This window comes from Ensifer adhaerens (assembly GCF_013283195.1).
GTDB classification, from domain to species: domain Bacteria; phylum Pseudomonadota; class Alphaproteobacteria; order Rhizobiales; family Rhizobiaceae; genus Ensifer; species Ensifer adhaerens_G.
The window spans coordinates 1,614,199-1,669,748 of sequence record NZ_JABEKT010000001.1; the positions used below are offsets into that span (position 1 = coordinate 1,614,199).

Annotated in this window: 56 protein-coding genes and 1 pseudogene (1 of these 57 running past the window's edge); 40 read left to right on the plus strand and 17 right to left on the minus strand. The window is 60.6% G+C overall.

What is annotated here, in order from left to right; all coding sequences use genetic code 11:
* Positions 1-158: 158 nt before the first annotated feature.
* Both LPJGGPFB_RS32945 and LPJGGPFB_RS32950 read left to right on the plus strand, forming a co-directional pair.
* Complete coding sequence (locus LPJGGPFB_RS32945; protein WP_234902780.1) at positions 159-515, plus strand: FAD-dependent oxidoreductase; 357 nt, start codon at positions 159-161, stop codon at positions 513-515.
* Positions 512-664 (plus strand): hypothetical protein, encoded by a 153-nt coding sequence (locus tag LPJGGPFB_RS32950; protein ID WP_291159301.1) that lies wholly within the window; start codon positions 512-514, stop codon positions 662-664. Before LPJGGPFB_RS32945 ends, LPJGGPFB_RS32950 begins: the two co-directional genes overlap by 4 nt.
* 274 nt (positions 665-938) lie before the next feature.
* Here LPJGGPFB_RS32950 and LPJGGPFB_RS07580 read toward each other — a convergent pair whose 3' ends face one another.
* Positions 939-2,009: a LacI family DNA-binding transcriptional regulator gene (locus LPJGGPFB_RS07580; RefSeq protein ID WP_173419422.1), complete on the minus strand. Its 1,071-nt coding sequence runs from the start codon at positions 2,007-2,009 to the stop codon at positions 939-941.
* Between the two features lie 227 nt (positions 2,010-2,236).
* Here LPJGGPFB_RS07580 and LPJGGPFB_RS07585 point away from each other — a divergent pair, with 227 nt between their 5' ends.
* From LPJGGPFB_RS07585 to LPJGGPFB_RS07680, 21 genes are all read left to right on the plus strand, one after another.
* Complete coding sequence (locus tag LPJGGPFB_RS07585) at positions 2,237-3,073, plus strand: ABC transporter substrate-binding protein (RefSeq protein WP_173419423.1); 837 nt, start codon at positions 2,237-2,239, stop codon at positions 3,071-3,073.
* A gap of 60 nt (positions 3,074-3,133) precedes the next feature.
* Positions 3,134-4,642 carry an amino acid ABC transporter permease/ATP-binding protein gene (locus LPJGGPFB_RS33420; protein ID WP_173419424.1) on the plus strand — a complete coding sequence of 503 codons (1,509 nt, stop codon included), beginning with the start codon at positions 3,134-3,136 and terminating at the stop codon, positions 4,640-4,642.
* Positions 4,643-4,663: 21 nt separating this feature from the next.
* The gene (locus tag LPJGGPFB_RS07595; protein WP_173419425.1) at positions 4,664-5,671 is read left to right on the plus strand and encodes a Gfo/Idh/MocA family protein; all 1,008 of its coding nucleotides are present in this window, start codon (positions 4,664-4,666) and stop codon (positions 5,669-5,671) included.
* A gap of 42 nt (positions 5,672-5,713) precedes the next feature.
* The gene (locus tag LPJGGPFB_RS07600) at positions 5,714-6,841 is read left to right on the plus strand and encodes an NAD(P)/FAD-dependent oxidoreductase (RefSeq protein WP_173419426.1); all 1,128 of its coding nucleotides are present in this window, start codon (positions 5,714-5,716) and stop codon (positions 6,839-6,841) included.
* A gap of 302 nt (positions 6,842-7,143) precedes the next feature.
* Positions 7,144-7,971 (plus strand): transporter substrate-binding domain-containing protein, encoded by an 828-nt coding sequence (locus LPJGGPFB_RS07605; RefSeq protein ID WP_173419427.1) that lies wholly within the window; start codon positions 7,144-7,146, stop codon positions 7,969-7,971.
* A gap of 61 nt (positions 7,972-8,032) precedes the next feature.
* Positions 8,033-9,313 (plus strand): NAD(P)/FAD-dependent oxidoreductase, encoded by a 1,281-nt coding sequence (locus LPJGGPFB_RS07610; RefSeq protein ID WP_173419428.1) that lies wholly within the window; start codon positions 8,033-8,035, stop codon positions 9,311-9,313.
* Positions 9,314-9,343: 30 nt separating this feature from the next.
* On the plus strand, positions 9,344-10,315 hold the full coding sequence (locus tag LPJGGPFB_RS07615) for an amino acid ABC transporter permease (protein WP_173419429.1): 972 nt from the start codon (positions 9,344-9,346) through the stop codon (positions 10,313-10,315).
* Between the two features lie 7 nt (positions 10,316-10,322).
* Positions 10,323-11,192, plus strand: a complete 870-nt coding sequence (locus tag LPJGGPFB_RS07620) for a DMT family transporter (protein WP_327795886.1) — start codon at positions 10,323-10,325, stop codon at positions 11,190-11,192.
* A 353-nt stretch (positions 11,193-11,545) separates the two neighbouring features.
* Positions 11,546-12,277, plus strand: coding sequence for a GntR family transcriptional regulator (locus LPJGGPFB_RS07625; RefSeq protein ID WP_173419431.1), 732 nt, complete (start codon positions 11,546-11,548; stop codon positions 12,275-12,277).
* A gap of 108 nt (positions 12,278-12,385) precedes the next feature.
* On the plus strand, positions 12,386-13,408 hold the full coding sequence (locus LPJGGPFB_RS07630; RefSeq protein ID WP_173419432.1) for a LacI family DNA-binding transcriptional regulator: 1,023 nt from the start codon (positions 12,386-12,388) through the stop codon (positions 13,406-13,408).
* 169 nt (positions 13,409-13,577) lie between these two features.
* On the plus strand, positions 13,578-14,591 hold the full coding sequence (locus LPJGGPFB_RS07635) for an SIS domain-containing protein (protein ID WP_173419433.1): 1,014 nt from the start codon (positions 13,578-13,580) through the stop codon (positions 14,589-14,591).
* Positions 14,592-14,675: 84 nt separating this feature from the next.
* Positions 14,676-16,001 carry an ABC transporter substrate-binding protein gene (locus tag LPJGGPFB_RS07640; protein WP_173419434.1) on the plus strand — a complete coding sequence of 442 codons (1,326 nt, stop codon included), beginning with the start codon at positions 14,676-14,678 and terminating at the stop codon, positions 15,999-16,001.
* Positions 16,002-16,014: 13 nt separating this feature from the next.
* Positions 16,015-16,980 carry a carbohydrate ABC transporter permease gene (locus LPJGGPFB_RS07645; protein ID WP_173419435.1) on the plus strand — a complete coding sequence of 322 codons (966 nt, stop codon included), beginning with the start codon at positions 16,015-16,017 and terminating at the stop codon, positions 16,978-16,980.
* Positions 16,977-17,837 carry an ABC transporter permease subunit gene (locus tag LPJGGPFB_RS07650; protein WP_173419436.1) on the plus strand — a complete coding sequence of 287 codons (861 nt, stop codon included), beginning with the start codon at positions 16,977-16,979 and terminating at the stop codon, positions 17,835-17,837. The genes LPJGGPFB_RS07645 and LPJGGPFB_RS07650 overlap by 4 nt, the downstream gene beginning before the upstream one ends.
* A gap of 11 nt (positions 17,838-17,848) precedes the next feature.
* A complete protein-coding gene (locus tag LPJGGPFB_RS07655) occupies positions 17,849-18,616 on the plus strand; it encodes a sugar phosphate isomerase/epimerase family protein (RefSeq protein ID WP_173419437.1) in 768 nt (255 codons plus the stop codon).
* Complete coding sequence (locus LPJGGPFB_RS07660; RefSeq protein WP_173419438.1) at positions 18,613-19,476, plus strand: PfkB family carbohydrate kinase; 864 nt, start codon at positions 18,613-18,615, stop codon at positions 19,474-19,476. The genes LPJGGPFB_RS07655 and LPJGGPFB_RS07660 overlap by 4 nt, the downstream gene beginning before the upstream one ends.
* Before the next feature lie 2 nt (positions 19,477-19,478).
* Positions 19,479-20,882, plus strand: coding sequence for an NAD(P)/FAD-dependent oxidoreductase (locus tag LPJGGPFB_RS07665; protein WP_173419439.1), 1,404 nt, complete (start codon positions 19,479-19,481; stop codon positions 20,880-20,882).
* A 48-nt stretch (positions 20,883-20,930) separates the two neighbouring features.
* Entirely contained in the window at positions 20,931-22,058 is a 1,128-nt protein-coding gene (locus LPJGGPFB_RS07670) for an ABC transporter ATP-binding protein (RefSeq protein WP_173419440.1), read from the plus strand.
* A gap of 1,165 nt (positions 22,059-23,223) precedes the next feature.
* On the plus strand, positions 23,224-23,343 hold the full coding sequence (locus tag LPJGGPFB_RS33820; RefSeq protein ID WP_486599032.1) for a hypothetical protein: 120 nt from the start codon (positions 23,224-23,226) through the stop codon (positions 23,341-23,343).
* 245 nt (positions 23,344-23,588) lie between these two features.
* A complete protein-coding gene (locus LPJGGPFB_RS07675; protein ID WP_173419441.1) occupies positions 23,589-24,596 on the plus strand; it encodes an alpha/beta fold hydrolase in 1,008 nt (335 codons plus the stop codon).
* A 34-nt stretch (positions 24,597-24,630) separates the two neighbouring features.
* On the plus strand, positions 24,631-25,002 hold the full coding sequence (locus LPJGGPFB_RS07680) for a DoxX family protein (RefSeq protein ID WP_345790990.1): 372 nt from the start codon (positions 24,631-24,633) through the stop codon (positions 25,000-25,002).
* Positions 25,003-25,047: 45 nt separating this feature from the next.
* Here the strand turns inward: LPJGGPFB_RS07680 and LPJGGPFB_RS07685 are convergent, their stop codons facing one another.
* Positions 25,048-25,836, minus strand: a complete 789-nt coding sequence (locus LPJGGPFB_RS07685) for a DUF4394 domain-containing protein (protein ID WP_173419443.1) — start codon at positions 25,834-25,836, stop codon at positions 25,048-25,050.
* Between the two features lie 197 nt (positions 25,837-26,033).
* Here LPJGGPFB_RS07685 and LPJGGPFB_RS07690 point away from each other — a divergent pair, with 197 nt between their 5' ends.
* From LPJGGPFB_RS07690 to LPJGGPFB_RS33575, 3 genes are all read left to right on the plus strand, one after another.
* The gene (locus LPJGGPFB_RS07690) at positions 26,034-26,585 is read left to right on the plus strand and encodes a sigma-70 family RNA polymerase sigma factor (RefSeq protein ID WP_173419444.1); all 552 of its coding nucleotides are present in this window, start codon (positions 26,034-26,036) and stop codon (positions 26,583-26,585) included.
* Entirely contained in the window at positions 26,582-27,286 is a 705-nt protein-coding gene (locus tag LPJGGPFB_RS07695; RefSeq protein WP_173419445.1) for an anti-sigma factor, read from the plus strand. The genes LPJGGPFB_RS07690 and LPJGGPFB_RS07695 overlap by 4 nt, the downstream gene beginning before the upstream one ends.
* Positions 27,287-28,275: 989 nt before the next feature.
* Positions 28,276-28,569 (plus strand): substrate-binding domain-containing protein, encoded by a 294-nt coding sequence (locus LPJGGPFB_RS33575; protein WP_345791036.1) that lies wholly within the window; start codon positions 28,276-28,278, stop codon positions 28,567-28,569.
* Positions 28,570-28,763: 194 nt separating this feature from the next.
* Here LPJGGPFB_RS33575 and LPJGGPFB_RS07705 read toward each other — a convergent pair whose 3' ends face one another.
* From LPJGGPFB_RS07705 to LPJGGPFB_RS07720, 4 genes are all read right to left on the minus strand, one after another.
* Positions 28,764-29,144 carry a c-type cytochrome gene (locus LPJGGPFB_RS07705; RefSeq protein WP_173419446.1) on the minus strand — a complete coding sequence of 127 codons (381 nt, stop codon included), beginning with the start codon at positions 29,142-29,144 and terminating at the stop codon, positions 28,764-28,766.
* Between the two features lie 109 nt (positions 29,145-29,253).
* A complete protein-coding gene (locus tag LPJGGPFB_RS07710) occupies positions 29,254-30,825 on the minus strand; it encodes a GMC family oxidoreductase (protein WP_173419447.1) in 1,572 nt (523 codons plus the stop codon).
* 80 nt (positions 30,826-30,905) lie between these two features.
* Entirely contained in the window at positions 30,906-31,436 is a 531-nt protein-coding gene (locus LPJGGPFB_RS07715; RefSeq protein WP_173419448.1) for a gluconate 2-dehydrogenase subunit 3 family protein, read from the minus strand.
* A gap of 57 nt (positions 31,437-31,493) precedes the next feature.
* On the minus strand, positions 31,494-31,889 hold the full coding sequence (locus tag LPJGGPFB_RS07720; RefSeq protein WP_173419449.1) for a VOC family protein: 396 nt from the start codon (positions 31,887-31,889) through the stop codon (positions 31,494-31,496).
* Between LPJGGPFB_RS07720 and LPJGGPFB_RS07725 the strand changes: the two genes are divergently transcribed.
* Together LPJGGPFB_RS07725 and LPJGGPFB_RS07730 are read left to right on the plus strand one after the other, a co-directional pair.
* Positions 31,888-32,037, plus strand: a complete 150-nt coding sequence (locus tag LPJGGPFB_RS07725) for a hypothetical protein (protein WP_173419450.1) — start codon at positions 31,888-31,890, stop codon at positions 32,035-32,037. The genes LPJGGPFB_RS07720 and LPJGGPFB_RS07725 overlap by 2 nt on opposite strands.
* Before the next feature lie 62 nt (positions 32,038-32,099).
* Positions 32,100-32,408 (plus strand): ribbon-helix-helix domain-containing protein, encoded by a 309-nt coding sequence (locus LPJGGPFB_RS07730; RefSeq protein WP_173419451.1) that lies wholly within the window; start codon positions 32,100-32,102, stop codon positions 32,406-32,408.
* Between the two features lie 168 nt (positions 32,409-32,576).
* Here the strand turns inward: LPJGGPFB_RS07730 and LPJGGPFB_RS07735 are convergent, their stop codons facing one another.
* The 5 genes from LPJGGPFB_RS07735 to LPJGGPFB_RS07755 all read right to left on the minus strand — a co-directional run bounded on the left by LPJGGPFB_RS07735 (position 32,577) and on the right by LPJGGPFB_RS07755 (position 38,180).
* Positions 32,577-33,554 carry a winged helix-turn-helix transcriptional regulator gene (locus LPJGGPFB_RS07735; RefSeq protein WP_234902782.1) on the minus strand — a complete coding sequence of 326 codons (978 nt, stop codon included), beginning with the start codon at positions 33,552-33,554 and terminating at the stop codon, positions 32,577-32,579.
* Positions 33,555-33,669: 115 nt separating this feature from the next.
* The gene (locus LPJGGPFB_RS07740; RefSeq protein WP_173419452.1) at positions 33,670-36,066 is read right to left on the minus strand and encodes a xanthine dehydrogenase family protein molybdopterin-binding subunit; all 2,397 of its coding nucleotides are present in this window, start codon (positions 36,064-36,066) and stop codon (positions 33,670-33,672) included.
* Positions 36,063-36,824 carry an N-acyl homoserine lactonase family protein gene (locus tag LPJGGPFB_RS07745; protein ID WP_173419453.1) on the minus strand — a complete coding sequence of 254 codons (762 nt, stop codon included), beginning with the start codon at positions 36,822-36,824 and terminating at the stop codon, positions 36,063-36,065. The genes LPJGGPFB_RS07740 and LPJGGPFB_RS07745 overlap by 4 nt, the downstream gene beginning before the upstream one ends.
* Positions 36,821-37,300, minus strand: coding sequence for a (2Fe-2S)-binding protein (locus LPJGGPFB_RS07750; RefSeq protein WP_173419454.1), 480 nt, complete (start codon positions 37,298-37,300; stop codon positions 36,821-36,823). Before LPJGGPFB_RS07750 ends, LPJGGPFB_RS07745 begins: the two co-directional genes overlap by 4 nt.
* The gene (locus LPJGGPFB_RS07755; protein ID WP_173419455.1) at positions 37,293-38,180 is read right to left on the minus strand and encodes an FAD binding domain-containing protein; all 888 of its coding nucleotides are present in this window, start codon (positions 38,178-38,180) and stop codon (positions 37,293-37,295) included. The genes LPJGGPFB_RS07750 and LPJGGPFB_RS07755 overlap by 8 nt, the downstream gene beginning before the upstream one ends.
* A 235-nt stretch (positions 38,181-38,415) precedes the next feature.
* Between LPJGGPFB_RS07755 and LPJGGPFB_RS07760 the strand changes: the two genes are divergently transcribed.
* Entirely contained in the window at positions 38,416-39,225 is an 810-nt protein-coding gene (locus LPJGGPFB_RS07760; RefSeq protein WP_173419456.1) for an SRPBCC family protein, read from the plus strand.
* A gap of 56 nt (positions 39,226-39,281) precedes the next feature.
* Here LPJGGPFB_RS07760 and LPJGGPFB_RS07765 read toward each other — a convergent pair whose 3' ends face one another.
* From LPJGGPFB_RS07765 to LPJGGPFB_RS07780, 4 genes are read right to left on the minus strand one after another with little or no spacing between them, the layout of a single operon-like run.
* Positions 39,282-40,253: a branched-chain amino acid ABC transporter permease gene (locus tag LPJGGPFB_RS07765; RefSeq protein ID WP_173419457.1), complete on the minus strand. Its 972-nt coding sequence runs from the start codon at positions 40,251-40,253 to the stop codon at positions 39,282-39,284.
* Positions 40,254-40,255: 2 nt separating this feature from the next.
* A complete protein-coding gene (locus LPJGGPFB_RS07770) occupies positions 40,256-41,143 on the minus strand; it encodes a branched-chain amino acid ABC transporter permease (protein WP_173419458.1) in 888 nt (295 codons plus the stop codon).
* A gap of 33 nt (positions 41,144-41,176) precedes the next feature.
* On the minus strand, positions 41,177-41,884 hold the full coding sequence (locus LPJGGPFB_RS07775) for an ABC transporter ATP-binding protein (RefSeq protein WP_173419459.1): 708 nt from the start codon (positions 41,882-41,884) through the stop codon (positions 41,177-41,179).
* Positions 41,877-42,635, minus strand: a complete 759-nt coding sequence (locus LPJGGPFB_RS07780) for an ABC transporter ATP-binding protein (protein WP_173419460.1) — start codon at positions 42,633-42,635, stop codon at positions 41,877-41,879. The genes LPJGGPFB_RS07775 and LPJGGPFB_RS07780 overlap by 8 nt, the downstream gene beginning before the upstream one ends.
* 279 nt (positions 42,636-42,914) lie before the next feature.
* Here LPJGGPFB_RS07780 and LPJGGPFB_RS07785 point away from each other — a divergent pair, with 279 nt between their 5' ends.
* From LPJGGPFB_RS07785 to LPJGGPFB_RS07830, 10 genes are all read left to right on the plus strand, one after another.
* Entirely contained in the window at positions 42,915-44,111 is a 1,197-nt protein-coding gene (locus tag LPJGGPFB_RS07785) for an ABC transporter substrate-binding protein (protein ID WP_173420984.1), read from the plus strand.
* A 96-nt stretch (positions 44,112-44,207) separates the two neighbouring features.
* Positions 44,208-44,975 (plus strand): enoyl-CoA hydratase-related protein, encoded by a 768-nt coding sequence (locus LPJGGPFB_RS07790; RefSeq protein WP_173419461.1) that lies wholly within the window; start codon positions 44,208-44,210, stop codon positions 44,973-44,975.
* Between the two features lie 85 nt (positions 44,976-45,060).
* Positions 45,061-45,804 carry an SDR family NAD(P)-dependent oxidoreductase gene (locus LPJGGPFB_RS07795; protein WP_234902783.1) on the plus strand — a complete coding sequence of 248 codons (744 nt, stop codon included), beginning with the start codon at positions 45,061-45,063 and terminating at the stop codon, positions 45,802-45,804.
* A 21-nt stretch (positions 45,805-45,825) separates the two neighbouring features.
* Positions 45,826-47,355: a class I adenylate-forming enzyme family protein gene (locus tag LPJGGPFB_RS07800; RefSeq protein ID WP_173419463.1), complete on the plus strand. Its 1,530-nt coding sequence runs from the start codon at positions 45,826-45,828 to the stop codon at positions 47,353-47,355.
* Between the two features lie 26 nt (positions 47,356-47,381).
* Positions 47,382-48,542: an iron-containing alcohol dehydrogenase gene (locus tag LPJGGPFB_RS07805; protein WP_173419464.1), complete on the plus strand. Its 1,161-nt coding sequence runs from the start codon at positions 47,382-47,384 to the stop codon at positions 48,540-48,542.
* Positions 48,542-48,985 carry an acyl-CoA thioesterase gene (locus LPJGGPFB_RS07810; RefSeq protein WP_173419465.1) on the plus strand — a complete coding sequence of 148 codons (444 nt, stop codon included), beginning with the start codon at positions 48,542-48,544 and terminating at the stop codon, positions 48,983-48,985. Before LPJGGPFB_RS07805 ends, LPJGGPFB_RS07810 begins: the two co-directional genes overlap by 1 nt.
* Entirely contained in the window at positions 48,942-50,468 is a 1,527-nt protein-coding gene (locus LPJGGPFB_RS07815) for an NAD-dependent succinate-semialdehyde dehydrogenase (RefSeq protein WP_173419466.1), read from the plus strand. The genes LPJGGPFB_RS07810 and LPJGGPFB_RS07815 overlap by 44 nt, the downstream gene beginning before the upstream one ends.
* Before the next feature lie 2 nt (positions 50,469-50,470).
* A complete protein-coding gene (locus LPJGGPFB_RS07820; RefSeq protein ID WP_173419467.1) occupies positions 50,471-51,055 on the plus strand; it encodes an adenylate kinase in 585 nt (194 codons plus the stop codon).
* Positions 51,056-51,099: 44 nt separating this feature from the next.
* The gene (locus LPJGGPFB_RS07825; protein ID WP_173419468.1) at positions 51,100-52,032 is read left to right on the plus strand and encodes an XdhC family protein; all 933 of its coding nucleotides are present in this window, start codon (positions 51,100-51,102) and stop codon (positions 52,030-52,032) included.
* A gap of 124 nt (positions 52,033-52,156) precedes the next feature.
* The gene (locus LPJGGPFB_RS07830; RefSeq protein WP_173419469.1) at positions 52,157-52,513 is read left to right on the plus strand and encodes a hypothetical protein; all 357 of its coding nucleotides are present in this window, start codon (positions 52,157-52,159) and stop codon (positions 52,511-52,513) included.
* 78 nt (positions 52,514-52,591) lie between these two features.
* Here the strand turns inward: LPJGGPFB_RS07830 and LPJGGPFB_RS32965 are convergent, their stop codons facing one another.
* Both LPJGGPFB_RS32965 and LPJGGPFB_RS33700 read right to left on the minus strand, forming a co-directional pair.
* Positions 52,592-53,734 (minus strand): sigma-54-dependent Fis family transcriptional regulator, encoded by a 1,143-nt coding sequence (locus LPJGGPFB_RS32965; RefSeq protein WP_234902784.1) that lies wholly within the window; start codon positions 53,732-53,734, stop codon positions 52,592-52,594.
* 180 nt (positions 53,735-53,914) lie between these two features.
* Positions 53,915-54,457 (minus strand): annotated as a pseudogene (locus LPJGGPFB_RS33700) (GAF domain-containing protein); the annotation flags it as partial.
* A 232-nt stretch (positions 54,458-54,689) separates the two neighbouring features.
* Here LPJGGPFB_RS33700 and LPJGGPFB_RS07840 point away from each other — a divergent pair.
* Positions 54,690-55,550, plus strand: partial view of an NAD(P)-dependent alcohol dehydrogenase gene (locus LPJGGPFB_RS07840; RefSeq protein WP_173419471.1) — the 5' portion only. The gene runs 192 nt beyond the window's last position; only the first 861 of its 1,053 coding nucleotides appear in the window; it begins with the start codon at positions 54,690-54,692; its stop codon lies beyond the right edge, outside the window.

Here is a 55,550-nt window from a genome sequence, read left to right on the forward strand (position 1 = left end):
TCCACGCACTACGAGAGCTTGGCTGTAACTATGGCCAAGGGTTCCTTTTCGGCCGGCCCACGAGCGCATCTGATTTACGAGTTTTGCCCGATTAATGGACCGCCGATGTTGAGACGGCGCGATATGCGGTCGATGCGGGGTTGGTGGATATGGTCGGTATGACGCGGGCTAACATGGCCGATCCGCAGATCGTCAACAAGCTGCGATCGGGCAGCGAGGAGCAGATCCGTCCCTGCGTCGGGGCTTCGCACTGTCTCTATCGCCCGGTGCATTGCATCCACAGTCCGCCAACAGTTCGAGAGACCCGGTTGCCGCAGGTGATCGAGCGTTCGCCGCAGGCGGCGGGTCTGGCGGCGGCGGAAGTGCTGGCCGAGCGGGGGCATCGGGTCGCCCTGCGGGAGGCTACCGATCGGCTTGGCACTCGTTCTGGCCGTGAAAGCCCGGCTTCATCGCGACCGGACGCCACCCAGCGCCCTCGGTTACCGCGGAAATCGCGGCGGCTGGCAAGGCAGTGACGTTCGTTACGGGCGATCCCTCCATCGCGCCGGAAATGGAGCATCGTTTGAGCATTACCTACCGGAAAGCGCTCGCCGAACATGGTGTGCGGGTTCTGCTGGAGCACGAACTGGTTTCGGTGAGCGCGCACGAGGGCGGCGCGAGGTAGTGTTGCGTCATTTGCTGACTGACCGGGAACCACGCGAAATCCAAGCGCAGGTCATTGTCGAGCATGGGGCGATGCCAGTGAACGACGTCTTCGACGAATAGCGGCCGCTCTCGGTGAATGCTGGCGTCACGGAGATCGAAAGACTGGTCGGTTCAACGCCTCTGCGTGCCCGGCCTCCTCTGGCTTCGAACTGCACAGGATCGGCGACGCGGTCAGAAGGCGATGGGCTCATGCGGCCTGCGGCTTGGGGTCCATTTCTGACGGCGCCGAATGTCTATGCGGGCGCGGTGGCCACGGAGGCGCGCTCGACGATTTCCGTCTTCAGGACCACGCGCGTCGCCTCCGCGCTGTTTCCGTTAAGCCGCTCGACCAATAGCTTGGCCGCCGCTTCGCCAAGGCCGTAGACGGGCTGGCGCACGACCGTGACGGGCGGTGTCGTGACGGACGTCCAGTCCGCGTCGTGAAACGACACCAGCGACAGGTCAGTTGGAATAGTGAGGCCAAGTTCGCGACAGACCTTGAAGACTTCAAGGCCGATCACGCTGTCGGATGCGATGACCGCTGTCGGACGCCGCGAGGATTTGAGCATGACGGTGGCGATACGGTAGGTGTGTTCCGGCGTCACGGCGCCCACATGCACCCAGTCTTCCATTCGCTCGAGGCCAGCCTTCTGGCAGACATCGAGAAAACCCTCGATCCGCCGGCGCACCGAGCCGGTATTGATGTCGGTCGGCGCACGGAAGCGGTGATCGGGAGTGTCGCAGGCGGTGAGATAAGCAATACGCCGGTGGCCGAGCGCGATGAACCGGCGTGTGATGTTTTCTGCGGCGTGCCGGTCGTCGGCGATCACGGTGTCGATGTCGAGCGTTTCGCTGCCGCGGTCGAGCAGCACGAGCGGCCGGCCGGAACGGGCGGCTTCACGCAAATGGTCGGCATCGCTCTCCATGGCCGGCGAGACGATGAGGCCGTCCACCCTCTTTGCAAGCAGGGTTCGAATTGCGGATTTTTCCGCATCGGCGTCTTCGCCAGAATTGATCAGGATGACGGTGAAGCCGGTCTGCCGGGCGACATCGGTGATACCGCGCATCGCCAGGCTGAAGAACGGATTTTCGATATCGCCCACCACCACGCCGATCGTGCCGGAACGCCCCGTCGTCATACTGCGGGCCAATTCGTTCGGCTGGTAGTTAAGGGAACGGGCAGCGGCGGTCACGGCATCGCGCACATGGTCGCTCACGGTTCCATAGCCTCCCAAAACCCGCGCGGCGGTGGCCTTCGAGACGCCCGCCTTGCGGGCGACATCGGCGACCGTGACAGAGGAGGATCGGGGCGGGCTTTGGTCCATGGAAGTTAGCCATACAAGAGATATTGACGACTGGCAAATGCGAAGATAACAATTGAGAAAAGTCAAAGAGACCGGTCTCTTTTTGCTTGAGACCGGTCTCATAGTGAGAATAGCGAAATCCCGGCATGCGATGGCATGGGCCGGACGAGCGGGTCGTACCGTCGTCCGGGTGGGACCCGTGCGGCTTGAAAACATCGCAGAGAACACCACCAGAGGAGACGAAATCGATGAAACTATCAGAAGCCATCACTTCCCCCCTTGCCTGCATGCGGGCGACCGCCGTCGCAATCGCCCTCGGCGTCATTGCAGGCGTAACGGCACCGGCCGTAGCGCAGGATAATTCCCTCGGTCTGATCGATCCGGCCGTGATCAGCGTCGGCACGATGGGCGATGCCAAGCCCTATGCCTTCACCACCGCCGACGGCAACTTCACCGGCTTCGACATCGAGCTTTTCCTCAACGTTGCCGAGCGCATGGGCTTCAAGAAGGAGCAGGTGATCTTCACCGGCCAGGAATTCTCCGCCCTGATGCCTTCGGTTGCCAACAGCCGCTTCGATGTCGCGGCGGCCGCCATAGGTACGACGGATAAGCGCAAGCAGACCGTCGATTTCTCGGATGGCTATCTCGCTGGTTTCCTCACCGTGCTGACATCGGATGCCGGCATCACCGACGCGGCTGGCCTCAAGGGCAAACGCCTTGGCGTCGTCCAGGGCACACTGCAGGAAATCTACGCCGAGAAAAATTTCACCGGTGCCGACCTCGTGAAGTTCCCGGACAACAATTCCGCCGTCTCCGCGCTCAACAACGGCACGGTCGATGCCCATTTCCTCGACTACGAAGCGGCCAAGGACTACGCGGCGCGCTATCCGGAGCTGAAGGTTGCGGTCAACATTCCGAGTTTCGACGCGCCAGCCGGCTTTGTGATCCGCAAGGGCAATGACGCGCTGCGCGAGTCGCTGAACAAGGGGCTCCAGGCAGCCATGCAGGACGGTACTTGGAAGACGCTGCACGAAAAATGGTTCCCGGGCACGCCGATGCCGGATCAATACCTTCCCAAGCAGTGATGCCGTCTTCCGGTCCGGCCTTTACCGGTCGGACCGGCCTTTCTTTCAAGGGATCCCCTGATGAACTGGCTTGAAAACCTGCGCCGTAGCTTCCTCGACTGGAACGCGATGGCCGAAGTCCTGCCGACGATGATCACGGTCGGGCTGAAGAATACCCTGATCCTTGCGGCTGCCTCCACAGTGCTCGGCGTTGTGATCGGAATGGTGCTCGCCATCATGGGCATTTCGCGATCGGCCTGGCTGCGCATACCGGCCCGCATCTATACCGACGTCTTTCGCGGTCTTCCCGCTATCGTCACCATCCTGCTAATCGGCCAGGGATTTGCGCGCATCGGCCGCGAACTGTTCGGCCCTTCGCCTTATCCGCTCGGCATTCTGGCGCTCAGCCTGATTGCCGGCGCCTATATCGGTGAAATCTTCCGCTCGGGTATCCAGAGCGTTGAGCGCGGCCAGATGGAAGCCTGCCGGGCGCTCTCGATGAGCTATGGGCAGGGCATGCGGCTCATCGTCGTGCCACAGGGCGTGCGCCGCGTGCTGCCGGCGCTTGTCAACCAGTTCATCGGCAACGTGAAGGATTCCAGTCTCGTCTACTTCCTCGGCCTGCTGGCCTCCGAGCGCGAGATCTTTCGCGTTGGCCAGGATCAAGCCGTCGTGACCGGCAATCTTTCGCCGCTGCTGCTTGCGGGCATCTTCTACTTGGTCGTCACCGTGCCGCTCACCCACGTTGTTAACGCGATCGACAATCGCCTAAGACTCGGCAAGCAGCGGCCGGCAATCATCACCAGCGGGCTGGAAGAAGTCAGCGAGCTCGATGCTGCGAGCCGTACCTCCGGGGCGAGCTTCAAGGGCGGTAGCCTGGACGTCCGCCAACTCAGCATGGCCTATGGCGAGTTGGACGTGCTGAAGGGTGTCGATCTTTCGGTAAAGCCCGGCAGCGTCACCTGCATCATCGGCCCGTCCGGTTCCGGCAAGTCGACGCTTCTGCGCGGCCTCAACCGGCTCGTCGAGCCGAAGAGCGGCGATATCCTGATCGACGGTGAAAGTATCCTCGCCATGAAGCCGGAGCGGCTGCGCCGTCGGGTGGGCATGGTCTTCCAGCACTTCAACCTCTTCCCGGACCACACTGCGCTCGAAAACGTCATGCTGTCGCTGACGAAGATCAAGGGGCTGCCGAATGCCGAGGCCGAGCGCATTGCCAAGGCGCGGCTCGCCGATGTCGGCCTTGCCAGCCGTCAGCATCACCGGCCGGGCGGACTCTCGGGCGGCCAGCAGCAGCGTGTCGCCATTGCCCGCGCGCTGGCGATGGAGCCTGAGGTCATCCTGTTCGACGAGGTCACGAGCGCGCTCGATCCCGAACTGGTCAAGGGCGTACTCAACCTCATGGCCGATCTCGGCAGCCGTGGCATGACAATGGTCGTCGTCACGCATGAAATGGGCTTTGCCCGCCGTGTCGCCGACCAGGTTGTCTTCATGGACGAGGGACGTGTCGTGGAGGCTGGAACGCCCGAGGCGATTTTCGACAATCCGCAAAGTCAGCGCCTTCAGCGTTTCCTTGCGGAAGTGCTCTGAGCCCGGCGCAAGGAGAAGACCATGACACACACGATACGATGGGGCGTGCTGGGTTGCGCGGGGATCGCCGTCAAGGCGGTAATCCCGGCCATCCAGTCGAGCCGGCTGGGGAGGGTTGCTGCCATCGCCTCGCGCGACCTGAGGAAAGCGGAAGAAACGGCGGCGGCGTTCGGAATTCCCAAGCCTTATGGGAGCTACGAAGCGCTGTTGGCCGATCCCGAGATCGATGCGATCTACAATCCGCTACCTAATCATTTGCATGTGCCGCTGACGATCAAGGCGCTGGAAAACGGCAAGCCGGTACTCTGCGAAAAGCCGATTGCGCTCGATGCCGCAGAAGCCATGACGCTGGCGGCAGCGCAAAAGTCGGCCGGCCTGCCGGTCGCCGAAGCTTTCATGGTGCGTCATCATCCGCAATGGAAGAAGGCCCTAGCCCTTGTCGCACAGGGACGGCTTGGCGAGGTGAGGGCGATCCAAACGATCTTCTCCTACTATCTCGAGGATCCGGAGAACGTGCGAAACCAGGTCGATATCGGTGGTGGTGGGCTGTTCGACGTCGGGTGCTACGCCATCAATACGGCCCGCTTCCTATTCGGTGCCGAGCCGCTCCGGGCGATCGCCCTGATGGACCGCGATCCGGTCTTCGGCACGGACCGGCTGACGAGTGGACTCCTAGCGTTCCCCGGCGGACGGCAGCTTGCCTTCACCTGCGCGACGCAACTCTCGCTGACCCAGAAGGTGACGATCCTCGGCACCCGCGGCCGGATCGAAATTCCGATCCCGTCCAACGCACCGACGGATGCGGCGACCGTGATCATGGTCGATGACGGCCGCGACCTTGTTGGCGGCGGGCGCGAGGAGATCGCCATCGAGCCGATCGACCAGTACCGCCAACAGGCTGACGCCTTCGCTGCGGCTATTCTTTCCGGTGAACCGCTTTCCTTGAGCCTGGACGATGCCATCGCCAACATGAAGGCGATTGACGCCCTCATTCGGTCGACGGAGAGCGGGCGCTGGGAGTCGCCCTGATTTTCTCGGATCTACATGACCAACAGATTGAAAGACATGACCATGAACGACAACACCATCACCTCGGCGGTGATCATCGGCGCCGGCATTTTCGGCGTTTCTACCGGCCTGCAGCTCGCCCGGCGCGGCATTCGCGTCACGATAATCAACGACGGCCCGCCGGCCAATGGCGCGTCTGGCCGCTCGCTCTCCTGGCTGAATTCGGCGCGGATGCGCTCGGAGCCGTATCATCGTCTACGCATGGCCGGCATTGACCGCTACCGCACCCTTTCCGCGCGGCATCCTGATGCGGACTGGCTTCGTTTCGACGGCGGCCTTACCTGGGATGCAGACGACGAACGAAACGAGGTCGATGCTGCCTACCGCCACGAGGTTTCGCTCGGCTACGATGCCCGGCATCTGGCGGCAACTGATGTCACAACAGTGACGCCAGGCCTTGATGCGAGTGCGATCACGCCACAGGGCGCGATCTTCAACCCGGGCGAGGGCTGGGTCGACTTGCCGGTCCTGATCGACCTGCTGCTCAAGGAGTTTGCCTTGTTCGGCGGCGCGCTTGTAACCGATCAGGGTGCGGCACGGGTCGTGATCGAGGGCGGTCGGGCAGTCGGCGCGGAAACATCGACGGGCGGCCGCTTCCTGACGGATGCTGTGGTCCTTGCCACCGGTCCGGCTGTGCCGAAGATGGCATCTGAAGCGGGGCAGACAATTGGCGACGGAACCCCGACTGCCCTGCTGGTGCAGACCAAACCACTCGCCCATCCCCTGCGCGCCGTCCTCAACACGCCGCGCGTCGCCGTGCGTCCGGCGCCGGGCGGCACCTTCTCGGTGGACGCCGACTGGGCGGCCGACGAGGGCGTGAAGGTTCGTGACGATGGTGGTTACGAGATCGACGAGGCGGTGGTTGAGGCCCTTTTGGCGGAGGCATCCAAGGTGATGGAGGGCAACCCACAGCTTGAGGCTGCTTCCATCGGCGTCGGCGGCAAGCCGATCCCCGGCGACGGCGAACCAGTGCTGGGAGCCCTCAAGGCCATCCCTGGCTATTACATCGCCTTCAGTCATAGTGGCGCGACGCTCGGCCTCATCGTTGGCGAACTGCTTGCTTACGAGGTCGCGACCGGCGCTGAGCACCCCATGCTCGCTCCCTTCCGCCCGGATCGGTTCAAGTCATAATACGAAGGCCGCGATACAAATCAGACCCCGTACCAGGGTGCGCGTTTTGTCGTCATGAGGCGCGACGATTAACCGGTATGCGTGTCCTGCCAGTTCACACTCGATCGAAGTAAATGGTTTGATATGAACTGGCCGATCGAAAGATCGGCCAGTTCATATCTATGAGACATGTGTTGATCTCGTTCTTTCATGAATCGGAAACGGTGGCCACTTGACTCGCGGTAGCGGCTGTTGAGACTCTTTTGTTGTCAGACATCTTACATAAACGGGGATCCAAACTGACGGATCACAAGGAGGACCACATGAAAAAGCTCTTCATGCGACTGACCGTAGGTGTTGCCTTTGTCGCTGCCGCCGTATCGGCCCATGCTGGCGAGACGTTGGATCGCGTCATGGAAAAGAAGGCGATGGTCGTCGCCACCAACAGCGGCTGGCCGCCCCAGAGCTATCTCGATGACAGCAACGAGATGGTCGGCTTCGACATCGACGTGTCGCGCGAGATCGCCAAGCGCCTCGGCGTCGAGGTGAGCTTCGAGACGCCGGACTGGGCGACGCTCACGGGCGGTCGCTGGCAGGGCCGTTACGACCTCGGTGTCGGTTCGGTCACGCCCACTAAGGCACGCGCCCAAGTGATCGATTTCGTCGGCATCTATTACTACAGCCCTTATGTGTACGTCGTGCACAAGGACAGCGATGCCAAGATCGTCACCGACCTCAACGGCAAGGTGATCGGCGTCGAAACGGCGACGACCTCGGAAGATTTCATCAACCGGAAGCTGGAAATCGACGCTCCGGGCCTGCCGCCGATCGAATATAAGCTGGAACCGGGTGAGGTCCGCACCTTCGCCGATTCCATGCTGCCCTTCGACGACCTTCGCCTCGGCGCTGGCGTTCGCCTCGATGCGGTAATCGCACCCGAGCAGACCGCCATGAATGCCATGAAGAATGGCTATCCGGTCAAGGTTCTCGAAGGCGAATATGCCTTCCGTGAGCCGCTGGTCGTTATCGCCGAGAAGGTCGACCCGGAGTGGACGGCCAAGGTCGGCGGTATCGTCGAAGAGATGAAGAAGGATGGCACGCTCGGCCAGCTCACCACCAAGTGGTATGGCAAGGACTACAGCGCCGACTGATAAACACCGGTGCGGGCGTCTTTTCGCCCGCACCCTTTCATTCGAAGGGGGGCGCATGCCGATGACTTATCCAGACACCTACTATAAACGAACGATGGCGGACCGGACTGCGCGACCAGCCCTTTCGGGTACGGTCGAATGTGACGCGGTCATCGTCGGCGGCGGCCTTGCCGGCCTTTCGACGGCGCTGCAGCTTGCTCGCGCCGGCAAGTGCGTCACGGTGCTGGAGGCCGAGAGCGTGGGCTTCGGAGCGTCCGGCCGCAATGGCGGGTTCGTCAGCCCCGGTTATGCGACCGGCGGCGGCGACATTGCCCGCGTAACGGGCAAGGATGCGGCGCGCAAGCTGCACCTTCTCTCCGTCGAAGGCATGGAATTCATCCGCGAGAACATCAAGACGCTCGGCATCGATAATGCGAAGCCAGAGCCGGGCATCGTGAGCGTTCTGCGTTACGACGATAGCGCGAGCCTCAAGGCCTATGCCGAGGATATAAGCCGCGAATACGGCTACGAGCTCGAATACATGGACCGCGACGCCGTGCGTGCTGTGCTGAAATCGGAGCGCTACTTCCAGGCATTGCGCAATCCGACTGCCTTCCATATGCACCCGCTTAACTATCTGCGTGCCATCGCGGCGGAGATCGAGCGGCTTGGTGGGCGCATCTGCGAGCAGTCGCCGGCGACTTCGGTCGATTCTTCCGGTTCCGAAAAACGTGTGAAAACCGCACGGGGCGAGGTGAAGGCCCGTGACGTCGTTTTCACGACGGGTGGTTATACCGGTTCGCTGAATGGCAAGTTGAAGCGTTCCTATCTGCCGATTGCCACCTATGTGATGGTCAGCGAGGAGGCGCCGGAGCTGATAGCCACGGCGATCGCCACGAAGAACGCCATCGGCGACAACCGCCGGGCCGGTGACTACTACCGTCTCGTCGACGGCGGCCGCCGGATCCTCTGGGGCGGGCGTATCACCACACACGCTGCCTCGACCGCTGGCCTTGTCAAGGAACTGCGGGCCGAAATGGTCGATACCTATCCGCAACTTGCCGGACTCAAGACGGAGCTCGCCTGGTCAGGCCTGATGTCCTATGCCCGTCACCTGATGCCTCAGATCGGACGTATGAGCCCTGGCGTCTGGTACTGCACCGCCTTTGGCGGTCACGGCCTCAATACCACGGCGATCGGCGGCAAGGTCATTGCCGAGGGCATATTGGGGACAAGCGAACGTTACAAGCTTTACGAGCCTTTCGGTCTCGTCTGGGCCGGCGGCCTTGCCGGGCTTGCGGTGGCACAGCTCACCTACTGGAAACTCCAGGCGCAGGACTGGTGGCGCGAGCGTGCGGCTTAAGCAGCTTCTACATTAAAAAGGGGGCGGAATATGATTGGTCGACTGATACTCACCTATCCCGAAGCGTCGCGCAGGGCCGGCGGCTTGCTAATCCTTGCGATCGTCGTGGTGCTCCTTTACGCCCTCGGGGTCAGTTCCGCCTGGATCGGCCATGTTCTGCCGTCCTCGACAGACTGGCTGAAGGCGAACCCAGCGATCAGCCGCGTCGTCTCGTCGGTGCTGATCGCGCTCATCGTCGCCGCCAACTGGAAGGCGTTGCGCCAACTGTCACGCCGCCAGCAGATTGTCGCCGTCTGGCTCGAGCTGTTCGCGCTCCTGATGCTGTTCTTCTACTCCTTCGATCTTTCCTTCGCCTTCATCGCCAAGAAGATCGGCTTCCTCATCACGCAGGGCGTGACGACGACGCTCTTCATTTCGGCGATTTCGATCGTCATCGCCACCATCATCGCGCTGGCTGGCGCCATCGCGAAACTCTCCAACAATGGCGTGATCTACGGGCTTGCAACGTTCTATACGTCGCTTTTCCGCGGACTGCCGCTGCTCATGCAAATCTACATCATCTATCTCGGCCTACCGCAGGTGGGGTACGTGATCGGCGCCGTACCGGCCGGCATTCTCGCGCTCTCGCTCTGCTACGGCGCCTACATGACGGAAATTTTTCGCGCCGGCATCCAGAGCATCAATCGCGGGCAGACGGAGGGCGCGACCGCGCTCGGTCTCAGCCCGGCGCAGACGATGATGCTGGTCATCTTGCCGCAGGCCATGCGCGTCATCATCCCGCCGACCGGCAACCAGTTCATCGCAATGCTGAAAGATTCCTCGCTGGTCTCTGTCGTCGGCGTCTGGGAAATCATGTATCTCGCCCGCACCCAGGGCCAGACGGAATTCCGGCATATCGAGATGCTGATCACCGCCTCCATGATCTACTGGACCCTTTCGATTTGCCTGGAATATGCCCAGTCCCGCATCGAGGAAAGGTTTGGCCGCTTCAATGTCCGCTGAGGCATCCGTGGCAGACAGCGACGGCACTCCGGTCGTGCCGTCGAACGGTCGTGGAGCGCTGCTCGTGCTCGCCGCCTTCTTTGTGTTCTCCGCAACCGATGCGATCGTCAAGATCATGGCCGGAACGATGCCGGCGCCACAGGTGACCTTTTTCGTCACCATTGCAGCTCTCCTTCTGCTCCTGGTCCATGCACTCGCAACCGGCCGTCTTCGCCGCCTCATCCCCCGCCAGCCGTCGCTCGCTTTCTGGCGAGCGCTGCTGCTGGCGTTCGATACGCTGCTGATCCACTACGCCTTCGCCAAGTTGCCGCTTGCGGAAGCCTATCTTATCGCCTTCCTGACGCCGATCCTGGTGGCGATGCTGAGCTTCGTCTTCCTCAGGGAGCGGCTGTCGCGCATCGGCTGGGCCGGTGTACTGATCGGCTTTGCCGGCGTCGTCGTGGCGCTGAAACCGGGCGTCGCGCCACTCAATCTCGGCCATCTCGCCGCCTTTGGGTCCGCCGTGTTTTTTGCGCTGTCGTTGATTCTGCTGCGCCGGGCGAAGGTGGCGGAAACGGATGAAGCGCTGGTTGCCAGCCTGCTCGTCGTCATGACGCCTGTCGCCTTCGCGGTTGCGGCTGTTTCGGGCGAGCCAGCTCCGCTCGGCCTTTCCGATCTTGGCTTCTCAGTCGCAGGCGGTGCCTTGATGCTGGGCGGACATGCGTTACTGGTGCGCGCTTTCCGTGTTGGCGAGGCTTCGGTCGTTGCGCCGTTCCAGTACAGTCAAATCATCTGGGGCTGCTTCTACGGTATGTTCCTCTTCGCAACGCCGTTAGAGCTGTACACGCTGCTGGGCGCGGCAATCATCATCCTGTCCGGCTGGCTTGTCCTGAAATAGCCTTGAGGGCAGTGGGTTTACTGAGGCTGTGCCGGGCAAGCAGATGTTTCTGCGCCCGCCGAAAGGCAGGAGACAATCACCGTTTCGATCCAGTTCTGCAGGCCGAGACGCCCGACTGGATGCGCAGGGAGCACTGTTCGTCGAAGTTCAGCATGGACATGTCTTCATCGCCATGGATGAAAAAGTTGTAAGACAACGGACATTGTGGATGTCGCCTGTCAAGACGACCCTTGGAGATCCGGCGGCTGGAAGTGCAACATCTTGAGCACGGTTTCTGCATGCGCCATACACTTGACCATCCCGGATTTGTCAGACAAGGAAGTTGCAACGACAATGAATGACGAGGCACGCCGGTGGAGGAACCCCTTCGCGATTCACGCACCCTCGCTGTCCAGCTCCGGGACCGGATCGCCGATCTTATCAAAGATAAAGGGTTGAGGCCGGGCGACAGGTTGCCGACCGAAGCACAGCTGACGCAGCGGTTCAAGATTTCCCGGCCGGCGCTGCGCGAGGCGCTGAAACTGCTCGAACAGGACGATGTGATCAATGTCGAGCACGGCCGCGGCCGGTTCGTCTCGGCGCTCTCGGCCGTGCAGGTCGATCGACCGATCACCGTCTTCGAGAGCGTCACGGACATGGCGCGGCACTACGGCTACCGGACGGTCAACAAGGTGCTTTCGATCTCCGAGGAGGCGCCGGACGCGTGCGTCGCCGAGAGCCTAAGGCTTGGCCCGGCTGACCGCGTGATCCGTATCGAGCGCATCCGCCTGCACGAGGACGAGCCGATCCTCTACTGCATCGACTACATGCCGCGCAGCCTCATTGAAGGGCGCCTCTACGACATCGACTGGAGTGGCTCGCTGATGCAACTCATGGAGGAACACGGCAACCGCCCGCGCATGTCGGCGGCCAGCGTTTCCGCCGTCATGCTGCCGGACGACGTGGTCGAGCGCCATGGCCTAAAGGACTTCGGTCCGGCGCTTCTCATCACGGAAACCTGTTTCAACGCTGCCGGCGCGCCGGTTAACTACGCCATCGACTACCATCGCGGCAGCCATTTCTCCTTCAGCCTCGTTCGTAAATGACATCGCTGTAGGGGCAGGAACCGTGCGTCACTCGCATGACTAGGCGAACCGGCTGCCCGAAGCTACAAGGGGATCGCGAAGCGTCCTGCTCGTACGATTGGAGGTGACATGGTTCGGAAACCGGCGACTTTGAAGGATGTGGCGGCGCTGGCCAATGTGTCGCGCGCAACGGCCGCCCGGGCTCTCAACAGTTACGGATATGTCGGCGGCGAAACCGCCCAGAAGGTCCAGGCGGCCGCGGAAAAGCTCGGCTATCGCGGCAACCGCCTCGCCCAGGCGCTGCGCAGCGGGCAATTGCCGATCGTCGGCTGCATCCTTGGCGATATCCAGAACCCGTTCTTCGCCCGCATCGCGCACGATATCGAGGTCCTCGCCCGCGAGTGCGGGCACAATCTCGTCATCGGCAGCAGCGAGGAGGAGTTGGCGCAGGAAATTTCCCTTCTGGCGAGCCTGCGGTCGCTCAGCATACGCGGCTTCATTGTCGCGCCAACCTCGCAGGGCAACAACGCCCACCTGCAGGGTCTGATCGACGAGGACGTGCCGCTGGTGCTGATCGACCGTGTCGCCGAGGGCGTCGATTGCGACAGCGTCGTCGTCGACAACGAGGGCGGCGCGCGCAAGGCCGTCGAATACCTGATCGGCATGGGCCATAACCGCATCGGCCTGTTGCAGGACGACATGCGTATCTTTACCTCACGCGAGCGCAGGAGCGGCTATAGGTCGGCGCTCGCCGCCGCCGGGATCGCGGCCGACGACCGTATGGTCGCCGTGTCGCAATCCACCGTGGAGCATGCGGTCGATGCGACCATACGGCTCTTCAGCCAGAAGTCCCCGCCGACGTCGCTTTTCACCGTCGACAGCCTGATGACCCAGGGCGCGCTCCTGGCCTTCCGTTCCATGGGCGTTTCCATCCCGCACGACGTCTCGCTCATCGGTTTCGACGACTTCAATCTGGCGACTTTCACCGATCCGCAGATTACCGTCGTCTCGCAGCCCGTCTCCGAAATCGGCCGCGCGGCCGCCCGGGTGCTGTTCGAAAGGCTCGCCGGCAAGGACGGGGCGCCGCAGAAAATCCGCTTTGAAACCAAGCTGATAGTACGCGGCTCTGTCAGCCGCCGCAGCGTCATCTGAGCGCCGCAACCCCCGCCTCAAAAAAATCGAGACGCCCACTTGCCAGCGCGAAAGTCTTATGCGTTAAATATATGTGAGATCGATCTCACATCGTCTCAAAGTTTATTCGCGCAGGCACGTCACCTCGCTTCGAAGGCGATTTCGCGCAGCGCAAAACGGGAAGGTACAAATGCTCAACTTTGATAGAGATCGCTTTGTGAAGATACAAAGCGGCGCAGTCGCAATCGCCGACGACATGCGCGCCCTGATGCGCGGTATGCTCGACGACGGTCTGGAACGCATTTTCTTCATGGGGACCGGCGGCGTGCAGTTCCTCACCCAGCCTGCCATCGAGCTTGCGCGCGCTTTGACGGTATTCCCGGTTTCGGCGGCCTATTCGGCGCAGGTCGTGCTGGAGCCCCCGGCCGGCCTGAACGAGAAGGCGCTGGTCGTCCTGCCCTCGCTGTCCGGCACCACCAAGGAAAGCGTGCAGCTTCTGTCCTTCCTCAAGGAGCGTGGCGTCAGGACGCTGTCGCTCACCGGCCATAAGGACACGCCGCTCGGCCGTGACGCCGACCACAACTTCACCAATTTTGCCGAGGACGATACCTCCTCGGAATCCTTCTATCTGCAGACCCTGATCATCGTCCTAGCGCTTTTGGCCGAGCGCGGCGAATATCCCGATTTCGATGCGACGGTGACAGAACTCAAGCTGCTGCCGGAGCTGCTGGTTTCGGTGAAGGAAGGCTATGAGGCGGATGCCGCGGCTCTCGCCAGGGACATCAAGGACGAGACCTACCACATCTTCACGGGCGCGGGCGCCGCGTGGCCGGAAGCCCACTATTACGGCATGTGCATACTCGAAGAGATGCAGTGGATCCGCACCCGCCCGGTCCATGCGTCGGACTTCTTCCACGGCACGCTCGAACTGCTGGAGCCGGGTGTCAGCCTGTTCATCTTCAAGGGCGAGGATGCTTGCCGGCCGCTCGCCGAGCGTGTCGAGAATTTCGCCCGGCGCTACACCGACAAGGTGCGTGTCCTCGATGCGGCGTCCGCCAGCCTGCCGGGCGTTTCCGCCAAGACCCGCAGCGTGATCTCCCCGGTCCTCCTTGCGACCATGCTGGAGCGCCTAAGCGCCCACCTGGAAGTCCTGCGCGATCATCCGCTGACGACGCGCCGCTACTACAAGCGCGTCGAATACTGAGGTTCGCCCGGTCCGGCGAACGCGCCGGACCGGGATGCCGTCTTGCATGCCCCAGGTAACGAAAGAAGAGAGAGGAACTGCGAAATGAAGACCAACACGTTCTTGAGCACGACAAGCCTCGGGTCGCTTGTCGCGGCCGCATTCGTCATCGGCGGCGTCAGCGGTGCGGGCGCGGCCGATCCCGTCATTGCCGATCCCAATGCCGCGGTCGAATATTCCGGCACGGTCAGCGTGCTGACGAAATTCGGCCTGCAGCAGCTCTCCCCCTTCTTCGTCAATGCCGCCCAGGAATACGAAAAGCTGCATCCCGGCGTGAAAGTGGAACTCATTCAGGAGAGCGACGACAGCGTGAAGGGCAAGACGAAGGCGCTGGTGGCGTCCAATTCGCTGCCCGACGTCTATTTCACCTGGACGGGAAGCTGGGGTGAGAATTTCGTGCGCGGCAACCGCGCCGTCGACCTGACGCCGGTCATCGGGCCGGAAACCGAATGGGGCAAGACGCTCGCCAACGCCGCCGTCTCCGCCTTCCAGTACAACGGCAAGCTTTACGGCATTCCGCTTTATCTCGACGCCAAGTTCATGGGCTACAACAAGAGCCTGTTCGAAAAGGCGGGCGTTTCCGAGCCCAAGACCTTCGACGAGCTCCTGGGTGCCTGCGCTGCGCTGCGCAAGTCCGGCGTCACGCCGGTTTCCTTTGGCAACAAGGAGGGCTGGCCGGGCGTGCACTATGCGGGGCAACTGCTCGCATACAACGTGCCGCAGGCGACGCTCGAAAAGGACTTCGTCCCGGCCACGGCGGAATTTGCCGATCCCGGCTACGTCGCCAGCCTGACGCAGTTCAAGAAGCTGATCGACGAATGCTCAGACGGATCGGGCACCAACGGCTCCTCCTATGCCACGGCCCTGCAGCAGTTCAGTAACGGCCAGTCCGCCATGTACTACCAGGAGATCATCGAGTTCGACCAAGCGACGGCCGACGGTGCGCTGAAGCGCGAGGACTTCGGCTTCTTCAAGCTGCCGGCGCCCGCCGACGCCAAGGGCGACGTCAAGTCTATCGAGGGCGCGCCCGAGGGATACATGATCAGCGCCGCCTCGAAGAACATTCCGCTGGCGATCGACTTCATGCGGTTCGTCACCTCGGCCGACAACGGCAAGGTGCTTTCGGCGCCGCCCTACGGCCAGCCGAGCGCGACGATCGGCGGCTATTCCGCCAATGCCATGAACCCCGCGGTCGTCGACGGCCTGAAGGTGATCGCCGATTCCTCCTATCTCATGCCCTGGCTCGACACGGCCAATCCGCCGCGCGTGGCGGCAGCCTGGCTTTCGGGCCTCCAGGCGCTGATCGGCGGCACCATGACACCTGAAGAGGTCATGGGACGGGTCAAGGAAGCGGCGGCTTCGTCCAAGTAGGAACAGGCCGACGATGACTGTCATGAAGCAAGACTACAAAGGTGGAGCCGTCAAAATCGGCTTCGCCGGGCCGGGCCGGCCTGAAAAAGACCGGCTCGGTCCGATCGCCGGGATCCTGTCCTTCCGCTGGGTCCTCATCGCCTTCGTCCTGATCCTCTGGTTCGTCTATTACCCGATCATCGACAACTTCCTCGTCAGCACGCGGAACCAGGACATCTTCACGGGGCAGACCGACTTCGTCGGGCTCGACAATTACCGGCGCTTGCAGGACGATCCGGTCGTATTGACGGCGATCGTCAACAACACGCTCTATGCGGTCATCTCCGTCATTTTTCAGGTTTTCGGTGCGTTCGTGCTCGCCGCGCTCATCGAGGGACTGAGCGAAGAGAGATGGCGCCGGTTCTGGCGCGCCGTCTATTTCATACCCTCGGCCATCTCGATCACCGTCACCGGCCTCCTGTTCTACTTCATCTACCAGCCCGATATCGGCCTTCTGGATTCGGCGCTGACGCAGATCGGGCTTGCGGACTGGTCGCGCGCCTGGCTCGGCGAGGAGGGAACCGCGATCTACGCCATCATCGCCATGAGCCAGTGGCAGGGCTTTGGATATTCCACGCTGCTGTTCGCCATCGCGATCCAGAAGATCCCGCGCGAACTCTACGATGCGGCGATCATGGACGGGGCAGGCACCTGGCGGCGCCTGTGGAACATCACCTTTCCGCTTACCCGCGAAATGACCGGCCTCATGGTGATCGTCACGATCACCGGCGCCTTCCAGGTCTTCAACGAGGTCATGGTGATGACCGGCGGCGGGCCGAACAACAGCAGCCAGGTGCTCGGCACATGGCTATACCAGCAGGGCTTCATCGAAAACGACTTCGGTTATGGCGCGGCCATCGCAACGGTCATCTTCGTCATCACGCTGATCACCGGCTTCGCGCAGCTCTGGTACACCAAGAGACGGAGGGTCGACCTGTGAGCGTCTCTTATCAGCCGCGGGAAACCGAGCGCACCGACTTCGCCGCCGTGCTGGCGAAGACCTGCCTCGTCACCTTCCTCGTCAGCCTTGGCTTCGTCGTGCTCTATCCGTTGTTTTGGATGGCGATGAATGGCTTCAAGACCAATGCTGAAATCTTCGGCAACCCTTTTTCACTGCCGAGCGGCTTCAGCATTGCGAACTATATTTCGGCCTGGAACCAGGGCATCCGGAATTACATCGCGACGAGCGTTATCGTCACGCTCGGGTCGGCCGTCTGCACGGTGCTGATCAGCGCCTGGACAGCCTATGGCCTGACCCGCTCGAAACTGCCGGGAAAGCCGCTCTTCGTTGGCATCGTGCTCGGTGGGCTCATGCTGAGCCCGACGGTCGCGGTCATCCCGCTCGTGCGCATGATGCAGGAGCTCGGCCTCTACAATACCTACTGGGCGCTGATCATCCTCTATATCGCCTTCCGCATTCCCTTCACGACCTTCCTCATCCGCGCCTATATGCTCGGCCTGCCGCGTGACCTGGACGAGGCGGCCATCATGGACGGGGCGAGCGAAGGCCAGATCTTCTGGCGGGTGACGCTGCCGCTGTGCAAGCCGATCCTGGTCTCCTGCGTGATCCTGCATGTGCTCTTCGCGTGGAACGAATATCTCTTCGCCATGATCTTCACCAGCGGCGCGGACCTCCAGACGCTGCCCGTCGGCCTCACTTCTATCATGGCGAAGCACGGAACGAACTACGCCGTCGTCTTCGCGGCGATGACGCTCTCGGCGCTTCCCATCGTCGTCACCTTCTTCGCGGCCCAGCGCTTCTTCATCCGCGGGCTTGCCGAGGGCATCGGAAAATAGGGCAGGGCATCATGTTGAACCGCAAACAGCTCATCGGTGCGAACTTCTCCTTTCAGCACCATCCGTTCCGCTGGACTGCCGAGCACCTGTGCGCCATGGGGTTCGACCGGATGGAACTGTGGGGGATCGCCCCCCATCTCGACCTCTTCCACGACAGCCGCGCGCAACTGGCGGAGGTGAAGGCGATCCTCAGCGACAACGGGCTCACGGTCCGTTGCTTCACCCCCGAGCAGGTTCTCTATCCGGTCAACATCGCCTCGGGCCATAGGTCCAATCGCGAGGCGAGCGTCGGGCGTTTCCTGCACGCCGCCGACATCTGCGCCGAGCTCGGCGCGACTTACCTCTTCCTAACGCCTGGCCGTGGCTTCGAGTGCGAAAGCCGGGACATCGCCCTTGCGCATTCGGTCGCATCCATCAACCGGATTGCGGCGCATGCCAGAAACCTTGGCGTGTCCTGCCTGCTGGAGCCGCTACAACGCGTCGAAAGCAATATCGTCACAAATGCGAACGAGCTTTACGCCCTGTGGCGTGCGCTCGACGACGAGCATATCGACGTGGTTCTCGATCTTGTCGTCATGGCGACGGCGGGGCATCTCGCCTGGGGTGACGGCGACCTGCCGCTGGGCGACTATCTCGCCGAACTCGGCGCGCATGGTTTTACCGGCACGCTGACGTTCGAGCCCTTCGGCAACGGAAGCTCTGCGCTCGATCCCGTTTCCAACTGGCGGCGGTGCCTCGACGCGGTTGCCCCTGATTTCAATCAAGCGGAACAAGCATGAAGAACGCCAATCCTACCCTGATCGCCATCGGCGACAATTGCCTCGACGCCTATCTGAGCAAGGGCTTCGTCACTGTGGGCGGCAATGCCCTCAATGTCGCCGTGCAGTGGCGCCGGCAGGGTTTGAATGCCCGTTATTTCGGCGCGCTCGGACCGGACGAGGAAGCGCAGATCATGTTTGGCGCCATTGAGGATGCGGGCCTCGCCCGGGCCGATGTCGAAATACGCCCGGGCGCTTCGGCCGTGACGCTCCTGAGCGACGATGCCGGCGAGCGGCGCTTTCTCTTAGAGTCGCTCGGCGTCGGCGAGGACTATTTCCCGAACGCGGAACGCTACGCGGCGCTGTTGCAGGCCGACTGGGTGCATCTCGGTACCAATTCGAGCGAGCGGCTGGTCCGCCGCCTCGTTGCCGATGGCGTGACATTCAGCATTGATGTCTCCACGCGGCATTTCGACCTCCCGCTCGAAGGTGTGCCGCTGGTCTTCGCTTCCGGCCCTGAAGACCCTAGCGAGCCGGTCGAGCCGCTGATCGCGCGGTTCAAGGCGGCGGGCGCGCGCCAAGTTGTGATCACCTGCGGCAGGCGCGGTTCCTTCCATGACGATGGCGGCACGCTGTTTCAGGCGGGCTCGGTGCCGGTCGCCGTGGTCGATACCTGCGGCGCGGGGGACAGTTTCATCGCTACCTTCCTCGTGTCGCGCTTCTTCGAGACGCTTTCCGGGGAGGCGGCTCTTGACCGTTCTGCCGCGAGGGCAGCGGAAACCTGCACGCATCTCGGTGGGTTTCCCCAGCCGATCCAGGCAATTCCCCAATGGTTGCTGGACAAGTACGACAGCGTTATCCGCACGACACAAAGGGCTTGAGCATGAACGTCATCAAGATGAGGCCGCCTGTGGCAGCAGCAAAGGGGGACCGCTCCTACTGGCTGCAGAGCATCGATGCGGACGCCGTCACCGCTCCGTTGCACGGCAGCGAGGTCTGCGACGTGGCGATCGTCGGCGGCGGATATGCCGGTCTCTGGACGGCTCTCCGCATAAAAGAGGAAGCCCCACAGGCGCGCGTGACCGTTCTCGAGGCTGACTTCTGCGGGTCGGGTGCTTCGGGCCGAAATGGAGGCCAGGTTCACAGCTGGTTTGCGGAAATCGACATGCTGCGGGCGCTTGTGGGTGAAGATGAAGCGCTCATGCTGTGCCGGGCGACCACCGAGGCCATCGAGGAACTGAGCGGTCTGCAGGCCGCAGGCACCATCGACATGGATCTGCGGCTCGATGGCTGGCTGTGGACGGCAAGCTCGACAGCGCAGGAAGGCGCCTGGGTGCAAGCTTGCAACGTGTGCCGTACGATTGGCGAAGAGCGCTTCCGGCCACTCCAGAGCACAGAAATCCTGCTCCGCACGGGCTCCGCCTCCTCCTATGCCGGCATCGTCGAGGAGAGGGCGGGGACCGTTCAGCCTGCAAAGCTTGCCCTCGGCCTGCGCCGGCTCGCCCTTTCCAAGGGCGTCGTCATTCGCGAGCAAAGTCCGGTGCTCGAAATCGTGCCGGGCGACAGACCGCAATTGCGCACAGCAAAAGGCGTTCTGTCTGCTGGCAAGGTGATCCTTGCCGCCAACGCCTGGCTGTCGGCAATTCCGGAACTGCACCCTTATCTCTATGTTGTCAGCAGCCAGGTCATTGCCACCGCACCTGCACCTGATGTTCTGGACGAAATCGGCTGGACCGATGGCGCCTCGATCTGCGATGCGCAGCATCACGTGCTCTATTATCAGCGAACGCCAAGCGGCGAGGTCATCTTCGGGCGTGGCACGGGCGGCATTTCCTTTGGTGACCGCATCGACCATCGATTCAACCGCAGCGGGGATGCGGGGGTGGACAATATCCGCGAAATGCATAGGGTCTATCCGCAACTCAAAGGGGTGCCAGTCCTCTACGATTGGACTGGACCAATCGACTGCACGGCGCAGCACCTGCCGGTTTTTGATCGCCTTAGGGACCACCCGAACATCTTCTATGCCATGGGTTTCAACGGCACGGGCATCGCGCAAGCGCCGGTTGCCGGGAAGATCATGGCAAGCCTTGTCCTCGGCCGCGACGATGTGTGGAGCCGGTGCGGACTGGTTGGCATCGACAGACGGACGCGGCTGCCGCCAGAACCCCTGCGTTACGCGGGGGCCAGGGTCGTCCGTCGGGCCATACGCCGGAAGAATGACCTCGAAATCCAGAACAGGAAGCCGGATCGGATAACGCGGTTCCTGGCCGGGCTCGCGCCCTGACGGTGCGGTGTCCTCGCGGGTGAAATCAATAAAAATGGAGCGGGAACGATGGCTGATCTGACGCTGAGAAACATACGTAAGTCTTATGCCGATTTTGAAGTGCTGCACGGGATCGACCTCGATATAAAGTCGGGGGAATTCATCGTCTTCGTCGGACCATCCGGCTGCGGAAAGTCGACACTGCTGCGTTCGATCGCGGGTCTCGAGACGGTGACCTCCGGCGACCTTGTCATCGATGGGGAGCGTATGAACACTGTGGCGCCTTCCAAGCGTGGCATTTCCATGGTGTTCCAGTCCTATGCTCTCTATCCGCATATGACCGTCTATGAAAACATGGCTTTCGGATTGCGCATTGCCGGCGTGTCGAAGGCGGAGATCGAAGTGCGGGTTCAACGGGCGGCAGTAATCCTGCAACTGGGCAATTATTTGAAGAGGTTGCCGAAGGCGCTGTCTGGTGGACAGCGCCAACGCGTTGCCATCGGCCGCGCCATCGTCCGCAATCCGCGGGTCTTCCTCTTCGACGAACCGCTTTCCAATCTCGACGCGGCGTTGCGTGTAGCAACACGGATCGAGATCGCCAAATTGAAGCAAAGCATGCCGGCTGTGACTATGATCTATGTGACCCACGACCAGGTAGAGGCGATGACCTTGGCCGACAGAATTGTCGTGTTCAAGGACGGGAGCATCGAGCAGGTTGGAACGCCACTAGAACTCTACAAGCGACCGGCCAACCTTTTCGTTGCCCAGTTCATCGGCTCGCCCGCGATGAACATTCTCGAAGGCACCGTCGTCGGGAAGTCGGAGGGCGTCACGCACCTCATGCTCGAGTGCGGCACGGCGCTTGACGTGTCTGCCGATCGCGGGGCGCTGTCAGTGGGCGAAAGGATCAGCATCGGCATTCGCCCCGAAAACACGCAGATCACCACGTCAAGGGCAAGTGGTCCGGGGCTTACCGGCACGGTCGATTTGATCGAGCATCTGGGCGAAGTTCAGATTCTCTACGTCGATGTGGCCGGTTCTGCGCAAAAATACCTGATCAAGGCGGCGGACGACAGAGCATACGCAAGAATGGACACCATCCGGTTCACGGCCCGGGCGCCTGACATCCACATTTTTGATGCGAAAGGCTGCTCCATCGCCGGGCGGGTCCTGGAGGCACACGCGCTCGAACAATAGTGCACTTGCCACACCTTATCTATCTGAAGATCGGGTGGCGGTTGCGCACGGCTTCAAATGTTATTGTCCATTCCGTCAGCGTTACCGCTTGATCGGCCACGTGCCGTACAAGCCCCAAACTCCTTGTGATGGCGATTGTTCTTGCTGACGTGCATGCCGGGCGTGCAGCGGCTCTCGGCTTACACGGCGCCGGTTCAAGGGAGGCTGCAACCAGGCGTTCCTTCCGTTTGTGAATATCGCCATCACAAGACTGACCCAACGATAGGGTTACATTCCTACCTCGCTCGATATGCGACATTCCGGGGTCGAGGTATGAAGGCAAGCTCGATAAACGAACTTTACACTTTGCGCGGCGAGTGACGTGGTGGAAGCATTCTATTTGCATCTAAAGGACAGCAGTTCGATTGCCATCAAGGCGCTTTCGCATGAGTTTCCAGAAAGTTCGTTCTGTTTTGAACTCCCATAACACAAAGCGCTGCCGGGCGGTCGGCGGCTGCTGCCATTAGGTCCCGTCATTGAATCACCGCGGGATTTTCTGCGACGATATTCACTGACTTTAGCTTGTGGTCTACCGCCGAGAATTCCTTCGAGTATGAATTGCGGTCCATCCCTTAGCCGACGCTCCAGTTATCCGTGCCGCGGTAGGCAGCCGTTTGCTGCGCCGCGCCAAGACCGTGGGTGTCAACATATTCAACTTGATCCGCGAAAAGCCGGCCAACGGGCATCGATCCGATCTCGATGGCCCTCCAGCGTTGCCATCTGATGAGCTGCCCACACCCCGCTACCGACAGACACGCAGGCTTTCAGGCGGCCAGTCTTGATGCCGCATTCGGGCGGTTCTAACGCCAATCGATCTGTCGAGTGAACGGACCGTCTCGAAAGCGTTCGCGCAACCAGCGGCCCGTTCTTTCGAGACGGGCGTTTCTTGCGTTCGCCGACACGGGTGGGCTGAAGAGAGCCGTCTTGGCAGCGCGGTGCTTCCACTTGAAAAAAAAGGCGGAGGAAGCGATCAAAAGGACTTCTGTATTCGACCAAATCGTCCATATGGCGGATGCCTAAGGTGCGAGCCCTGCGCATTGCGCGCTATTGCGAATATGGGCTTCCATTTCCAGCTTCGCCTTCGCGCCATTGTTCGTCGCGAGCGCCGCGATGATGGACACAGACCGTGGCGATTTTGGCGGAATTTCCCAATCCGGATCATCTGCTGCGGCCGGGTCTGCAGGTCAGGCTGCAGTCGGAAATCAAACCCCGCTGCGCAGTGAATGACAGCCTAGTTGCTGGCTAAAACAGAACGGCAACGTACGTCGAGCTAAAGCCCCCCGCTCTTCCTCGCGGCGGGCCGAGAGGCAGACGTGGGCTAGGATCGAGCGAAGGAGATGTGTGTTTTCATGTGGCGCCAATCAATCGGAGTTTGAAAAGAACAAGCCCGATCGGGCTTTGATTTCGGTACCTGCTGATGAAACCATTTGCTGTGCAAAAGCGTATCTGTTGGCGATCGAGCCGCCCGGCTTGGCAAATCCATGAGGATATATGTCCAATCATTTCCTGCCGTCCGCTCGTGTCGTCTTGCTGATCTTGATCTGTATTGTCGGCTCTCCCGGAATTTCGACAGCGGACGACCCGTCGGCGCGTGCCGTTCGCATTGACGTCGGTGGATACAAACTGAACAGCATCTTGTTGGACCCCGCCCGCAACGCGGATCTGCCTCCCATTGTTTTCCTTCACGGGGCCAGCACCAGCCTATACGATCCGATATTCTCCTTTCTGGACAAGCTGAATGGAAGAGCAAAGCTCCTTTTCGTCGATCGCCCTGGACACGGAAAGTCGGACGTAGGCGGTTCCCAGAACATCCTGCCGGATGGGCAAGCAGACGCCATAGCGGTTCTGATGGAAAAGCGCGACATCCGGAAGGCGATCGTTGTCGGACATTCGTTTGGCGGCGCTATTGCGGTTGCCCTGGCAGTTCGCCACCCCGAGATGGTTTGGGGGCTGGTATTGATGTCGCCAGCCGCTTATCCGTGGGAGGGCGGGGTGGCCTGGTACTACGATGCCGCAACCATGCCGGTCGCCGGTTCGATATTCAGCGCGTTGGTAGCACCTCCATTCGGCCTCATGGTGATAGACCGTGCGACCAGGGAAGTCTTCGCTCCCAATCGACGCCCTGACGATTACATAGAAAAAACGAACGCCTGGCAGGCATTGTCGCCGATTGCGTTTCGGCACAACGCACAGGAAGTCTCGGCGCTGAGCAACTGGGCCGAGACAGCGTCTTTGAAGTATAGCAGCATCAGAACTTCGACGGTGATAATCACCGGAAACACCGACGAGGTTGTTTCCCCGGAGATTCACGCCCACCAACTCGCGCGCAACATTCGTGGTGCAAGACTGATCGTCGTCCAGAACCTCGGACACAAATCGGATTTCGTGGCGGCCGACCTTGCCATCGCCGCCATCGAAAAAGTCGCCGGACGAAAAGTAAACCTCACGTCCATTGCAAATTCCATCGAGCGGCGGATCGCAGGGGATGGCAACGACTGAGACTTGGCGCTCGCGAAGTCGGATCGTGTTGGCGGTGTTCTACGCAGCTGCGGGCATCCTGCACATCGCCCTGCCCACCCCCTTCTTGAGCATCACACCCGCCTGGGTGCCCGACGCCCCGAACGTTATCCTGCTGACGGGCGTTTGTGAGATTGCCGGTGCGATTGGGTTGCTGGTCCCGGCGGTTCGCCGCTGTGCCGGGATCATGCTGGCGCTCTACGCGATCTGTGTCTTCCCCGCAAACATCAAGCACGCCCTCGACGATCTCGGCGGTATGGTCGTTTCGACGTGGCAATGGCTCTATCATGTTCCGCGCCTGGCACTCCAGCCGTTCATCGTCTGGCTGGTCCTGTTTGCAGGACGTCTGCTCTCCTGGCCATTTCGCCGGTCTGATCCCGAGCCGTAAGTGGAGAAGGCGGGCCATGCAAAGCCCGACCTCCTCCGATCGGCTTTACATCGCCGGGAGAACGGCGATGTCGCGGACATCGTCTTCGAGACCCGCTATCGCACCGACCTCGGTGGCGGCACCTGTTTCCAGGTTGACGGTGTAGAGGATCTTGCCGGCGGCAAGATAGGCTGTGTTCTTGCCGTCCTCCATGCCCTGGATATCGAAGGCGTAGGTTGCGGGCTTGTCTGCAAGCCCAAGCTTGCCGATCGCCTTCAGCGTGCCATCGTTCGGTTTCGTCTGCTGGATGAGCGCGCCGATGGTGGCATCGATGTTGTACATCGCTGTCTTTTCGGGCTTGCCGATCGAGTTCGTATACGCAGCAGCAACGATGTTCGGCGTTTCACCCTTGTGCATATCGCCGTCTTCGAAGGCGAGCGTGCCGTCGACGGTCACCGCACCGGTGTCGGGGTGGACGCGATGATTGGTCATTCCAGTCATGAACCGCAACCTATCGGCCATCGGGTTGAAGTCCACGACGACCGGAGCCTCAGTCACCATTAGCGTTTTATCCATCTTGCCGACCTCGGTCGCTGCCCCGGTTTCAAGATCGATGGCAACGATGCGGTGGTCGGTGGTGACGCCAATAACGGTCTTGGTGCCGGGCCGAAAGTCGATGCCGACGAGCGTGTCGACGCCTGTCACGTCGATTTTCTTGGTCACTTCCGGTTTTTCCGTATCGAACACCATGAGCGTCTTTGCACCGGTCAAGCCCAGCACCGGAGCAGAGAGGGCGCCGGTTGCGGACAATACGAGAACTGTAGTGGCAATTAGAGCGGAATGGATGGTCTTCATGTCTATCTCCCATGCGTTGATCCAGCGGAAGTCATCCGGCAATCGGTTCCTGACGCTTCCATTCTTGAAGACACCGCAAGAACTGTATTTGGATGCAGGAGCGCGAAATAAATCTGCTTTGCATCCATAAGCGCTTCTCAAGCGTATAGAGGTCGTAGCAACGCCGTTTGCGTGGCGCGGAGGGGGAGAGGCGTGAAATGTTGGTGGACGTCCGGGTGAATGATCTCGACAAGGCACTTGCTGCCTGCGCCAAAGGAGACCGCATGGCGTTGCGCTCCATTTATGATCGCGAGGCGGGCCGATTGATCGCCTTGGCAGAGCGGATCGTTCAGCGACGGGAGCTTGCCGAGGAAGTGGTGCAGGAAGCCTTCATCCGCATCTGGACCCATGCCCACCAGTACAGTCCTGATCGCGGCTCCGCACATGGCTGGATCTACGCGATCGTGCGCAACCGGGCGCTCAACCTTTTGCGTGATGGAAAGCGCGAATATACGGTCGAGGACGTGGAGGCCTTGCGAGAGAGCGAGCAGGTGGACGAGATCATGGCCACGTGGCAAAAGCTTGATCGCAATTCGCGCCTCTACGAATGCCTTGCTGCGCTGGACGAAACGAAGCGCCGCGGCATTCTCATGGCCTATGTTGGAGGCTATTCGCACGGAGAAATCGCAGGACGGCTGCGTATTCCGCTCGGTACGGCAAAATCCTGGATCAGGCGCGCGCTCTCGGCTCTTCGGGGGTGCATGGCATGATGTACGAACGAAGAGACATTCCAGAAATTGCCGATGAATACGTGCTCGGCCTGATCGGGGCCTCCGAGGCGGCCGAAATCGAGGCCGAAATGGAACGGGACGCCGAACTTAGGGCTGCCGTTGCGGCAAGCCGTGAACGGTTTTTGCCGCTGGATACCACAGTCGAGCCCGCGGCAGCGAACGAGGCCCTGTGGCGAAAAATCGAGGTCAACCTGCCTCCGCAAGCCGGGACTCCAAGTTCGATCCAGTTCCCACCGGTCAACGACAACCAAACAAACGGATGGCGTGTTGCTGCGCTTTCAGCGATTGCTGCGTCCGTGATGCTCGCCGTTGGCTTGGTCTTCAGTCTCACGAGAACGGCTGAGCCGCTTGTCATTGCCGTGCTTGTCAATGAAGCGGGAGAAGTTCAAGCAGTTGTTGAGGACTTCGGCAACGAGAATGCCAGGATTCGGTTGCTAGCAGACATCGAGGTCCCGACGGACAAGACAATGCAGGTTTGGACACTGCCTTCTCGCGAGATGGGACCAATTTCGCTCGGCCTGATAGACGGTGTGCACTCCGCTCGCCTCGAGGGGCCAGCGCTGCCATCGCCACGCGACAGTCAGCTTTATGAAATCACACTGGAGCAGGCTGGCGGCTCACCGACGGGCCGGCCAACGGGACCTATTTTGGCAAAGGGCCTGGCACAGCGTCCTCGTTGACGCTGCCCGGATGAACAGTGTTGGGCGGGCAGGTGAGGGTACGGCCATATCTTTTGCCGGATCATCGTGGCCGGTGCGGATCATGGCTCCAGTTGCGGCAGAGGGAATGAAACTCGGGTCAAAGGTTGCCGCATGAAGAGTGAGACTATGCCAAAGACGGTCGCCGACGCCTGCCGCTACGAGTTTCGCGAAATGAGCCCTGAACATTCAGCTCAAGGGCGTGGCCGGTTGCGAGCGCCCGAAGTCGCATGATGGTGGGGAGGCCCGACTGAACAATCGGCAATTGTCACGGCTGATTTGAATGATCCGCTGGTGCGCGATTGGATCGTTATCCTTGACGGGTTTGCCCTTGAATATGTTCGGACCCATCCCGTACATGCGCAGCCGCAGTCTCACTTGACCGATCGTCGTGAACGCAATGAAGCGATCGATGTATGTATCGGTGAACCGTCAACGATTGGCGGAGGATGCGGTCACGCCCTGTTAAACCAGTTTGCTTGCATGCTGATGCCCGAGAGGGTGGCCTGCATTCCTGGTCTGGAGAGACTTCCTGAAACGGCATTCCTCGACGTACCTTAGCAATGTTCGGGGCGGGCGCGTCAATCTATCTACCAGTTTATCGGCTTGCCGTCGTAGGCAAGGAATCGCCCCGTATCTGCCGGATCAAGCTGGTCAAGAACGCTGAGCATCGCACTCGCGCTCTCATCGGGGCGCATCCGCTCTTGGCCAATCGTATCCCAAGGCCGCCGTTCGGCGCGGGCCGTCGTCTCCGCGAACCACTCGAGATGGGCAGCGTTCGAAAGCAATCTGATACAGCACGGTCGCAAGCACTTGCTTTTTCTTGGCGCACGCATGCAGGAAGACCGGCGTGCAGCACTGCGCGCGGACGGTATCGCGTCGACCGCCCGTGCCGTCCGCATCCACGCGGACGTCATTCAGCAACCCGCCCCTCCAATGCCGCGGTCGGTGCAATCATGCTAGAGGAAGCCATGCGACGCTTTCCGGAAGTGGACGGAATCGCCTGCTCGAACGACCATCTTGCGCTGGGCGTCCTGTTTGAATGCCAACGCATGGACATCGAGATCCCCGAGCGTCTTGCCGTCGTGGGGTTTGTCGATCTCAGCTTCAGTTCGGCAAGCAATCCCGCCTTGACGACAATCAAGCCGCCAGGCGCATTGATCGGCACCGAGGCCGCCCGCATGATCATCGAACGCACTGCCGGCAAATCGGTGTTGCGAGGTCGGCAGATCCATACGCGCTTCAATCAAAGGCAGACAAGCTAGCCCCGGGTAGGCGCGGTCAGGTCGTCGGCGATCCCGAGCGGCAGAATGTCATCCCGTCAACTGGTTTGACAGGAATGTGCGCAATCTTTCGCTGTGTGGCCGCACAAGAATATCTCTTGGATTGCCCTCTTCAGCGATCACGCCCTGGCTCAGGAACACCACACGATTACCAACGTCACGCGCAAACGACACCGCTATTGTCCATTCAGGGATTTGAGATAGGCCATCACATCCGCGATGTCCTGCGCGGACTTGAGGCCCGAAAAGGCCATGCGCGTCTTCGGGATCATGGTCCTTGGGCCGGCTAGAAATGTTGCGAGCGCTGCTTCATCCCATTTCAGCCCCTTACTGGCCTCCTGCTTCAGAGCATCTGAGTAGTTTTTGTAGTCAGCAATGGATGCTGCTTGTCGATCGATAATTCCTACCAGATGCGGGCCGACCTTGTTTATAGGCTCATCGACGTTATGGCAGGCTGCACACGTCTTGAAGACCATGGCGCCGGTCTCGGAGCTGCCATCGGCCGAGTGACCAGCGGCAGGGAGAGCCAGAAAGAGAATGGCCGCAGCAAATTTCATTCGGATCTCCATAAAAGGTGGCCGGCTAAAGCCGGCCAGAGGTGGCGCGGCTTGCCTGACGCGCGACCGCCGGCCGCCCAGGAGCGGCCGGGGAGGATCACAGTAGAGGTCAGATCGTACCGGCTGCCATCTCTTTCGCGATGTAGTCGGCCTGACGGATTGCGAGTGTGACGATCGTCAGCGTCGGGTTCTCTGCACCCCCCGTCGTGAACTGGCTGCCGTCGGACACGAAGAGGTTTTTCATGTCGTGCGTCTGGCCCCATTTGTTGACGACGCCGTCCTGTGGCTTTTCGCTCATGCGGTTAGTGCCGAGATTGTGCGTCGAGGGGTAGGGCGGCGTGGGGAAGCTACGCGTCGCGCCGACGGCTGCATAAAGCGCCTCGCCCTGTGTGTAGGCATGGTTGCGCATCGCGACATCGTTCGCATGGTCCGTGAACCAGACGTCAGGGATCGGCATGCCGTACTTGTCCTTCATTTCACCATGCAGCTTCACCGCATTCTGTTCCTGCGGCATGTCCTCACCAACGATCCAGAGACCCGCCATGTTGGCATAGCTGTCCATGGCAGAGGCGAAGGACCGACCCCAGCCGCCCGGATCGAGGAAGGCGGCCATGAAGGGTACGCCGAGCGCTAGGGTTTCCAGCTCATACCCGCCGACGAAGCCGCGCGCCGGGTCGTGTTTCGCCTCGTCCCTAATGATGCCGGCCATGGTGGTGCCGCGATAGAAATGGACGGGCTTTTCGAACACGGCATAGACTGAACCCGTTGTGTGGCGCATATAGTTCTTGCCGACCTGACCGGAGGAGTTGGCGAGACCGTCGGGAAATTTGCTCGAGGCCGAATTGAGCAGGAGGCGGGGACTTTCGATGGAATTGCCGGCGACGCAGACGATGCGAGCCTTCTGGCTTTGCAGCTTGCCGTCTTTGTCCGCATAGACCACGGCCGTGACCTTGCCGCTGTCGTCATGCTCGATCTTGACGACATGCGCGTTCGGCCGCACCTCCAGCTTGCCGGTTGCCTCGCCCTTCGGGATTTCCGTGTAGAGCGTCGACCATTTGGCGCCCCATTTGCATCCCTGGAAACAGAAACCCGTCTGCTGACAGCTCATACGGTCATCGCGATCGGCGGAGTTGATGGCCATGCGACCGGTGTGACATTCTTTGTAGCCAAGCCTGTCAGCGCCGGCTTTGAATACCTTGAAGTTATTGTTGCCCGGCAGCCCTTCAATGCCGTTGGTGCGGGTCACCCCCATCTTGTCTTCCGCCCTGGCATAGTACGGCTCGAGCTCAGCCAAGGTCAGCGGCCAGTCGAGCAGGTTGGCGCCCTCGACCTCGCCATAATGTGTCAGCGTCTTGAACTCGTGCTCCTGGAAGCGCAGGGATGCGCCGGCCCAGTGTGTCGTCGTGCCGCCCACCGCCTTTACGATCCAGGCCGGCAGGTTGGGAAAGTCCTTCGAGACGCGCCAGCCGCCGCCGGTCGTGCGGTGGTCAAGCCAGGCGAGCTGGGCGAAACTGTCCCATTCGTCGTTGATGAAATCCTCGTGTTCAATACGCGCACCGGCCTCGAGCACGACGACGTCGATGCCCTTTTGCGCCAGCTCGTTGCCGAGCGTGCCGCCGCCGGCACCTGAACCGATGATGACGACCACGCTGTCGTCGTTGAGATCATAAGGAGCTGTCATGGTTTCCTCCTGAAACATGGACGATCGGCGCCATGCGCCTCGCAGCTGCGCCTCCTCCAGCGCCGGCCGTCAAATCGTCGTCAAAGCCATTCGATGTCGTCGAAACCGCGGGCGATATAGCCGCCTTTTGAATAGGATTCGCCCTCGTAGCCGAAATGTGGCCAGAGCTCCTTCTGGTTATAGAATGAGACGACGAGGTCGCCGCGCACCGCCTGGAAGAATGGCGTTGTCTCGATCTCGCGCAGGATCTCGACGCGGTCGTCCTCCCAACCGAGGCCACGGTAGCCGCCTTCACCGGCCCGCTTGTCGAGATCGGCAATGCCAGCCTCGATCAATTCCTTATGTTGCCCGTCCGTGCCTGCCTTGGTGTCATGCCCCTTCACGGCGATGGCGTAGAAACGGTCGGCGATAGAATCGTGCGGATAGATATCGCGGGCGAGCTTGATCAGCGTGGCCATGGTGTCGGGCTTCAGCGCCGTCGTCGCCATCCCCCACGCCCTGTCCGGGCTGATCACCGCACTGCCGGTAATTATGAGCGCGGCGCCGATCGTGCCGCGCTTCAAAAGCTCGCGCCGGGAAAGACCGGGACGCTGCTCGTAGATGGTGGTCATGTTGCATTCCTCCCATTGCGTTTGAAACCGGCGGCTCTCCTCAGGCCGCCGATCCGTTCATTTGAAACGGCCGTGCCGTTGCAGGACCTCGATCTTGTAGCCATCAGGATCGGTAACGAAGAAGAAGCGGGCGACAGCGCCGCCATCGCCTTTGAATTCCACTATCTTGCCAATGGTGAAACCGAGCGCCGAAAGGCGGGCGTGTTCGCTATCGAGGTCGGAAACCGACACGGCGAAATGGCCGTAGCCGTCGCCGAGATTGTAGGGCTCCGCGCGGCCCTTATTGATCGTCAGCTCAAGCTCGAATTCGCTTTCGGCGTTGCGCATGTAAACGAGAGTGAAGGTCTCGAAGTCGAGCCTGTCGGCGACGGCAAGGCCGAAGGCATCCTTATAGAAGGCGACGGACCGGTCTTCGTCCAGAACGCGGATCATCGAGTGGATGGATTTCGCCATGCTGTCTTTCCTGCTTGGAGTTCGAAGTGTTGCAGTGAATGTGCGCCTGGATTCGCCGTTGCGGGTAGCAGCCTGTTACCGCACGCTGATTTTCATTTCTGGAGTTGCAGAAGAAGGATATTTTGCGTTTTCCGGCGTGGAAGGATGATTTGACCAGGCGCAGGCCGCGCCGCATAATCACATCATAAAAACAAGACTGGAGGATATGCCATGTGTGAGGTTTTTGCGGGCCAGGACCCGCAACGCTACCGCCCCGTCAACCGTTCGGTGCGGATTGGTGGGCACTCGACGAGCATTCAGCTCGAAGCTGCTTTCTGGGTGCTGATCGACGAAATTGCGGCCGGCCAGGGCATGTCGACGTCGCGTTTTCTCTCAACACTCTACGACGAGGCGCTGGAGATCAACGGCGCAGTATCGAATTTCGCATCGCTTCTGCGCACGAGCTGTCTGATCTACCTAATGGGCGGCGCCGAAAAAAGCGACGTCGGCAGTAAGTTTCATATTGTTGCTGCTGAGTAGCAGGCGAAAAAAGGCCTTCTTTTTTAAAGTGTGCGGCCGCCGCGGCAGGGCGAGCATGGCAGGCGCCCCTGTTTCGATGTTCGCAGTGCCCTCTGGCCTCCGAAGCTCTTGGTCGTAAGCGGTTTGTTGGCCAAGTTCGACTTGAGAAAAGGTGCCGGCAGCTTCAACTCATAGATCAAACTGATAGCGAAGAACGTAATCTGTATCCTTGGCCTCGATCGGCTTCTTGCACTCGGAGCAAGCCACAATCGCTGAAAAATCCTGTCCGCAGGCCTTATGGCGCAGTCGCAAAGGTGGCTTTCCATCGGCAAGCCACCGGTCTCCCCATGCCATCATCACGAGCATCGGCTTGTAGAGGTCCAGGCCCATTTCAGTGAAGCGATACTCAAAGCGATCGCCAGAATTGTAAGGGACCTTTCGCAGGACGCCGGATTGAACGAGCCGGGCTAGCCTATCCGCAAGGATGTTCGTCGCTATGCCCAGGTTTTCCCGCATTTCTTCGAAGCGTCGGACGCCGTACCACCCCTCGCGGAGAATAAGGAAACTCCACCGGTCCCCGATTATGGCGAGGGTGCGAGCCACCGAGCAGGGTCGTACCCGCTCAAGAAGGGTTGGGTCAGAGCTGCGGCGGGAGGTTGGGCGCGCTTCGACAGGAGCGTAGCCGGCACCCGGCCCATCGCGGGGCGCAACCTCTCGCGCGGTAAAGGGTTCAAGGCACTCGCTACAAACGGTAACTGGATGGCATTCACAACCACATCCCTTGTGTACCAATTGGAGCGGGGGCTTGCTCCCCCCGGTCAACCATTTGTCGCCGAACTCCATCAAGGACAACATGGTGGGAAAGAGGTCCTTGCCCCGAGGTGTTAGAAAATATTGCTGACCGGGCTCGTTCGGCCGCTTCCCGAGGCTGAAGATTTCGTTTGCGACCAAAGCTGAAAGTCGCGACGACAAGGTCTGACGGGGAATCCCCAGGCGCTGATGAAACTTGTCAAAACGTCGGACGCCGAAATAGGCTTCGCGAAGTATCAGGAAGTTCCAGGTATCGAGGACGATCTCCATCGTGCGACGAACGGACGATTGCCGTTGCAGCAGCAGGGGAGACTGCGGGGAACCCGCTGCGGATTGAATTTTGCTGATCTTGTTCAAGGCGATAACAATCGTTTTCCGGCCAAAGCGAAATCACACCTCGTGACTATAAAATGCCAAGTCTAATATTGAAAGTTTCCCAAACGTTTTATCTCCATCTAATTGCAGGCAAATCTCAGGCGCAGTCGCCGTGATCACCTGCCGCCTTCCGGCGGCGCAGCATCTGGAATATTCTCTCGGGCGTCACAGGCAGCGTCTCCACTGAAACGCCCAGATGGGACAGCGCGTCGGATACCGCGTTTGCGATTGTCGCTGGCGCACCGATCGTCCCTCCTTCACCCATGCCGCGGAACCCGCCGATATTGTTAGGCAGGTCTGCCTCAATGTGGACAATCCCGATGTCGGGCACATTGCTTGCAACGGGGACCAGGTAGTCGGCGAGGCTGGCGGCGACCGGTTGTCCCTGGTCGTCGTGAATGACTTCCTCTAGTAGCGCCGCGCCTATTCCCTGTGCGACCGCGCCGTGTACCTGTCCATCTACGATCATCGGATTGATGATCTTGCCGCAGTCTTCGGCGACCACGTAACGCAGGATTTTCACGCCATAGGTTGCTGGGTCGACCTCGACCATCGCGAGATGTGTCGACGAACAGGCGGTGCCCAGATAGGGATCGTACGTTTCCGATGCGGTCAGGTCCTCGCGCTGGTCGCGCGGGATGCGGCCCATTTGCGTGTATACAGCGGACGCGACCTCCTTGAGTGTCATCGTGGCGTTCGAACTGCGGCTCGAGATGATCCCGTCGTGAATGTCGAGGTCTTCGACGTTCTGCTCCAGAAGGTAGGCGGCCGCACGCAACACCTTTCCCTTGACCACGCGGGCCGCAAGGGTCGCCGCGCCTCCGCCAAGGACCGCCGAGCGGCTGGCGTAGGTCCCGCTCGACATGGGTACCAATGCGCTGTCGCCGTGCCTGACCTCGATGTCCTCAAGCTTGCAGCCGAGTTCGTCGACGATAACCTGCGCAAGCGTGGTTTCCAGCCCCTGTCCGTGAGAGGAGATCCCGAACGCGGCAGTGATGGCCCCCGTCGCATCGATTTCGATTTTGGACGTCTCAGTCCCGGTATTGATCGGCATTCCCGGCGCGACCGAGATGCGCGAACCAATACCGGTGAGCTCCGCGTAGCTCGCAAGGCCGATGCCGACCCAGCGGCCGCTCTTTCTCGCTTCGTCTCGTTCACGGACGAGGTTGGGATAGTCTACGTGATCGCACGCGCCCTGGAGGCATTCCTGGAAGGCTGATTTGTCCCATATGATGCCAGATGCGGTGCGGTAGGGAAATTCCTCGGCTCTGACCAGGTTCTTCCTGCGGAATTCGACGGGGTCCATCCCGAGCTTTCGGGCGGCCATTTCGACGAGCCGCTCCATCGCGAACGTCGACGAAGGTCGGCCGACGCCGCGGTAAGGTCCTGTCGGCGGCTTTGGCGTGAGGACGCCCCTGATACGACCGCGGTAGTGCTCCATCCGGTAGGGCCCAGGGAGGAAGCTGACCACTTGCACGGTTTCGAGCGCGGCGGTCCACGGATAGATGGAGTACGCACCGACATCGCCGATGACATCGGCTCTAAGGCCGATCAGCATACCATCGCTGGTTACCGCGAGTTCCGCCTCGATCAGTTCGTCGAATGCCTGGCTTGTCGCAGACAAATCCTCGAGGCGATCGCTGACGAACTTGACAGGACGCTTCAGTTTCCGGGCGAGGGCGCACACGAGAATTTCCTCTCCGTAGAGAGATCCCTTGCCACCGAAACTTCCACCGACATCCGGAGCGACCACCCGCAGGCGGGTTCCCGGCAAGTCGAGACAGCCGGATAGGACGTCCCGGATTACTCCGGGGATGTTGGACGAGGTGTAAAGGACAAGCGATTGCTTCCGGCCGTCCCATTCGGCGAGATAGGACCTGTTCTCCATCGCGACCGCCGTCTTTCGGGTCATCCGGAAACGGCCCTTGACCGTTACCGCCGCATCCTCGAAGGCGGCATCCACGTCTCCTCGCTTGAACTCACGTCTAATGATCGTGTTCGTTCCAGCTTCTTCATGCAGGAGCGGGGCATCGTCCTTGACGGCGTCTACCTGCCGGATCGCAAAAGGAAGCGATTCGTATTCGATGTTGATGTGCTCGAGCGCGTCCTCGGCGGCATAGCGGCTTTCCGCGACGACCGCGACGACCGGCTCGCCCACATACCGCACCTTCTCACGAGCCAGGGGCCAGATCGGAGTTGCGTAGTATCCGGGCATGCGCGAGGTTGGAATGGCCGGATTGATCTCGCCTTCCAGATCGCTTGCATCATAGATTGCGACCACGCCTGGGACGGAAAAGGCGTCGCCAACGTCGATGTTCAGAATGCGGGCATGAGGTTGGTCTGAGCGTCGCAGGGCGACATGCAGCATACCTGCGGGAGCCATATCGTCCACATACTGCCCGACGCCCGCGAGAAGTCGCGGATCCTCCGTGCGTTTGACGCGCTTGCCGACCAGCTTTGGACGAAGTTCAATGGAATGATCGCCGTGGCTCATTCATAATACTCCAATCCCTTGCGCAGATCCTGCCACTGGCCATCGTCGTGTCCGGAGATCACCGTATCGCCCCTGTCCCGGAATGACTTGAGTTCGGCGAGTGCTTTTGCCGCAAGATCCAGATCCCATGTGTTCTTGGGAGCGACGCCCTCGTCGATGTTGATCTGCAGCGGCGCTGCGTCGGAGGCCAGAACGAAAACGCCGTCGCGTTGCAGCGATACGCGCGCGACCGTCATTCCTGGCGTGTGCCCGGGCATGGGAAGCAGGACGATCCGCCCGTCGCCGAAGACGTCATGCTCGGCCTTGAACGTCTGGAACCCTTGAGGCTGGTCCCATTCGTGGCGAAGGTAGCCCTGGTTTTCGGCTCCGCCAGCCTGCGCTGCCGCGACCTCCGCCTCGTGACAGAGGATCGTGGCGGAGCGGAAATAGGAATTGCATCCGCAATGGTCCGGATGGAGGTGAGAGCAGATCACGACGTCGATGTCGTCGGGCGTCAGCTCAAGATGCTTGAGCTGTTCGACGACCGTTTGCTCAGGCGCGAAAATTGGCGTCATGACCTTGCTCAGCCCGCCCCAGCGAGCCTGTGGATCTTTCGCGGCTTCCGGACTGCAGCCGCTGTCGAAAAGTACGTTGCCCGTTGGGTGTCTTATCAGCGCCGAATGGACAGGCAGTTCGATCGTTTCTTCCTTGGCCGCGCCGGGAACGTAGATGGAGCGACGCATGCGCAGGCGCCCCCCTTCAAGAAAATGCAACTTCATTTCAGGGGTCCTCTTTCATTGGCGAGTTCGCGGACGGCGTTGACAATGTTCTCGTAGCCGGTGCAGCGACAGATGTTGCCAGAGAGCGCTTCACGGATCTGCTCATCGGTATCGAGCGGATGGTGGCGCAACAAATCGGTTATCGCCATGATGAAGCCGGGCGTGCAGAACCCGCACTGCAGGCCGTGGTGCTGCCGGAAGGCTTCCTGGATCCGGCCCAAACTATCGACGGTGCCTTGTCCCTCGACCGTCTCGATCTCCATTCCGTCGGCCTGGACAGCGAGCGTCAGACACGACCTCGCACTCCTGCCGTCGAGGATGACCGTGCAGGCCCCGCAGACACCATGTTCACAGCCGACATGGGTGCCGGTCAGGCCGAGTTCGCAGCGTATGAAGTCGCTGAGCAGCAGACGCGGCTCTATCGATCTCGTATGGCTCACGCCGTTTACGCCGACGGTGATCGTCTTCTTATCCATGCGTTCGTCCTCCACGGGTCTCGGCTCGGGTCCACGCGTCCCGCAAAGCACGTCGGGCAAGCGCGCCGGAAAGGTGCCGCCGGTAGTCGGCCGAAGCGTGGATATCCGTGTTCGGGGTGAGAACGCTGCTCAGTGTCTCCCCAACCCGGTCCAGAACCTCATCGGAGAGCTTGTTGCCCTCGACCAGTTCCTGGATTTCGACAAGGCGCAACGGCGTTTCGCCAACGCCCATCATGCCGAAGCGTACATCGCATGCCACGCCGTCAACAACGCGCATCGTCGTCGCGACGCAGGCCAGTGCAAAGTCGCCCTGGCGTTTGGAAAATTCCTCGAAGCCCCAGCCTGTGTCAGACGGAAGCGTGTCGATCTCGACCGCCGTCACGAATTCATCCGGTTCAAGCGAATTCATCAGGGAGCCGACGAAAAACTCGGGGGCGGGAATCTCCCTTTCGCCGCGAATGGAGGAGGCGATGATCGTCCCGTCGAGCAACAGCGTCATCATCGGCATCTCCGCTGCAGGATCGGCATGGCATACGCTTCCGCAAAAAGTGCCTCGATTGCGTACGGTCATATGTGCGACGTGGTGCATGGCGTCGCGCAGGATGGGGACGTGCTGTTCGATCAGGCTGTTCGTCGCAGTCATGTAGTGACGCACTGTGGCGCCGATCTTGAGGCGCGCTCCGCGCAGCTCGATACGGTCGAGGCCGGGAATTCTATTGATGTCGATGAGGACCGTTGGTTTGACCAGACGAAAATTGATCATTGGCATGAGGCTTTGCCCGCCTGCGATGATCTTGCCATCCCCTCCCGCAGCAGCGAGTGCCTCTGCCGCATCATCAACAGTGCTTGCGGCGAAATAGTCGAACGATGCAGGCTTCATGTCGTCACCATGACATGGATGGAACGAATTTGGTGCGGTGCCGGCTGAACTCGGCCGCTGGGATGAAAGTCACTTCCTTCAGGTCTGTCATGTGGTCTCCTCCGGCGTCCTCACTGAGGGGCTTGCCTTCGTATATTTCACTTGCATTATTAGACTTAAGATAGGAATGTCAAGCTATCCTGCTGGTCCCCGGTCGTCGGGGCGAGCCTCAATCACACGAGAGGAGGAAATAGATATGGATATGACCGGCCAACAGCACATTGCCGCCACGAAGGAAGAAGTGTGGGCCGCACTTAATGATGCAGATGTTCTCCGCGTCTGTATTCCGGGGTGTCAGGAACTGACAAAGTCGTCCGACACAGAGATGTCGGCGGTTGCGGTCATGAAGGTTGGTCCGGTCAAGGCCCGCTTCCAGGGGGTTGTCACACTTTCCGACCTGGATCCGCCCAATGGCTACAAGATCACGGGCGAAGGGCAGGGCGGAGTGGCGGGCTTTGCAAAAGGTGTCGCGACGGTGCGACTGGAGGCGGCGGAAGGCGGCACGATATTGCATTACACTGTCGAGGCGCAGATTGGTGGGAAGCTCTCGCAGTTGGGAGGTCGCTTGATCGATGTCACGGCGAAACAAATGTCCGGGCAGTTCTTCAAACGTTTTGCGGAGGAGATCCAAGCGCGTCAGAACCTTTCCAGTCGCTCCCAGCCGGGTGAGGCTTCGGTAGCGTCGAGGGAGGATCCGCCGACGAGGGTCCCGCCGTCGTCTATCGCTGAGAGTGCAAAGATCTCGGCGGTGCCCCGTCCTTCCGCTGACCCGGTGGGTATGTCCCCGGCAAGTGCGCCGGCTGGCCTGATGTCCCTCACGGCCGTCGTGTTTGCTGCGGTGCTGGCGGCGATGTGGCTTGTCCATGGCGGCGTCCTGCCGAGCCTCGCGCCTACCACCGCGGCGGGTGCCGGTCACATGTCGCCTGACGCCGCCAGCGTTGTTCAGATCGTCATGGCGGTTGCAATCGGCTATCTGTTCGGCACTCGTTCGCGCACGCGTATCTGACAAGAAAGCCGGGGTCTAATGACCCCGGCTAATAACTTGCACAACGAGACTTTATTCTAAGATTTCGGCCGTTCCAGCAGAGCTTTCAGTTCGCCAAACAGCCCACGCCTGAACATCATCACGCACACAACGAAGAACAGGCCGATTATGAATGTGATCGGCAGGCCGCTGGTTGCCAGGAAGTGCTCCAGCCCGACCACGATGCTCGCACCGACGATCGGGCCAATGAGCGTGCCCATTCCGCCGAGCAACGTCATGAGAATGACCTCGCCCGACATATGCCAGGTCACGTCGACCAGGGACGCAAGCTGGAACGCGATGGCCTTTAGTGCGCCGGCAAAGCCGGACAACGCTGCGGAAAGCGTAAAAGCTATCAGCTTGTACTGATCGGGTTTCAGTCCGAGCGAGGTGACGCGGACTTCGTTCTCACGGATTGCCGAAAGCACGTGGCCAAACGGAGAGTTCACGGCACGCCAGATGATCAGAAGGCCGATGGCCACACCGCCGAGCACGGTGTAGTACATCGCCGTGATGTTCGAGAGGTCCACGGTTCCGAGCAGATAGCCGCGCGGTACGGCCTGGATGCCGTCCTCGCCGCCGGTGAACGGCATCTGCACGGCGAGGAAGTAAACCATCTGCGCCAGCGCCAGGGTGATCATTGCGAAGTAGATTCCGTGGCGGCGGATTGCCAATGCGCCGAACGCAAGACCGATCATGGCGGCGAACGCAGTGCCGGCAAGGATCGCCAGTTCGAACGGCAGGTGCCAGACTTTCGCAGCATGCGCCGCGATATAGGCTCCGCCACCGAAGAATGCGGCATGTCCGAACGACAGCAGGCCTGCGTAGCCAAGCACAAGATTGAATGCCGCCGCGAACAGGACGAAGCACAGTATCTTGATGAGAAAGAGCGGGTACACCAGAAGCGGCGCGCACAACATGAGAGCGGCGACCGCCGATATCAGGAGTATGCCCGTCGTGCGTTGCAAGCTCGCAATCGGGGTAGAAGTGGAGAGAGTTGCGCTGCCCATGATCATGCCTCGCGATTGAACAGGCCTGACGGCCGAATAAGAATGACGAGCACCATGACCACGAAAACGGCGATCGAAGATGCGGCGGGGTAGAATGTCTTGGTCAAGCCCTCGATGATCCCGAGCCCGAGTGCCGTGACGATCGCTCCGCCGATCGATCCCATGCCGCCAATGACCACGACGGCAAATACGACGATGATGATGCTGGATCCCATGCCAGGGCTCACCTGGTAGAGTGGTGCGGCAAGTGCGCCTGCAAAGCCGGCCAAACCGACGCAAAAGGCGTAGGTGAGCGTGAGCAAAAGCGGCACATTGATGCCGAATGCCTGCACGAGGGCCGGGTTTTCAGTGGCGGCGCGCAGGTAGGCGCCGAGTTTCGTGCGTTCGATCGCAAGCCAGGTCAGAATACAGATGACCAACGAGATTACGATCACCCAGCCGCGGTAAAGCGGCAGGAAAATGAAGCCGAGGTTGATGCCGCCCGTCAGGGACGGCGGTACGGGATATGGCATGCCGGCCGATCCGAAGATGTGGCGGAAAAGGCCCTCCACCATCAATGCGATGCCGAAGGTCAGGAGGAGGCTGTAGAGATGGTCCATCCGGTAGAGGCGCTTGAGAAGCAAGCGCTCCACAAGCACGCCGAGAGCTCCGACCATGATGGGGGCCGCGAGCAGCGTCCCCCAGTAGCCAAGGCCCAGTCGAGAAAGCAGGAACCAGGCGGCAAATCCGCCCAGCATGTAGAAAGCGCCGTGCGCGAAGTTGATCACATTGAGCATACCGAAGATAATCGCCAGGCCCAGGCTCAGAAGCGCATAGAACGAGCCGTTGATCAGGCCAAGCAGCAGTTGACCGAGAAGCACGGCCACGGGAACCCCGAAGATTTCAGTCATGGGTCTCTACCTGTTTGAAAAGATGAACCACCGTCAGACACCGAGGTATCGGTTGAGCCGATCCATGTTGGCATCGAGAGCGTTGTTGGAAATTTCGTCGACCACCTTGCCCTGGTCGAGCACGAAGTGACGGTCAGCCACGGAGGCCGCGAAGCGAAGGTTCTGCTCGACCAGGATGATCGTCATTCCACGCGCCTTAAGAATGCGAAGCGCCGCCCCGATCTCGTCGATGATAACGGGCGCGATACCTTCGGTCGGCTCGTCGAGCAGAATGAAATCGGCGCCGGTTCTTAGAATTCGGCCAATCGCCAGCATCTGCTGCTCGCCCCCCGAGAGACGCGTTCCGGGGGTGTGGTCGCGACCCTTCAGGTTCGGGAAGAGACCGTAGATCTCGTCGATCTCCATGCCGCCGGCCTGCCAGGCGGGCGGAAACATCAGATTCTCGATGACGCTCAGTGTGGAGAATATGCCGCGTTCCTCCGGAACGTAGCCAATCCCCATGCGGGCGACTTTGTGCGGTGCGACGTTCAAGAGGTCGACGCCCTTGAAAAGGCTCGTGCCGCGCCGTTTGCCGACCACGCCGATAAGACTGCGCAGCGTCGTTGTCTTCCCGGCGCCATTGCGGCCGATCAATGTGACGACTTCGCCCTTGCGTACGTCGAACGAGACGCCGTGCAGGACATGGCTCTCACCATACCAAGCCTCGAGGTTGTTGACGTTGAGTAGCGCGGCTTCAGCCATGTGCCCCTCCCAGGTATGCTTTTCGGACTTCGCTGTCGGCGGACACTTCAGCATAGGTTCCCTCGGCGATGATCTCGCCCCGCCGTAACACCGTGATTGCGTCGGAAAGATCCGCTACAACGCCGAGGTTGTGCTCGACCATCAGAATGGTCCGCCCGTTTCCTACCGAACGGATCAAATTGGCGGTTCGCCCGATGTCTTCGGTTCCCATGCCTGCCATCGGTTCGTCCAGGAGCAGAACTTCCGGATCGAGCGCCAAGGTCGTTGCCAGTTCCAATGCGCGTTTGCGGCCGTAGGAAAGTTCGCTTGCCCTGGTTTGAGAGCGGTCAGCCAGGCCGACGCTCTCCAGCAGGTTCGAGGCTTCGTCGTTTAGGCGTCGGAGCGTGCGATTGGATTTCCAGAAGGCGAAGGTCTCGCATTCGCGGGCCTGCAGCGCGACCCGGACGTTCTCGTGGGCGCTGAGGTGCGGGAATACGGACGAGATCTGAAACGATCGCACAAGGCCGAGCCGGGCGATGTCGGCTGGCGCCATATGCGTCACGTCGCGCCCCTTGAAGAAGATACTTCCGCCGCTCGGGGACAGAAATTTCGTCAACAGATTGAAGAGCGTGCTCTTGCCCGCGCCATTGGGTCCGATGAGCGCATGAATGGTCCCGCCGCGAACCTTTAGGTTGACGTTCTTTACGGCGATGAAGCCACCGAACGCGCGTGTCAGGCCCCGCGCCTCGATGATGGGTGCTGAGTCCGGCATTTGTCCTCCCGACCGGCTTAATGTGTTCCTCCAGCGGGTGCCGAACGGACGGCTCCGCATCCTTTCCAGGTTTGGGAAGGTGAAGCAAGAAAAACACACAAAGTCTAATAATGCAAGCTTGCGTGCTTCCGAATTTTCTGCTTACCATAAGGCTCATTCGCCAAAACACCGCGAAAAATTACAGCGTTGCAAGGCGAATGAGTATGATAACGCAAGTTAAAAACTGGCGCGATGGAGGAGACCGCGCGCCGTGCAAGGGGAGGTTTAATCGTGAAGTTCATGAAGATCTTGATGGCGAGTGCCGCAGCGATAGGTGCCATGTCGGTCGGCGCTTCTGCCGAGAATTCCGGCCCTGTTCGCATCGGCGTTCTGACGGACGTCAGCGGTCAGTTTTCACACGAGTCCGGCGACGGTGCGATCACGGCGGTGAAGATGGCGGTCGAGGATTTCGGCGGGAAGGTCCTTGACCGCCCGCTCGAGGTTGTTGTCGCCGACCACCAGAACAAGCCGGAAGTGGCCGTGGCCACGGCGCGCGAGTGGTACGAATCGCAAGGCGTGACGATGATCAACAATCTGATCAATTCCGGTATCGCGCTGGCCGTTACTCAGGTTGCGAAAGACGAGGACAAGATCGCGATCGTCAACGGCTCCGGCTCTTCGCGTCTGACGAATGACGGCTGCACGCCCAACAGCATCCACTACTCATATGACACCTACGCCCTGGCGAACGGCACGGCCAGTCAGTTGATTTCCCAGGGGATGAAGAACTGGTTCTTCCTCACGGCCGACTATGCCTTCGGTCATGCGCTCGAGGCTGACGCCACGCAGATCGTCAAGGCCGACGGCGGCGAGGTCTCCGGTTCCGTGCGCTATCCGATCGAGACCTCGGACCATAGCGCCTTCATGCTGCAGGCGCAGGCATCGCCGGCCCAGGTCGTCGCGCTGGCGGGCTCCGGGACGACGTTCGTCAACGCGGTGAAGTCGGCTTCGGAATTCGGTCTGGGCGCGTCCGGCAAGACCGTCGCAGGTCTGCTCGTCTGGGACACTGATGTACATTCTCTGGGTCTCGACACGGCGCAGGGGATGATTCTGACGAACGCCTTCTACTGGGATCGCGACGACGAGACGAGGGCGTTTGCGAAGCGGTTTCAGGAACGCGTCGGCCGTCCGCCGCACATGGGCGATGCGGGCGATTACTCATCCACCATCCACTATCTGAAGGCCGTGCAGTCCGCCGGCACCACCGACACGCAGCAGGTCATGGCGAAGATGCGCGAGACGCCCGTCAACGACTTCTTCGCGAAGAACGGCAAGATCCGCGAAGATGGCCGGATGGTGCACGACATGTACGTCTACCAGGTCAAGACGCCGGCGGAATCCACCGGCGAATGGGACATTCTGAAGCTTGTCACGACGATCCCCGGCGACAAGGCGTTCAGGCCGCTTTCCGAAAGCCAGTGCCCACTTGTGAAGTAGTAAGCCAGGGGCGCGCGGCTCTCATGGTCGGGCGCCTTTCCAGAAAACACCCCTACGCCTGCGCATGCAGGCTCCAGGACCCCAGATGAGCAGGCCATGAGTGAAATCATTGTTGAAACCGCGAATGGTGTCGCCACCGTCACATTGAACCGGCCGCTCCAGCGCAATGCCGTCACCTACGACATGTGGCAGCAGCTGGCGCGCACCTTTACAGAGTTTGACCGCGACCCAAAGGTCCGCTGCGTCATCCTGACCGGCGAGGGCGGCGATTTCTCCGCGGGCGCCGACATCAGCGAATTCGATAAGGTCCGCGAGGGGCTCCAGGAAAGCAAGCGATACGAGGTGGCAGTCGACGCGGCGGGGGATGCGATCTACGCGATCTCCAAGCCAACGATCGCAGCCCTGCGGGGCTATTGCCTTGGGGGGGCGGCACATCTGGCCATGTCCTGCGACTTCAGGATCGCCGCTCGAAGTGCTGTCTTTGGCATCCCGGCCGCCCGTCTGTCCATCATCTACGGCGTATCGGCTACGCGAAAGCTCTTCTCCCTGGTGGGTGTCACGGCCGCAAAGCAGATCCTTTATACCGGGAAGCGTTTCGGAGCCGAGGAAGCCCTTGATATCGGATTCGTCGACCGGGTCGCCGACGACCCGTTGCTCGACGCCGGAGCGCTCGCGGCCGACATGGCGCAAAACGCGCCGCTCACCATCCAGGGTGCCAAGTTCATCTTGAATGGCTGCGCACGCGGGAAACTCGATCGAGAGGCCGCCGAACGCAAGATCGATGAGGCGAGCGCGAGCCTCGACTACATCGAGGGCCGGCAGGCCTTCAAGGAGAAGCGCGCGCCGCGCTTTGTCGGGAAATAGCGATCACCCCCCGCGGAGATCGTCTTTGAATTCGCTGCGTTGTCAGCAAAACCAAAAATCATGGAGCATTGTAATGGAGACCAACTTGAACGGAAAAGTCGCGCTCGTCACCGGTGGTGGGCGTGACGTCGGCGGCGATATCGCCCGTGCGCTTGCTGCAGAGGGTGCGATTGTCGCCGTTAACTACAGCCGCTCGGAAGCAGAAGCCCAGGCGGTCGTCGAGTCGATCAAGGCCAGCGGAGGGCGTGCGGAAGCCTATCAGGCCGATATCAGCGACAATGGTCAGGTGAAAGCCATGGTCGCAGCCGTCAAGGCGGACTTCGGAACAATCGACGTTCTCGTTAACAACGCGGGTTACGTCAAATATCAGCGGTTTGTAGAATCGACGCCGGAGGAGTGGAAGAAGCAGATCGACGTCTGCCTCTACGGCGCGATCAATTGCTGCCACGAGGTCGCGCCGTTGATGATCGGACAGAACGCGGGCCGCATCATCAACCTCGTCGGTGACAGCTCGCGTATCGGTGAGGCGAACCTTGCCATCGCTGCGGCGGCGCGCGGTGGCACTATTGCGCTTGGCAAGTCCCTTGCCAGGGAGTTTGGCCGCAACAACATCACCGTCAACACCGTGTCGCTCGGTCTGATCGAGACGTCGCATTCCGATGCGGAGTTCCTGGAGAAGAACCGCGAGAAAATCGTCAAGGCCTATCCGTTGCGGCGCATTGGAAAGCCGGATGACATCGCGCCGATGGTGACGTTTCTGGCATCGGACGCCTCGTCCTGGATCACCGGGCAGGTGGTCAGTGTCAATGGCGGTTTCTGCATGGTGTAGCCGGAGGAGCGGGAGGCATCAATGATACACTTCGAACTTATAGCACCCGTCGGAAAAATCCTCCAACGGAACGATCGGCTGTACCCGAACAAGATGGCGTTTGAGGACAGGAGGCGTTCCGTCTCGTATGCTCAACTCAACAAGGAAACCGAGGATCTGGGCGTTCATCTCGTCGCACTCGGCCTCAGGAAAGGTGAAGCGGTCGCGATTTTTCTGCCTAACTCGGTCAACTGGGTCGTGGCTTGCCTGGCCGTCGTTCGGGCGGGAGGCGTCGCCGTTCCGGTGAGCATCGACTCGACGGAAGCAGAGCTAGGCTACCGGATCGCCGATGCGTCGTGCTCGGTGTTGATCACCTTGCCGGAAAAACGGCCGATGGCGGAAGCGCTGCTGCAGGCGCTGGAGAAGCCTGCCGTGCTGCTTTGCGCCGGCGAGGACGGCGGCTTCGAGACGCCGCAACGAAGAGAGGGGGCGGTTTTCGAGGACGACGAAGACGTCGATCGTCCGGCCTACATCGTTTATACGTCCGGCACGACAGGCCAACCTAAGGGAGTGTTGCTTTCTACGCGCTCAATGCTCTGGGTCACTTCGGCATGCTGGGCGCCGATCGCAGGCCTCACGCACAAGGACGTCGTTCTCAACACACTGCCACTTTACCATTCCTACGCCCTGAACATCGCGGTTCTTTCGATCGTCGCGACGGGCGCGAGCGAATACATCATGGAGAAGTTTTCGACTTCTCATGCGACTGAACTGCTTCGAAGCGGGCGCTTCACGTTCATGCCGGGCGTGCCGACTGTTTTCCACTATTTCCTCTCGGCGTGCCAGGCGAGCGGCGAGAAACTGCTCTCTTCGGTCCGGCTTTGCGTCTCTGCCGGCGCCATCCTGCCGGGAACCTTGAACAGCGACTTCGAGGAGTTTTTCGGCGTTCCGCTGCTCGACGGATATGGGATCACCGAAACGTCGACGATGGTTACGATGAACTGGCCGGGAAGGTGGCGCGTTGCCGGCTCCTGCGGACTGCCTCTGCCTGGCCTGACTGTCAGGCTCGTCGATCCGAAGACCGGGCAGGATGTGCCGAGCGGGATTGAAGGCGAACTGATCTGCAAAGGCCCTAATCTGATGCAGGGCTACCACAACAAGCCTCAGGAGACCCAGAAGGCCGTCGTGGACGGATGGTACCACACCGGCGACCTCGCAAAAGCCGATCAGAATGGCTTCCTTACGATCACTGGACGGCTGAAGGAGTTGATCATCCGGGGAGGGCAGAACATCGCGCCGGCGGAAGTGGAGGAGACGATACTGCTCCATGATGCGGTGATGGATTGCGCGGTCATAGGTCTCCCCCACACGATGCTGGGAGAAGTTCCCGTCGCCTGCGTCGTTGTGAAGGACGGGCAGACATTTAATCAGGACGACTTGATCAGGCACTGCCGAGACCGCCTCTCGGCCTACAAGGTGCCCGATTGCGTCTACGTGGTCGCCGAAATTCCCCGCACCGGATCCGGGAAAATCCTTCGCGTCAAGCTTCGCGAGAGCCTGCCTGCAGCATGACGCGGGAGCATACACAGGAGATTACAATGCAACCCTTTGTCTTTAGCACGACCAGCCAGATCGTCTTCCGGCCAGGCGCCTCTGCGCAGATCGGCGGCCTCGTCAAAACCACGCTTGGAGACCGCGTACTTTTCGTAACCGATCCCGGCCTGCGGGCGCTCGGGCTTTGCGAGCCGGCCCTGTCGTCCTTGGCGGAGGCGGGGATCCGCGCAACCGTCTTCGACGGGGTGGAAGCGGATCCCTCGCTGACGACCGTCGAGGCGGCTGTAGAGGCGGCGAAGGTCGCAGCCGCTACCGGTGTCATCGGGTTTGGCGGCGGGTCGTCGCTGGACGTTGCGAAGGTCGTGGCCCTGCTTTGCGGATCCAGCGAGGATATCGACAAGGCATGGGGCGTCGGCAACGCAAAGGGCCCACGTCTTCCCTTGGTGCTTGTCCCGACCACGGCCGGAACCGGCTCTGAAGTCACGCCGGTCTCCATCATCACTGTGGGTGGTGACGAGAAGCGGGGGGTGTCGTCGCCGATCATCCTGCCTGACATCGCCGTTCTCGACGCTGATCTGACCTTGGGACTTCCGCCTGGCATCACGGCTGCGACCGGCGTCGACGCAATGGTTCATGCGATCGAAGCCTATGCCTCCAAGAACCCCAACAACAATCCCTTGTCAAAGATGTTGGCTCGGCAGGCGCTCCAACTCCTTGGTGCCAACATCGAAAAGGCAGTTTTCGAGGGGAGGGACCGTGCGGCGCGCGGCGCAATGCTGCTCGGTTCGATGTTGGCGGGGCAGGCTTTCGCCAATTCTCCTGTCGCGGCCGTCCATGCATTGGCCTATCCGATCGGCGGAACGTTCCATGTTCCGCATGGCCTTTCGAACGCTCTCGTGCTGCCGCATGTCTTACGCTTCAACGCACCGAATGCCGCGTCCGACTACGCCGAAATCGCCGCGGACGCCTTCCCGGACCTGGCCACTGAACAAGGGGTCCAGGGCCGCAGCGCGGCCTTTGTCGAGCGGCTCGCCGAACTCTCTGCGAAGCTCGGATTGCAGTCCAGGCTTCGCGATGTGGGCATTGGACAAGAGCATCTGCCTGGGATGGCTCGCGACGCCATGAAGCAGACAAGGCTGCTCGGAAACAATCCGCGTGAGGTGAGCGAGGAAGACGCTCTTTCTATCTACAAGGCGGCCTGGTGATGACCGAGCGTAACCTTCCCGGCACGCGGTCTGACTACAAGGTGTTCCGCACCATCGGAACGCGTTGGTCGGACAACGACACTTACGGGCACATGAACAACGTCGTCCACTACAGTCTGTTCGACACGGCGGTGAACGGCTTCCTGATCCAAAACGGCGTGCTCGAAATCAAACGGGGATCGGAGATCTTCGTCGTCGTCGAAACGGGTTGCCGCTACCATGCGGAGATGACGTTTCCAGACGTCGTCACGGCTGGCATCAGGGTCGCAAAGCTCGGTAATTCCTCTGTTCGCTATGAGATCGGGCTCTTTCGCAACGAAGACGAGACCGCAGCGGCCGAGGGCTTTTTCGTTCACGTGAACGTCGACCGTCTGGCTCGACGCCCCGTTCATTTCAGCAATGCCGCTAGGCGCGTGCTCGAGCCTTTGTTGGTTCAGCCGTGATCGCATAAGGCTGGAGGATGTTTCAGTGACTCTTTTCACTCTCAAAGACCCATCGCTGGTGCGCAACCAATGTTTTATTGGAGGCGAATGGCAGAGCGCCGACGACGGCAAGGTCATCGCGGTAAGCAACCCGGCCAACGGGACCGTGGTCGCCACCGTCCCGCGGATGGGGCGATCAGAGACGAGACGCGCGATCAACGCGGCCGAACAGGCGCTTGGCGGATGGCGGTCGCTTTCAGGCAAGCAGCGCGCTGCGATCCTGCGTAGATGGTTCGAGCTGCTCATGCAGAACCAGGATGACCTTGCGGCCATCATGACTGCCGAGCAAGGCAAGCCTCTGGCCGAATCGAAGGGCGAGATCGCTTACGCTGCTTCCTATATCGAGTGGTTCGGCGAGGAGCCCAAGAGGGTCTACGGCGACACGATTCCGGCGCCGACGTCCGACAGGCGCATCGTCGTCGTCAAGCAGCCGATCGGCGTTTGCGCCGCGATCACTCCGTGGAATTTCCCGGCGGCGATGATCACCAGGAAGGCGGGACCGGCCCTGGCTGCGGGTTGCACCATTGTGATCAAGCCGGCTAGCCAGACGCCGCTATCTGCGTTGGCGCTGTGTGTGCTTGCGGAGCGGGCCGGCGTGCCGAAAGGCGTGGTCTCTTGTGTGACCGGATCAGCCAGCGAGATCGGTGAGGAACTGACGTCGAACCCGACCGTGCGCAAGTTGAGCTTCACCGGTTCAACCGACATCGGCAAAGTGCTGATGGCGCAGTGCGCCGGGTCGGTGAAGCGAACATCGATGGAACTCGGGGGCAATGCGCCATTTATCGTTTTTGATGACGCCGACATCGACGCCGCAGTCAAGGGCGCCATAGCGTCCAAGTACCGCAACGCCGGCCAGACTTGCGTTTGCGCCAACCGCTTTCTCGTCCAGTCCAGCGTCCACGACGCTTTCGTAGAGCGTCTGGCGGAGGCTGTTTCTGAACTGAGCGTCGGTGACGGCTTCGGCGAGGGCGTTCAGATCGGGCCGCTGATCGATGACAAGGCTGTTGCGAAGGTGGAGGAACTCGTGCGCGATGCCGTGGAGCGCGGAGGTCGGGTTCTGACAGGTGGTGCGCGGCACGCGCTCGGTCACGGTTTCTATCAGCCAACGGTCATTGCCGCCGCGTCGCCGGACTCGCAGATCTTCGCCGAGGAGATTTTCGGGCCTGTCGCTCCGGTGTTTCGGTTCGAGACTGAAGAGGACGCAATCAAGCTCGCAAACGACACCCAATTCGGGCTCGCCGCATACTTCTATGGGCGGGATATCTCCCGTGTGTGGCGTGTCGCCGAGGCCCTCGAATACGGGATAGTCGGCATCAACGAAGGCATCATCTCCACCGAGTTGGCGCCCTTCGGCGGTATGAAGGAGAGCGGCAACGGCCGTGAGGGCTCCAAATACGGCATGGATGACTACCTCGAAATCAAATACATGTGCATGGGAGTTTGACAATGGTGAACCTCGTTCTGCTGGGACCGCCCGGCGCAGGGAAGGGAACTCAAGCTGAACGCCTCGTGGGGCGGCATGGCCTCCTCCATGTTTCGACAGGCGACCTGCTTCGCGAAGCCATCAAGGCGCAAACGCCTCTCGGTCGAGAGGCCAAGGCAGCGGTCGACGCGGGGGTCCTGGTGCCGGATCAGGTCGTGATCGGCCTCGTACAGGAGCGGCTTTCCTCCGGGGCGCGCGACAGAGGGTTCATCCTTGACGGCTTTCCTCGGACAGTCGCCCAGGCGAACGCTCTGGAACGACTTCTCTGGGATCTGGGTACCCCTCTCGACCACGTCATCCTCTTTGATATCCCGATCAGCCTTCTCGAACAGCGCGTCAGCAAAAGAGCTGAGCAATTTCGCGCGATGGGTGCGGCGGCGCGCTCCGACGACAACCCGGAAGTGCTGAGGAAACGCGTCGAAGAGTTCGTCCGCGCCACGGAGGCGTTGTCGCCTTTCTATCAGCAACGCAAGCTCCTGCGTCGCGTCGACGCTTCCGCCGACGTCGACGAAGTCGGCGCTCAGATTGCGGATTTGTTGGAGCGGTAGTGAGATCGTTTAAGGTCGCAGTGCCTGTGCGCGAAGGGGTTGAAATGGCTTCTGAGAGAGTTGTGCCGGAGGGCGTAGAGCCGGTCGTTGCGATCGCTACTGACAAGCCAGCAAACATCCTGCGCTACGCCTACGATTCTCTCCTTGCCGGAATACCAGTCGCCTTGGTCACACTGGTCGACATCCATGGAGGTACCGCTCGCTCTCTTGGAGCACATATGGCCGTGCGAGCCGATGGCCGCTACTGTGGCTTTGTCTCGGGAGGGTGCACTGAGAACGCAGTGGCGGCGGAAGCGCTTGAAGCATTGTCTTTGGGGCGTGACCGCTTCCTGAAGCTTGGCGAAGGCTCGCCTTTCTTCGACATCGTTCTTCCGTGTGGGGGAGGTATAAACCTTTCGATCCACATTCTCAGGGACGCAGATCCAGTGAGGCAGGTGTTGTTTCACCTCGCTTCACGGCGTCCTGCTACTCTCAGATACCTGCCTGGCTCGCAGACGATTGAATTCGAGGGACCAACCGAAAGCGAAACCGGCTGGCAAGACGATGTATTCCTGACTTCATATCAACCTCCAACGCGGTTGATACTCTGCGGCCGATCCATTGAATTGACGACAACCGTGCAGGTTGCCCAAGCGGCGGGTTATGAAGTCCTGCAAATTGATCAACCAATGAACAGCATCGACTTTGCGTCGAGGATCGATGAGTATTCGGCCGTTGCGCTGCTTTTCCATGATCTGGACCGCGAACTGCCCCTGTTGCAGGGCGCACTCACTTCGAAGCCATTCTACATCGGCGCGTTGGGAAGCCGCAGGACGCACGAGAAGAGGAGCGCAGCGCTTCGCAGGATCGGCTTTGGCGAAACCGATATCGCGAAAATCAAAGCGCCGATTGGTGTCTTTGACAAAGCTCGAGATGCGTCGTCTATCGCGCTCTCCGTCTTGGCGGACATTGCTGCTGCAAGGCTCCGAACTCAATGAGCATTTGGAAAGCTTGAACGATTAGGGAACGGCTCTATCCCTTCCAATTGCGCCCCAGCAGCCACAATTCCATGAGAAAGTCTTGCGCTGAACTTGCCCTTGGCCCTCGGATTATCCGCTCCTGGTGATCGGCAAATCGGTTCTTGAGCTCCGCAGGTGTTGCGTGGGGCACGACGGAAACTTGCCGGTTGTCAGCATTTCTCCCAAGGACAACACGACGTCGGACAACCTCGGCGCTCTCTTGCCTGGTGCTGCAATCAAGTTTGTACCGAGTGAGGACAAGTTCGAACTGCGCTTGCGCGGACCGATGGTCACGCCGGGGTATTGGCGGCGTCCGGAGATCAACAAGGAAGCCTTTGACGAGGAAGGCTCTTATTGCATTGGCGATGCGGGCAAGCTTCTCGATCCGGCCGTTCCAGAGAAGGGAATCCTGCTCGATGGATGCATCGCCGAAAACGTCAAACTCGTAATCGGCACGTAGGTTCAGGCCAACGTAATCAGGCCAGACAACCTCAGCGCTCGCACCTTTGTCTACAGCGTGGTAGCATCCGACACGCACCTAACGAACGTGCTTGTAGACCGTCGTTCGCGATAGGTTGAGCACCCGGGCCGTCTTTGAGATGTTCTCGCCGGACATCTGGAAAATCGAACGGATCTCGCGGCATTTGCTGCGGCTCAGCGGGTGGGGGCGGCAGCTATCGCAGCTGTCATCAACATTTTTCTCTCCTGTGTTGATATCCTCGAAGGAATCTTCATCAAGGTAATCCATCCGGCGGCGCACGAGCGCACGCTGCAGCGCGGTTTTCAGTTCACGGATATTGCCAGGCCAGGAGTGCAGTGCGAGACGCGCGATCGCCGCGTCGGTGACCGCTGTATCAGGCGCCATGGCCTGCATTAGGTGTCTGACGACGCCGGCAAAATCGCTGCGAGCCTTCAGGGCCGGCAGCCGAATGGTGAAGGCATTGAGGCGGTAGTAGAGATCGGCGCGAAACGCCTTGGTGGCAACCATCTCCTGCAGGTTTCTATTTGTTGCCGAGACGATCTGCACATCGACCTTTAGCGTCTTCTGTCCCCCGACGGAGCGCACTTCCATGCTGTCCAGAAACCGCAAAAGCGACGTTTGAGCTGCTAGGGGAATATCCGCAACTTCATCGAAAAACAGCGTGCCCTTGTCGGCTGTGCGCGCCAGCCCGGGCGAGCCTTCGTCACGGGCATTGGTAAACGCACCGCGCTCGTGCCCGAAAATTTCGGCGATGAAAAGGTTTTCCGGCACGGCGCCACAATTGACCGGCACGAACTGGCCCTTGCGACCACTTAGCGTATGGGCATGGCGAGCCATCAGGTCTTTTCCGGTGCCGGTCTCGCCGGTTATGTGTACCGGCATACGCAACGTCACCGCATCGGCGATATCAGTCATCGACCGCTTAACGATCGGGTCGTCGCAAACAAAATCAGGTGCATTCGATCGTCGCAGAAGCGCCGGCAAAGCGGGCGCGGGCTTCGCCATAGCGTCAGCCCCCCGCTGACCGATCTGCCGACAGACCATAAACACACCACTTCCCGCCCGGTCGCGGATGCGGATGACGCCGCCGTTCAGAAGTCCGTCCATTGCCGATCGGAATCCGGCCTCGAACAGATCATCGAAGTGACTGCCGATCGCCGCCGGCAGACCGGCCAGCAAAGTGGTGCCCGGCCGGTTCAACGAAATGATGCTGCCGTCGGGCGAGACCGACAGAAGTCCCGCCGACAGCGTATCGAGATACTCGACGCGCGGGTGGAAAGCGAAAATGAAGCTCTCGGAGCATTCCTGATAGATCAGGCCGTTTTCGATCTGCGCGGCCGCCATTCGCACCAGTGCGTGCGTGTGCTCCTGCCGCGCTTCGAAGGCGCAGGAAGCGTCAAGCAGGCCGAGGGTTTCGCCGCGCGAGTTCAGGATCGGCGCGGCCATGCAGCTCAGATGGCCGTGGCAGGAAAAATAGTGCTCGCGGCCGTAAATGGCGACTGGTCTGTGGGCCATCGCAGCCAGCCCCAGAGCATTGGTGCCGCGCAGATCTTCGTTCCACAGGCTTCCGGGTATGATGGAGCGGCCAGCAGCGCTGTCGGCAAAGTGCTGATCGCTGATCGTGTCCAGCACGACCCCGTCGGCATCGCCGAGTGCAATCATGAAATTGGAGCCGGCGATCTGCGAATGAAGGAGCTGCATTTCCGCGAGCGCCAGCCGTCGCAGGGCAGCATTCTGCTCCCGCCGCTGATTGACCTGGGAGAACGGCACGACGCTGTTGCGCGGCGCAGCGCGCGGATCAAGACCAAGATCGCGGCATCGCTGCCAACTGTCGGCCACAACCGACGGCAGGCTGCCGACCGGCAAACGACCACCATTCTCAAGCGCGTTGCGAGCGCGCTCGATGCCTGAAAGATGCTGCATGTCTCCTCCTCATGCATCACGAATTGCGCAAAGTAGCGTTACGTCGTCGTCCTTTGCAATAGACAGAAACTGAACAGTTTTCAGTTGGCATCCGTTCAGGGAATGGACATTCCCTGCCGTGTGGTATCTGTGTAAACTATTGATATGATTGAATTTAAATATCTGGCACAGCCTTTGCAAACCTTGTCTGATGAATGCGGACCGACTGTTCGCAGAAGCAGGAGAGACAGGAATGAAGGCACAGGTACTCACCCAATATGATGACCACCTGAAGGCGGACCAGTGGGTCTCGCTTCAGGACGTACCGGATCCGAAGATTACGAAATCCACCGACGTGATCGTGCGCATCGGCGGAGCAGGGGTTTGCCGAACCGATCTACACATCATCGAAGGCGTTTGGCGGCCCCATATGGATCCGAACGGCAACAATCTACTGCCGCTAATCATGGGCCACGAGAACGCAGGCTGGGTGGAGGCCATCGGCAAGGAGGTCGAGGGTATCAAGGTCGGTGATCCGGTGATCGTACACCCGAAGATTTCCGGCGGGACCTGCCTTGCCTGCCGGCGCGGTTTCGACATGCATGGCCCCGGAAAGTTTCCGGGTCTCGACTGCGACGGCGGCTATTCGGAATATCTCTGCACGTCGGAGCGCAACATCGTGCCCTTGCCGAAGACGCTCGCGCCCAAGGAGGTAGCGCCCTATGCCGACGCGGGGCTTACCGCCTATCGCGCCGTCAAGAAGGCGACACGCCATCTGCTGCCCGGCGAAAGCTGCGTCGTCATCGGTGCCGGCGGGCTCGGCCATATTGGCATCCAATGCCTGAAGGCGATGTGCGCCGCTGACGTGATCGTGGTCGATATTTCCGAAGCCTCGCTGGATCTGGCTGGCAAAGTCGGCGCTGACAAGCTGATCAAGGCCGATGGCAACGAGGTCGAGGCCGTACTCGAATTGACGGGCGGGCAGGGTGCCGAGGCGGTTATCGATTTCGTAGGCGAGAAGGGCACGACCCTCAAGGGGCTCGCGATGACGCGGCCAATGGGTAGCTACTACGTCGTCGGCTACGGCGAGGATATCCGCATTCCGACCGTCGAT

Coding starts and splice junctions, on each gene's coding strand:
- LPJGGPFB_RS07695 (WP_173419445.1), top strand. CDS start 26,582: ATGATGTACGAACGAAGAGACATTCCAGAAATTGCCGATGAATACGTG.
- LPJGGPFB_RS07655 (WP_173419437.1), top strand. CDS start 17,849: ATGTTGAACCGCAAACAGCTCATCGGTGCGAACTTCTCCTTTCAGCAC.
- LPJGGPFB_RS07675 (WP_173419441.1), top strand. CDS start 23,589: ATGTCCAATCATTTCCTGCCGTCCGCTCGTGTCGTCTTGCTGATCTTG.
- LPJGGPFB_RS07800 (WP_173419463.1), top strand. CDS start 45,826: ATGATACACTTCGAACTTATAGCACCCGTCGGAAAAATCCTCCAACGG.
- LPJGGPFB_RS33575 (WP_345791036.1), top strand. CDS start 28,276: ATGCGACGCTTTCCGGAAGTGGACGGAATCGCCTGCTCGAACGACCAT.
- LPJGGPFB_RS32945 (WP_234902780.1), top strand. CDS start 159: ATGACGCGGGCTAACATGGCCGATCCGCAGATCGTCAACAAGCTGCGA.
- LPJGGPFB_RS07805 (WP_173419464.1), top strand. CDS start 47,382: ATGCAACCCTTTGTCTTTAGCACGACCAGCCAGATCGTCTTCCGGCCA.
- LPJGGPFB_RS07635 (WP_173419433.1), top strand. CDS start 13,578: ATGCTCAACTTTGATAGAGATCGCTTTGTGAAGATACAAAGCGGCGCA.
- LPJGGPFB_RS07815 (WP_173419466.1), top strand. CDS start 48,942: ATGCCGCTAGGCGCGTGCTCGAGCCTTTGTTGGTTCAGCCGTGATCGC.
- LPJGGPFB_RS07630 (WP_173419432.1), top strand. CDS start 12,386: ATGGTTCGGAAACCGGCGACTTTGAAGGATGTGGCGGCGCTGGCCAAT.
- LPJGGPFB_RS07725 (WP_173419450.1), top strand. CDS start 31,888: ATGCTGTCTTTCCTGCTTGGAGTTCGAAGTGTTGCAGTGAATGTGCGC.
- LPJGGPFB_RS07820 (WP_173419467.1), top strand. CDS start 50,471: ATGGTGAACCTCGTTCTGCTGGGACCGCCCGGCGCAGGGAAGGGAACT.
- LPJGGPFB_RS07730 (WP_173419451.1), top strand. CDS start 32,100: ATGTGTGAGGTTTTTGCGGGCCAGGACCCGCAACGCTACCGCCCCGTC.
- LPJGGPFB_RS07615 (WP_173419429.1), top strand. CDS start 9,344: ATGATTGGTCGACTGATACTCACCTATCCCGAAGCGTCGCGCAGGGCC.
- LPJGGPFB_RS07670 (WP_173419440.1), top strand. CDS start 20,931: ATGGCTGATCTGACGCTGAGAAACATACGTAAGTCTTATGCCGATTTT.
- LPJGGPFB_RS07645 (WP_173419435.1), top strand. CDS start 16,015: ATGACTGTCATGAAGCAAGACTACAAAGGTGGAGCCGTCAAAATCGGC.
- LPJGGPFB_RS07600 (WP_173419426.1), top strand. CDS start 5,714: ATGAACGACAACACCATCACCTCGGCGGTGATCATCGGCGCCGGCATT.
- LPJGGPFB_RS07605 (WP_173419427.1), top strand. CDS start 7,144: ATGAAAAAGCTCTTCATGCGACTGACCGTAGGTGTTGCCTTTGTCGCT.
- LPJGGPFB_RS33420 (WP_173419424.1), top strand. CDS start 3,134: ATGAACTGGCTTGAAAACCTGCGCCGTAGCTTCCTCGACTGGAACGCG.
- LPJGGPFB_RS07640 (WP_173419434.1), top strand. CDS start 14,676: ATGAAGACCAACACGTTCTTGAGCACGACAAGCCTCGGGTCGCTTGTC.
- LPJGGPFB_RS07665 (WP_173419439.1), top strand. CDS start 19,479: ATGAACGTCATCAAGATGAGGCCGCCTGTGGCAGCAGCAAAGGGGGAC.
- LPJGGPFB_RS07580 (WP_173419422.1), bottom strand. CDS start 2,009: ATGGACCAAAGCCCGCCCCGATCCTCCTCTGTCACGGTCGCCGATGTC.
- LPJGGPFB_RS07585 (WP_173419423.1), top strand. CDS start 2,237: ATGAAACTATCAGAAGCCATCACTTCCCCCCTTGCCTGCATGCGGGCG.
- LPJGGPFB_RS07720 (WP_173419449.1), bottom strand. CDS start 31,889: ATGGCGAAATCCATCCACTCGATGATCCGCGTTCTGGACGAAGACCGG.
- LPJGGPFB_RS07710 (WP_173419447.1), bottom strand. CDS start 30,825: ATGACAGCTCCTTATGATCTCAACGACGACAGCGTGGTCGTCATCATC.
- LPJGGPFB_RS07750 (WP_173419454.1), bottom strand. CDS start 37,300: ATGGATAAGAAGACGATCACCGTCGGCGTAAACGGCGTGAGCCATACG.
- LPJGGPFB_RS07765 (WP_173419457.1), bottom strand. CDS start 40,253: ATGGGCAGCGCAACTCTCTCCACTTCTACCCCGATTGCGAGCTTGCAA.
- LPJGGPFB_RS07705 (WP_173419446.1), bottom strand. CDS start 29,144: ATGAAATTTGCTGCGGCCATTCTCTTTCTGGCTCTCCCTGCCGCTGGT.
- LPJGGPFB_RS07810 (WP_173419465.1), top strand. CDS start 48,542: ATGACCGAGCGTAACCTTCCCGGCACGCGGTCTGACTACAAGGTGTTC.
- LPJGGPFB_RS07685 (WP_173419443.1), bottom strand. CDS start 25,836: ATGAAGACCATCCATTCCGCTCTAATTGCCACTACAGTTCTCGTATTG.
- LPJGGPFB_RS07770 (WP_173419458.1), bottom strand. CDS start 41,143: ATGACTGAAATCTTCGGGGTTCCCGTGGCCGTGCTTCTCGGTCAACTG.
- LPJGGPFB_RS07760 (WP_173419456.1), top strand. CDS start 38,416: ATGGATATGACCGGCCAACAGCACATTGCCGCCACGAAGGAAGAAGTG.
- LPJGGPFB_RS07775 (WP_173419459.1), bottom strand. CDS start 41,884: ATGGCTGAAGCCGCGCTACTCAACGTCAACAACCTCGAGGCTTGGTAT.
- LPJGGPFB_RS07825 (WP_173419468.1), top strand. CDS start 51,100: ATGGCTTCTGAGAGAGTTGTGCCGGAGGGCGTAGAGCCGGTCGTTGCG.
- LPJGGPFB_RS07595 (WP_173419425.1), top strand. CDS start 4,664: ATGACACACACGATACGATGGGGCGTGCTGGGTTGCGCGGGGATCGCC.
- LPJGGPFB_RS07660 (WP_173419438.1), top strand. CDS start 18,613: ATGAAGAACGCCAATCCTACCCTGATCGCCATCGGCGACAATTGCCTC.
- LPJGGPFB_RS07780 (WP_173419460.1), bottom strand. CDS start 42,635: ATGCCGGACTCAGCACCCATCATCGAGGCGCGGGGCCTGACACGCGCG.
- LPJGGPFB_RS07755 (WP_173419455.1), bottom strand. CDS start 38,180: ATGAAGCCTGCATCGTTCGACTATTTCGCCGCAAGCACTGTTGATGAT.
- LPJGGPFB_RS07790 (WP_173419461.1), top strand. CDS start 44,208: ATGAGTGAAATCATTGTTGAAACCGCGAATGGTGTCGCCACCGTCACA.
- LPJGGPFB_RS07715 (WP_173419448.1), bottom strand. CDS start 31,436: ATGACCACCATCTACGAGCAGCGTCCCGGTCTTTCCCGGCGCGAGCTT.
- LPJGGPFB_RS07690 (WP_173419444.1), top strand. CDS start 26,034: ATGTTGGTGGACGTCCGGGTGAATGATCTCGACAAGGCACTTGCTGCC.
- LPJGGPFB_RS07785 (WP_173420984.1), top strand. CDS start 42,915: ATGAAGATCTTGATGGCGAGTGCCGCAGCGATAGGTGCCATGTCGGTC.
- LPJGGPFB_RS07740 (WP_173419452.1), bottom strand. CDS start 36,066: ATGAGCCACGGCGATCATTCCATTGAACTTCGTCCAAAGCTGGTCGGC.
- LPJGGPFB_RS07610 (WP_173419428.1), top strand. CDS start 8,033: ATGACTTATCCAGACACCTACTATAAACGAACGATGGCGGACCGGACT.
- LPJGGPFB_RS07745 (WP_173419453.1), bottom strand. CDS start 36,824: ATGAAGTTGCATTTTCTTGAAGGGGGGCGCCTGCGCATGCGTCGCTCC.